We start from the raw sequence: 57,671 nt of genomic DNA on the forward strand, positions 1-57,671 counted from the left end.
CAGGAGCGACGGGTTCAACAGGTCCAACCGGTGCAACGGGAATAACAGGTTCAACAGGTCCGACGGGAGCGACGGGAATAACGGGTTTAACAGGTCCAACAGGAATAACAGGAGCAACAGGCCCAACAGGAGCGACGGGTCCAACAGGAGCGACGGGAATAACAGGAGCAACGGGTCCAACCGGTGCAACGGGAATAACAGGTCAAACAGGAGTGACAGGAATAACGGGTTCAACAGGTCCGACGGGCTCAACAGGTTCAACAGGAGCAACCGGTGCAACAGGAATAACAGGTACAAGTATCACGGCAACATATGCATTTGCAAATAATACGTCGGGAACAGCGATATCGGTACTTCTAGGTGGAACGAATGTCCCGCTTCCAAATAATCAAAATATAGGTCCAGGAATTACTGTTTCTGGCGGAAATACAGTATTTACGGTTGCAAATGCTGGGAATTATTATATTTCATATACGATTAATATAACGGCTTCCTTATTAGTCAGTTCACGGATTACAATTAATGGAGCACCACTTGCTGGGACGATTAATTCTCCTGCGTTAGCAACTACATCATTTAGCGCAACAATTATTACAACCCTTGCAGCAGGAGATGCTATTAGCTTGCAGCTATTTGGATTGTTAGCAGTTGCAACATTATCAACGACTACACCAGGAGCTGTGTTGACGATAATAAGATTAAGCTAAAAAATAACTCTCTTACTTTTTTATCCCACTTTAATGGGCAGTAAGATCCCCACCTCAAAATTCAGCGAAAGAAAAGAAGTTAGGTGGGGGATCAACCGCCCATTAAAGTCCGATTGGTGAGGGCTGATAATCAGTGGGGGATGAAGAAAACCCCCACTGATTAAAGTTTCACTTTATAGATTAGGAGAGTTTGTACATATAATAAGAAGTTAATGGAGTGAAGCATAGTTATATAAAAGTCAGAATATTATGATTGTAACGTTATGGCGACTATAATATAATGAAAACAACCATCATGAATGAACATTCATTTATTTTTTATGTATTTGAAGGGGGAATGAAGGTGGAAAAACCATGGTTGAAAAGTTATCCAGAGGAAATTCCAAGTACAATTTCTTATGATATTCAGCCGCTTCATAAATATGTAGAACAGATGGCTTCTCGCTATCCAGAAAAGAAAGCGCTTCATTTTTTGGGGAAGGATATTACATTTTCAAACTTCCATGATAAGGTGAAGAGGTTTGCAAATTATCTTCAAAAGCTCGGTGTGGAAAAGGGTGATCGAGTTGCTATTATGTTGCCGAATTGTCCCCAGGCTGTAATTGGTTATTACGGTACATTACTTGCGGGAGGTATCGTAGTACAAACAAATCCACTGTATACAGAAAGAGAATTAGAATACCAGCTTCATGATTCGGGAGCGAAAGTAATCCTTTGCCTCGATTTAGTATTTCCAAGAGTAACGACTGTTCAATCTGCTACAAAAATTGAGCATATTATCGTAACTCGTATTGCTGACTTTTTGCCCTTCCCTAAAAATCTATTGTATCCATTCGTACAGAAAAAACAGTCGAATTTAGTTGTAAAAGTATCAGAGAGTGAAACGATTCACCTTTGGAATTCGGTGGAAAAAGAAGTGAATACGGATGTTAAAGTGCCGTGTGATCCTCAAAATGATCTAGCTCTTTTACAGTATACAGGAGGAACAACTGGATTTCCGAAAGGCGTTATGTTAACGCATAAAAACCTCGTTTCTAACACGTTGATGGGGGTCCATTGGCTATATAATTGTAAAGAAGGAGAAGAAGTCGTTCTTGGGGTTCTTCCATTTTTCCACGTGTACGGTATGACGGCTGTTATGAATTTGAGTGTTATGCAAGGATACAAAATGGTTCTTATTCCAAAGTTTGATATGAAAATGGTTTTTGAAGCGATTAAGAAGCATAAAGTGACATTGTTTCCAGGGGCGCCAACTATTTATATCGCTCTTTTAAATAGCCCGCTTTTAAAAGGATATGATATTTCGTCTATTCGTGCTTGTATTAGTGGCTCAGCGCCACTGCCAGTAGAAGTACAGGAAAATTTTGAAACAGTTACAGGTGGTAAATTAGTAGAGGGATATGGTTTAACAGAATCATCTCCGGTTACACATAGTAATTTTTTATGGGAAAAGCGAGTGCCTGGTAGCATTGGGGTTCCATGGCCAGATACAGAAGCAATGATTATGTCGCTTGAAACTGGCGAGGCATTACCACCAGGAGAAATTGGTGAAATTGTAGTAAAAGGTCCTCAAATTATGAAAGGGTATTGGAATAAGCCAGAAGAAACAGCCGCTGTATTACAAGATGGATGGCTCCATACAGGGGATGTTGGTTACATGGATGAAGATGGCTTCTTCTATGTGAAAGATCGTAAGAAAGATATGATTGTTGCGAGTGGATTTAATGTATATCCTCGTGAAGTAGAAGAGGTATTATATGAGCATGAAAAAGTGCAAGAAGTAGTGACGATTGGAGTTCCCGATCCGTACCGGGGAGAGACAGTTAAAGCATTTGTTGTGTTAAAAGAAGGTGCGGAGTGCTCTGAGGAAGAATTAAATCAGTTTGCGCGTAAATATTTAGCTGCCTATAAAGTGCCGAAAGTATATGAGTTTAGAGATGAACTGCCAAAAACGACAGTCGGAAAAATTTTACGCCGTGTCTTAATAGATGAAGAGAAAAGAAAGAGTGAGGATGAGCAAACGGGCTAAGGCCCTTTCTTTTTGAAAAAATAGGATTGACACTTTTCTAAATAGTCAGTATTATAAGAATATGAATGACTATTCATTCAGTCATCTTCTTGAAGGGGACAGTAAAGTGAAGAAAAATAGACCGAAATACAATCAAATTATTGATGCGGCAGTCATTGTGATTGCGGAGAATGGGTACCACCAAGCGCAAGTTTCTAAAATAGCAAAGCAAGCTGGGGTAGCTGATGGCACGATTTATTTATATTTTAAAAATAAAGAAGATATATTAATATCCTTATTCCAAGAGAAGATGGGAGAATTTGTCGAAACAATTCGTCAAAAAACAGCAGGAATTGAAAGCGCTGTATCGAAATTATTCATGTTGGTAGAAACGCACTTCTTGCTGTTGTCGCAAAATGATCCTCTTGCTATCGTTACGCAATTAGAGCTAAGACAGTCCAATCAAGACTTACGCCTGAAAATAAATGAAGTATTAAAAGGCTACTTACAAGTTATGGATGAGATTTTAGAGACAGGTATAAAGCAAGGTGAATTCCAAGCGGATTTAAATGTTCGCGTGGCAAGACAAATGATCTTTGGAACAGTAGATGAAGTTGTGACCAATTGGGTAATGAGCGATCATAAGTATGATCTGGTCGCACTTTCAAAAACGGTACATGGGCTACTTATTGCAGCTTGTGGTTATCGTCAATAATGGGAGGGATCATGTTGAAATTCCTATCTGTAAGAGTTGAAGATCATATCGCGGTGGCGACGTTAAATCATGCGCCAGCCAACGCAATGTCTTCACAAGTTATGCATGACGTTACTGAATTAATTGATCAAGTGGAGAAGAATGATAACATTCGTGTTGTCGTTATTCACGGTGAAGGGCGCTTCTTCTCGGCGGGAGCAGATATTAAAGAATTTACATCTGTTACTGAAGCGAAGCAAGCGACTGAATTAGCGCAGCTTGGACAAGTTACGTTTGAGCGCGTTGAAAAATGTTCAAAACCAGTTATCGCGGCAATTCATGGAGCGGCACTTGGCGGCGGCCTTGAGTTTGCTATGTCTTGCCACATGCGCTTTGCAACTGAAAGTGCAAAACTTGGTTTACCTGAATTAACACTTGGATTAATTCCTGGATTTGCAGGGACACAGCGATTACCACGTTATGTTGGGAAAGCGAAAGCTTGTGAAATGATGTTAACAAGTACACCGATTACTGGTGCAGAAGCATTAAAATGGGGACTTGTTAATGGAGTTTTTGCTGAAGAAACATTTTTAGATGATACGCTTAAAATTGCAAAACAGATTGCTGGAAAAAGCCCAGCGACGACTCGTGCTGTACTAGAGTTATTGCAAACGACGAAATCGTCTCATTATTATGAAGGTGTACAACGCGAATCTCAAATCTTTGGTGAAGTATTTACCAGTGAAGATGGAAGAGAAGGTGTAGCGGCGTTTTTAGAAAAGCGCAAGCCTTCATTTAGCGGCAGGTAGTTCAATTATTTTTTTAATATAAATTAACAGAAAATTAAAATTGATAGAATCTTTCTGAAAAACAAGGGGGTAAATGGAATGAACATCTACGTACTCATGAAACGAACATTTGATACAGAAGAAAAAATCGTAATTAAAAACGGTGCAATTTACGATGGCGAAGCGGAATTCATCATCAACCCTTACGATGAATATGCGATTGAAGAAGCGATTCAAGTAAGAGACGCTCAAGGTGGAGAAGTTACTGTTGTAACAGTTGGTGGCGAAGATAGTGAGAAAGAACTTCGTACGGCACTAGCGATGGGCTGCGATAAAGCCGTATTAATTAATATTGAAGATGATGTAGAAAATGGTGACCAGTTCACGACAGCAAAAGTGCTTGCTGAATATTTAAAAGATAAAGATGTAGATTTAATTTTAGGCGGAAACGTTGCAATTGATGGTGCATCTGGACAGGTAGGTCCACGTGTAGCTGAAGCGTTAAATATTCCGTACGTAACGACAATTACAAAACTTGAAATTGACGGTACAAACGTGAAGATTGAGCGTGATGTTGAAGGTGATACAGAAGTGATTGAAACTTCATTACCAGTTTTAGTAACAGCACAGCAAGGTTTGAATGAACCTCGCTATCCATCGCTTCCAGGTATTATGAAGGCGAAGAAAAAGCCACTAGAAGAATTGGAATTAGATGATTTAGATTTAGAAGAAGATGATGTGGAAGCAAAAACAAAAACAATTGAAATCTATTTGCCTCCTAAGAAAGATGCAGGAAAAGTGTTACAAGGCGAGCTGCAAGATCAAGTAAAAGAACTTGTATCGTTGCTCCATACAGAAGCGAAAGTAATCTAATAAAATACGAAATTATATATGCAGGAGGGAAAATCTATGGCTCGTAAAGTATTAGTAATGGGTGAAGTTCGTGATGGATCGCTACGTAACGTTTCATTTGAAGCGGTAGCAGCAGCAAAAACAATTGCAGAAGGCGGTGAAGTAGTAGGTCTTCTAGTTGGAGACAGCGTTGCCTCTTTTGCAAATGAATTGATTCATTACGGTGCAGATCGCGTTGTGACAGTTGAAAATGATAAATTAAAATCATATACATCTGACGGTTATGCACAAGCGTTTTTAGCTGTATATGCTGAAGAAAATCCAGAAGGTATTGTATTTGGACATACAGCACTTGGTAAAGATTTATCACCAAAATTAGCAGCGAAGCTTGAAGCTGGTCTAGTTTCTGACGTAACTGCTTTAGAAGTTGAAGGTGGAAATGTTATCTTCACTCGTCCAATTTACTCTGGTAAAGCATTTGAGAAAAAGATTGTAACAGACGGCATCCTATTTGCGACAGTGCGTCCAAATAACATTGCAACGCTTGAAAAAGATGAGTCTCGCAGTGGTGATGTGTCTTCTATTACAGTAGATGTGAAAGACTTACGTACAATCATTCAAGATGTCGTCCGTAAGACAGCAGAAGGTGTTGACCTTTCTGAAGCGAAAGTTATTATCGCTGGCGGACGCGGTGTGAAGAGTGAAGAAGGATTTAAGCCATTAAAAGAGTTAGCTGACGTATTAGGCGGTGCTGTTGGAGCATCTCGTGGTGCTTGTGACGCTGAGTATTGTGATTACTCATTACAAATTGGTCAAACTGGTAAAGTTGTTACACCAGACCTATACATTGCATGTGGTATTTCTGGTGCGATTCAGCATTTAGCTGGTATGTCTAACTCAAAAATAATCGTTGCGATTAATAAAGACCCAGAAGCAAGCATCTTCAAAGTAGCTGACTATGGTATTGTTGGCGATCTATTTGAAGTCGTACCTCTTTTAACAGAAGAGTTTAAAAAGTTAAAAGTACATTCATGATTTGAGTACCCTTGAGTTCCAAGTGAAGTACCCCTATATATAGAAAAAGGTGAGAGATCCCCTGTCTCTCATCTTTTTAGTATTTTATCCGTATTTTTATATAGTATAAAGGAACACTTTTTTGTTACAATACATAACGATACATATTATTCGCCACGTATATAAGTTAATGATATACTCTTGGTAGAATATACTTGAAGGAGGAAATAAAATGGCAATTGTAAACGCAAATGACCAAAGCTTCGCAGCTGAAACTAGCGAAGGTGTTGTATTATTAGATTTCTGGGCACCTTGGTGTGGACCTTGTAAAATGATCGCTCCTGTATTAGAGGAAATTGATGCAGAACTAGGCGAAAAAGTAAAAGTAGTAAAAGTAGACGTGGATGAAAACCAAGAAACTGCTCGTCAATTCGAAGTAATGAGCATTCCAGCTCTTTTCGTATTAAAAGACGGTAAAGTAGTTGATCAAGCGTTAGGTTACAAACCGAAAGAAGCGTTAGTAGAATTAGTTTCTAAACACTTCTAAAATAAAGGGCTACCATTTGGTAGCTTTTTTTATTTTCCTTTTTTACACCTTTCCGTTACAATAAAAGAACGTATGTTGGGTGTTTTGGCATAGTATGTTTTCAAGTGAAAATAAAAATGCTAAGCATGTAGAAATGGAGGGTAACGAGTGCACGAACATTTAAAGGAAAAATTGGCTATTTTACCAGATCAACCTGGTTGTTATTTAATGAAAGATAAGCAAGGAACGGTTATATATGTCGGAAAGGCAAAAGTGCTTAAAAATCGTGTGCGCTCGTACTTTACTGGTTCGCATGATGGGAAAACACTTCGGTTAGTAGGAGAAATTGTAGATTTTGAATATATTGTAACCTCCTCAAATCTAGAGGCTCTTATTTTAGAGCTAAACTTAATAAAAAAACATGATCCAAAATATAATATTCAATTAAAAGATGACAAAACATATCCTTTTATTAAAATTACAGCTGAAAAACAGCCGCGATTACTCATTACGCGCAATGTAAAAAAGGATAAGGGAAAGTATTTTGGCCCTTATCCAAATGCACAATCAGCTCATGAAACGAAAAAACTGCTAGATCGCATGTATCCGCTTCGTAAGTGCTCAAATATGCCTGATAAAGTTTGTTTGTATTATCATATGGGGCAATGTTTAGCACCTTGTGTGAAAGAAGTGACGGAAGAACAAAACAAAGAAATTGTAGATGAAATTATTAAGTTTTTAAATGGTGGACATAAAGAAGTTCGTTCGGAATTAGAAACGAAGATGTATGAAGCTTCAGAGAAACTAGAATTTGAACGTGCAAAAGAGTTACGTGATCAAATTGCGCATATCGATGCGATTATGGAAAAACAAAAGATGATTATGAGTGATTTAGTGGATCGTGATGTGTTTGGATATGCAGTTGATAAAGGTTGGATGTGTGTTCAAGTTTTCTTCGTTCGAAAAGGAAAGTTAATTGAACGTGATGTTTCTATGTTTCCAATCTACGATGAACCAGAAGAGGGATTTTTAACGTTTATCGGTCAATTTTATGAAAACAGTAGTCATTTTAAACCGAAGGAAATTGTTGTTCCAGGAAGTATCGATTCAGAATTAGTAGAGCGCTTTTTAGAAGTGGAAGCGACGCAGCCTAAACGTGGTAAGAAAAAAGATCTTGTAGAATTGGCAAATAAAAATGCAAAGATTGCTCTTGAAGAAAAATTCTATTTAATTGAACGTGATGAAGAGCGAACGATTAAAGCGGTAGAGAATTTAGGGAAGCAGCTCGGAATTGAAATACCTTATCGTATTGAAGCGTTTGATAACTCAAATATTCAAGGGACAAATCCTGTTTCGGCAATGATTGCTTTTATCGATGGGAAGCCGGCTAAGAAAGAATACAGGAAATATAAAATTAAAACGGTGCAAGGACCAGATGATTATGAGTCTATGAGAGAAGTTGTGAGACGTCGTTATACAAGGGCGCTGAAAGAGAGTTTACCTTTACCAGACTTAATCATTATTGATGGTGGAAAAGGCCATTTGGCGGCTGCGAGTGATATTCTAGAAAATGAGCTCGGTTTATACATTCCGATGGCAGGGCTTGTAAAAGATGACAAACATAAAACATCCCATTTAATTATTGGAGATCCACCTGAACCTGTGATGCTGGAGAGAAATAGCCAAGAATTTTATTTATTGCAGCGTATTCAAGATGAAGTGCATCGATTTGCAATTACATTCCATCGTCAATTACACGGAAAATCTGTCATTCAATCGGCACTCGATGATATTCCTGGAATTGGAGATAAACGAAAAAAGATATTGCTGAAACATTTTGGATCGCTAAAAAAGATGAAAGAAGCTTCTGTAACAGAATTTGTCGAAGCAGGTATGCCGAAAAATGTCGCAGAGACGATTTATACTTATTTAGCGGATAAGAAGACGTTGTAGTTTACAACGTCTTCTATTTTCTGGTATAATTTCTGAAGATTTAAAATAAAGATAACTGAATGAAAATACAAAAAAGTCAACTAAACTTATATGTCTAGTTGACTGTAGGTAATGCTACACTTCAATGAGATCTTTTATATCCCATTTCACAAGAAATGTAATAGAGTCTGAACGTTTTTTCTTTTCTTCATAGGACTCTGCAACGACGTTTCGTTGCTTTTGAATTTGTTCAGCGATGAATCCAGCTTCTAATTGATAAGAAGAATGTCTTTTGTGTTTTTGACGTTCAGCAATGAGTGTGCCTTTAAGTTGGAACTGCATTTCACGACGCTTATGTTCAATAATGCTTAAAGTACCCCAGCCAGCTTTTTCAAAGAACTGAATGACTTCTTCAATCGTTTCTAGTGGATATTTTCTTGCAAGATTTCTACCGGACCAGTACAAAATACCATCTAAATCGTTACCGATTAAATCAGGTAGTAATTCTTCACGTAGCAATTCATAAGCGAAGGCGTTCAATGAAACATCTTCTAAAGATGTTGTATCGATTGTATTTTTGCTCACAATATTCCCCTCTTTCTATAGGGATTATTATATAACATTTCTCATTTATAAAAACAGATTTTTCTTTGGGAAAATCTGAATATATAAGAAGAAAAAAAGAATTGGCAAATTATATGCAAATTATGTATACGTTTTCTTGACGCTTCGACAAAAATAGGAGTAAAATGAACTTGGTATCAAATTATGCTGAAATATTTCGAATAATTTTTTCAGTTTTTCTTATGCCAATAGTGAAAAAACATTATTGCCATAAACTAATCTGAAAACAGCAGTCAATCATTCAAGGGGGGTAATGGGGACATGAAAGGCCGCGAGTATACGTTTCGTAAGTGGCACTCATTAATGGGGGTCATCCCGGTTGGTGTCTTTTTGACGCAACATTTAATTGTAAACAACTTTGCAACACGAGGAGCAGAGGCTTTTAACAAAGCTGCAGGCTTTATGGAGCTCCTTCCATTCCGGTATGCGCTAGAAATTTTCATTATCTTTTTACCAATACTGTACCATGCTATATATGGCTTATATATTGCATTTACAGCTAAGAACAATGCGGTTTCATACGGTTATTTCCGTAACTGGATGTTTGTCTTCCAAAGAATTTCAGGTATCGTTACGCTGATCTTCATTTCTTGGCACGTCTGGGAAACTCGTATTCAAGCAATGTTAGGTAAAGAGGTAAACTATGATATGATGGCAGATATTTTAAACAATCCAGCTATGTTTGCATTCTACTTAGTTGGTGTTGTTTCAACGATTTTCCACTTTGCAAATGGACTATGGACATTCTGCATCAGCTGGGGAATTACAGTATCTCCACGTTCACAAAGAATCTCTACTTATGTAACATTAGCTATTTTCTTAGGTCTATCTTATGTAGGTGTGAGTGCATTATTAGCGTTCATCGATCCACAGCTAGCAAACCAGTAAGGAGTGGGAGAGCATGAAAGGGAAACTTATAGTAGTCGGCGGTGGCTTGGCTGGCTTAATGGCAACGATTAAAGCGGCGGAAGCAGGAGTAAATGTTGAACTGTTCTCTTTAGTACCAGTAAAACGTTCGCATTCTGTATGTGCCCAAGGTGGAATTAACGGTGCCGTAAATACAAAAGGTGAAGGGGATTCTCCATGGATCCACTTTGACGATACAATTTATGGTGGGGACTTCTTAGCGAACCAACCACCAGTTAAAGCAATGTGTGAAGCAGCACCTGGTATCATCCATTTAATGGACCGTATGGGTGTTATGTTCAACCGTACGGAAGAAGGACTTCTTGATTTCCGTCGTTTTGGTGGAACACAACATCACCGTACAGCATTTGCTGGTGCAACAACTGGACAGCAATTACTATACGCATTAGATGAGCAAGTACGTCGTCATGAAGTAGCAGGACTTGTAACGAAATATGAAGGCTGGGATTTCTTACGAGCTGTTGTTGATGATGAAGGTGTGTGCCGAGGAATCGTTGCACAAGACTTACAAACTATGGAGATTAAAAGTTTCCAAGCTGATGCCGTGATTATGGCAACAGGGGGCCCTGGTATCATCTTTGGAAAATCAACTAACTCTATTATTAATACAGGTACAGCAGCTTCTGCTGTATATCAACAAGGCGCATATTATGCAAACGGTGAGTTCATTCAAATTCACCCAACGGCAATTCCTGGAGACGATAAATTACGTCTTATGAGTGAATCAGCACGTGGTGAAGGTGGACGTGTTTGGACATATAAAGATGGTAAACCATGGTACTTCTTAGAAGAAAAATATCCGGCTTACGGAAACCTCGTACCTCGTGATATTGCAACGCGTGAAATCTTTGATGTTTGCGTAGAGCAAAAACTAGGTATTAACGGTGAAAACATGGTGTACTTAGATCTTTCTCATAAAGATCCGAAAGAACTAGATATTAAACTTGGTGGAATTATTGAAATCTATGAGAAGTTTACAGGTGATGATCCTCGTAAACTACCAATGAAAATCTTCCCAGCTGTTCACTATTCAATGGGCGGACTATGGGTTGATTATAAGCAGATGACAAGCATTCCAGGTTTATTTGCAGCAGGTGAGTGTGATTATTCTATGCACGGTGGTAACCGTCTTGGTGCGAACTCACTATTATCAGCAATTTACGGTGGTATGGTAGCGGGACCAAATGCAATTGAATATATGAAAGGTCTTACTAAATCATCAGATGCTGTTTCATCTACTGTGTATGAACAAAATGAATTGATCGAAACAGAGAAATTTAACAATATTTTAACGCTCGATGGTAACGAAAATGCGTATGTTCTTCATAAAGAGCTTGGAGAATGGATGACAGATAACGTTACAGTAGTTCGTGAAAATAAAAAGTTATTAGAAACAGATGCAAAAATTGAAGAGTTAATGGCTCGTTACAAACGTATTAACATTAACGATACAGCAAGATGGAGTAATCAAGGTGCTTCATTTACACGCCAACTTGCAAATATGTTTGAGTTAGCACGTGTTATTACAATTGGAGCATATAACCGTAATGAGAGCCGCGGGGCACATTACAAACCTGAATTCCCAAATCGTGATGATGCAAACTTCTTAAAAACTACGATGGCGAAATTTGAAGGCGAAGGAAATGCACCAGCATTCCATTACGAAGACGTGGATGTTTCATTAATTAAACCACGTAAACGTGATTACTCTTCAAAACATGATGTAGCTGCTAAGGGTGAAGAGAAGGGGGATAAACAACATGTCTGAGAAAACAATCCGCCTCATCATTACGAGACAAGATGGACCAGACGCGCAAGCGTTTGATCAAGAGTTTGAAATTCCGTATCGTCCAAATATGAATATTATTTCGGCGCTTATGGAAATTCGTCGTAATCCTGTTGATTCAAAAGGAAACGACACAACTCCGATTGCATGGGATATGAACTGTCTAGAGGAAGTATGTGGCGCATGTTCAATGGTGATTAACGGAAAACCACGTCAATCATGTACAGCGCTTATCGATCAATTAGAACAACCAATTCGCTTAAAGCCGATGAAGACATTCCCAGTTGTTCGTGACTTACAAGTTGACCGTAGTCGCATGTTTAATGCTCTAAAACGTGTTAAAGCTTGGATTCCAATTGATGGTACGTATGACCTAGGGCCGGGACCAAGAATGCCAGAGAAGAAACGTCAATGGGCTTATGAGCTTTCAAAATGTATGACATGTGGTGTTTGTTTAGAATCATGTCCAAACGTAAATAGTAAATCTGACTTTATTGGACCAGCACCGTTATCACAAGCACGTTTATTCAACTCGCATCCAACGGGTGAAATGCATAAAGCAGATCGCTTACGTGCAATTATGGGTGATGGAGGACTTGCAAACTGTGGTAACTCTCAAAACTGTGTGCAATCATGTCCAAAGGGTATTCCATTAACAACTTCAATTGCGGCATTAAACCGTGATACAACAATTCAATCGTTCAAAGATTTCTTTGGTAGTGACAATAACTATTAATAAATGTTGCCTCTTCATGTTGAAGAGGCAATATTTATAACTTTATTTTTCTGTTTATTCTGTTTATTATAAGGGTGAAAAGGAGATGAAATAATGAAGAGGATTTCTTATATTGAAGACTTTGAGCAATGGGAAAGTGGTTTTTCATTTTACAATCCTGTAAAAGTTCGTTTTGGTGAAGTAGATATGTTTGGTCATGTAAATAATGTCGTTGCCTTTACTTACTTTGAAGAAGCACGTATCGCATTGTTTAAAGAACTTGGATTTATGCAAGAATGGACGCATGAATCTTCAGAAACGATGATTGTTGTTGCGGATTTACAATGTAATTTTATTAAGCAAATATATTTTGATGAACAGTTGAAGGTGTATGTAAAAGCGGGATCGGTTGGGAATTCTTCTTTAGATTTGCATTATATGGTAAAAAACGCAGAGGGAGAAGTTTGCTTAGTTGGTCGTGGAATGATGGTGCAAGCATCGAAAAAAACGGGTAGAGGCGAACCGTGGCCTGAAGATTGGAAGAAAAAATTACTACAATAATAGAGTGAAAGAAAAATAAGAGAGCAAGTTGCTCTCTTATTTTTTGTCTTCCATCGCTTCTTCTAATGTTAAATGATGTTTATATATGTATGTAGCGTATGGATTTCCAACGTAGCGTAAATGCCACGGTTCATATGAATATTCAGTTGTTTCTGTTTTATCTTCTAAATAACGGATGACAAAGCCAAATTTATGAGCATGTTCTGCAACCCATTTTCCTTCAGCTGTCTCTCCAAAAATAGGCTCTAATTGGAATTTAGCAGATTTTGAACTAATATCCATTGCTAAACCAGTTTGATGTTCACTCGTACCAGGAATGGCACTTACTGAATCAGCCTCAGCTTTTCCTTGACGTCTAACATACGTATCATGTAATGATTTTTGGCGTTTGTATGAACGATAACCAGATACAGCTGTAAGTTCCAGTCCTTCTTTCTTTGCCGCTTCAAACATATTTTCAAGCGCATTTGCAGCATCTTCGCGCAGCAATGTTTTTTCTTTATCTTTTGGACTAGTAAATGGCACGTTTGGTCTTGCTAAGTCTTCAGGTATATATCCGTCTGGTAGTTTTCGATGTTTATTAACTAAGACAAGATTAGACTCTGGATTTGTTACAACAGAAAAATCATTGTCTAGTTTTTTTGCATTATGATTAGCTTTTGGAAAAGCTGGAATCTCTTCTTTTTGGTGATTACTATGCTGTTGACTTTCGACAGCTTTCGCCTCATTTTGTAGTGGTGATTTAGAACTAAAGTAAGCGAAAGAAGTGATACCGATTACAATAGTAGTGGCAGAAATAATGATTATCTTTTTCATGATACCTTGTAATCACAGTCCTTTCTTAATAAAATATGTATCGTTTTTTATTATAAGTCTAGTTTACTGAAAAAGAAATATAAGAGTCGTAACGTAATAGAAATGCAAAGAAAATGTCAGAAAATGTGTGAAATTGTAGTATTTTTTTATATAATTCATTTCTTATCTTTCATGAAATTCATTTTTTATGTAATATATATACATAAGAAGATGTAGCGATTATCGAGAATGAAGAACTTCTTGTATAGACTAGGAGTGAATGGGAATGGATTTTGCAACAATTATTGGACTCATTTTAGGATTTGTAGCAGTGGTAGTAGGGATGGTCGTCAAGGGCGCTGACGTAACAGCCTTATTGAATCCTGCCGCAGCATTAATTATTTTTATCGGTACATTAGCTGCAGTATGTATAGCATTTCCGATGAATCAACTAAAAAGGGTTCCGAAATTATTTAAAGTTCTTTTTGGTTCAAATAAAAAGGATTTAAGTTATGAACAGTTGCTAGAATTGTTTGTTCATTGGACATCTGAAAGTAGAAAATACGGTATTTTGTCTTTAGAGCAACAATTAGACAAAATTCAAGATGAATTTCTTTTGCGTGGTATGAAATTTGTGATTGATGGCGTATCCGCAGAAGATTTAGAGCAGATTTTAGAAGCTGAATTAGAAGCAATTGAAGAAAGGCATGCAAAAGGAGCGGCAATTTTTTCACAAGCTGGTACATATGCACCGACATTAGGGGTTTTAGGTGCTGTTATCGGTCTTGTAGCTGCACTTGGTAATTTAACTGATATTGAAAAGTTAGGACATGCTATTTCAGGTGCATTTATTGCAACGATTTTTGGTATTTTTTCAGGTTATGTGTTATGGCATCCATTTGCAAATAAGTTAAAACAAAAATCTGCAGCTGAAATCGAGAAAAAACGTTTAATTATTGATTGTTTATTAATGTTACAAGAGGGTACATATCCGTTTATTATGAAGAACCGCATTTTAGGTGCACTTTCTGCAACTGAACGTAAGAAGCTAGAAAAAGGAGCAGAAAAAAATGCGGAGTAAAAAAAATAGAAGACGTAAAAAGAAAAAACACGAAGAACATATCGATGAAACTTGGTTAATCCCTTATTCTGATATGTTAACGTTGTTATTTGCATTGTTCATTGTTTTATTTGCGATGAGTAGTATAGATGCTGCGAAGTTTAAACAGATGGCAGTTGCTTTTCGAAGTGAATTAGCCGGTGGAACAGGTAACAAAGAATTTTTAAGTGATCAAAAGCCAAATGATGAAAAAGAATTATCAGCAAATAGCCTTGAGGCAGAACAAGCAAAAAAACAAGAAGAAGCTAGAGCGAAAGAAAAAAAAGAGATGGATGAATTGAAAGCATTACAAAAAAAGATTGATCAATATATTAATGAAAAACAATTATCCTCTTCTTTTCAAACTAAATTAACTGAAAAGGGATTAATGGTGACAATATTAGAGAATATACTGTTTGATTCGGGGAAAGCAGATGTGAAATTAGAATCTTTAGGGATTGCAAAAGAGATGTCTAGCTTACTTGTTTCAGCGTCACCTCGTGAAATTACAGTATCAGGTCATACGGATAATGTCCCTATTGCCAATGCGCAGTTTGCGTCGAACTGGGAATTAAGTACGCAGCGGGCAGTTAATTTTATGCAAGTATTATTGCAAAATAAAGAATTACAACCAGAAAAATTTAGTGCGATTGGTTACGGAGAATATCGTTCGATTGCTCCAAACGATACACAAGCAGGAAAGGCAAAGAATAGACGTGTGGAAGTATTCATCTTGCCTTTAACAGAGAAAGTAAAATAAAAGAGGATGGCGAATGCCATCCTCTTTTATTTTGCATCAAATGATTTTAAGTTGTCGCAACGGATTTTATCTTTTTCAGCATCTGATTTTTTGAAATCATAATCATATAAAGCGCCTTCCCAATCACCATACATTGGATTCGGGAAAATAATAAATTTTTCACCAAATTGTGCTTTTGAATCTGCTACTGCTTGATTACGATCTTTTACAGATTTCCCATCAAAACCAGTGAAATCAGATAAGTTATCACCGAAGAATAAGACGATATCATGTGTTTGAGAAACGAGTTCACGGCGTTTTTCTTTTCCTTTTTCTTTCGGATCTTGTAGTAGTATATGTTCTTTCGTTGCTTGAGGAGCGCCTACACGCTCAAGATTTTTAATTGTTGCATCTAGTTGGTTTGTTTTACGATTTGAGATGTAGTAAATATCTACACCTTTAGACTCGGTATATTTTAAGAAATCAATTGCACCTGGAAGAGCCTCAGCTTCAGCTTTATTAATCCAGTCATCCCATTTATACGGATAGCCTTTTCCTGTCTTTACGCTCATTGCTTGATGAGGACTGTTATCTAAAACAGTTTCATCTAAATCAAGTACGATAGCAGGCTTTTTCTCTGTCCCTTTTGCAAGAGCTGCATCAAGCTTCAATTGACCGATATTGTACCCTTGGTAATAAAGTGCTTTCGTTTCACCGGCTGTTTGATACCATAAATCAGCCATTAGTTGCTGTTCCGTTAATTTTACTTTCTCTTCTTTCGCCACCGTTTTCTCTTGTGTTCCTGAACATGCTACAAGCGATGTAGATAGAACCGCTACAGATAATAAAGTGGTAATGCCCCTCTTCATCTTCATATGTATCCTCCTTGATGTTAGAAAACCAGTTAATATTATATATCGAAAAATAATAATTTTTGTATGAACATTTGCATATTGTCTTTTGTATATATAGTAGTATGTCCTATATTAGAAAGATGAGAAAAAATGGTGAGAATCATTTTGACAAGTTTTATTGTCGTAATGACAATTATAATTGACAAATAACGTGATATTATTTACAATTTTAACTAAATAGAACAAATGATGGATTAAGAGGATAAAGCGTAGTGCTATATTTTATCCTGCATAAACATAGTCTTTGAAAGAGAGTATGAATGATATTAAAGGGGAGGCTTTATACTTTGAGTTTACAAATTCAAAACTTAACGAAACTATTTGGAGAATCAAAAGCAGTTAACGGCTTGCAAATTTCGTTACCAAAAGGTGAAGTGCTAGGATTACTTGGCCGAAATGGTGCAGGAAAAACAACGACAATCAAAATGCTTCTCGGATTATTAACGCCTAATGAAGGCTCTATTACATGGGATGGAAAATCATTTGGGACTAGTGGGATAACGATTGGATATTTACCAGAAGAAAGAGGTTTATATACAAAAAGTAGAGTAGTAGACCAGTTACGATATTTTGGTAGATTAGAAGGAATGACGAAAAAAGAAGTAGATCTTGCTATTGATCACTGGTTAGAGCGATTAGCCATACCGGAATATAAATTTAAAACGGCAGGAGAGCTTTCGAAAGGAAATCAGCAAAAAATCCAATTAATTGCTGCGCTTCTTCATAATCCTGAACTTCTCATCTTAGATGAACCGTTTAGCGGACTTGACCCAGTCAATGCTGGGATGTTAGCTAGCATTATCGAAGAACAAGTACAGAGCGGAAAGACGATTATTTTATCAAGTCATCGTATGGAACAAGTAGAGGCTTTTTGCCAACATGTATGTATTTTGAAAAAAGGCGAAGCAGTCGTAAAAGGCCAATTAAGTGATATAAAAAAAGAATATGGTTTCCGTAATTTAACGATTGAAGATACAGAAGAGAATGAGAAGGGATTAGAATCTATACATGTATCGTATGAAAAACAACAAGGCCTTCTTTATGTGCGAGTACAAGATGATGCAGAAGCTCTAAACATTTTACAACAATTACAAGAACAAGGTATTACTTTACGACAATTTAAAATGTTAGAGCCGACGTTAAACGAAATCTTTGTAGAGAGGGCGAAATAACGATGCGTAAATTTTCTCACGTATTTTCATTTTATTTCAGGGAAGCATTTTTATCTAAAAAATCATTAATTACGAGTGCGATTTTATTTTTAGTTGTGTTTGGCCTTTTTGCCTTTAATCATTTCGCAGCTGATAACGATAAAGGAAAAGATAAATTTGCTGTAGTAACAGAAAGTGATACTTATAAAGTGCAAGAAAGTGATGTAACAAAGTTACTTCCGTCTGCTAAAGTAACTGTAGAAAATAAGGATAAGTTTGATGAGCTACGTAAGCAAGTAGAAGATGGGGATTTAGATGGTTTATTCCGTATTACAGAAAAGAATGGTATTCCAGAAGTGACGTATATGTATAGTGGTTTTCCGAGCCAATCAACGGCCACACTTATGGCAAGTTATTTGAAGGAACAGTATACAGCGGTAATGATTGAAAAAAATAATGTATCTGCAGAAGTAGCAAAACAGTTACAGATGGAAATTCCGTTAAAACAAGAGGCAGTAAAGGATCATGCATCTTCCTTTGGAATTGGCTATGTTTTCTCGTTTGCTTTATATATGTTTATTATTGTGTTTGGAACTGCAATTGGGACGACGATAGCATCTGAAAAGTCGTCTCGTGTTATGGAGTTAATGCTTCCGAAAGTAAAACCATTAACAATGCTACATGCCAAAATTTTAGCAATTGTTTCTAGTGCTTTACTATTACTTATTACTGCTTCCTTCGGTTTTCTTGTACCATATTTATTAGGTTGGGTAGACCTAGAAAATGCATCTTTAGTGGGACTTGCACTAGACTTTTCTAAGTTGGATGCGGTAGTAATTAGTATGTTCGTTGTATATTTTGTTACGGGCTACTTACTATATGCAATGTTATATGCAGCGGTTGGTGCTGTTGTATCAAAAATTGAGGATGTGCAATCTCTTTCGTTCCCAATTACAATGTTAGGTATAGCAGCATTTTTCATTAGTATTAAATCACTATTTGATCCGAATAGTACATTAGCTGTAGTTAGTTCGTATATTCCATTCTTTACACCTATGGTTACATTTTCAAGACTTGTAGCTGGAGAAGCTGGCACTGTAGAGATTATTGTGACGTTAGTCATTTTATTGGTGACTATTGCTATCGTCAATATGCTTGCAAGCCGCATTTACGTAAACGGCGTAATGAATTACTCAGACAAAGTGAAATTTAAAGATTTAGCGAAATTTATAAAGCGTCAATAATGAGAAAAAGCATGATTTCCTATTGAAATCATGCTTTTTCTTTATGTATAAATTAAAAATAGTATATAATAATAAGAGTCGTCTTTTAATAGAATGAATACAAAGGAGGGTGTGCAGATGGGGATTAGTAGTCGTTTTACAGTAGGTGTTCATATGCTGACATTACTTGCGATAGATCGAAACTCTCGCTGTACCTCTGAATGGATTGCTGGTAGTGTGAATACAAATCCAGTTGTGATTCGTCGCATTACAGGAATGTTGAAGAGAGCAGGACTTGTTGATGTACAAGCTGGTAAAGGTGGTACGACACTTGCTCGTGATTTAGAAGAAATTACATTACTTGATGTATATAAAGCAGTGGAAGTTGTAGAAGAAGGACAGCTATTTTCCTTCCATGAAAATCCCAACATTGAATGTCCAGTAGGAGCTAATATTCAATCAGTATTAGAAATTATTTTAATGCAAGCGCAAGAAGCGATGGAAAACGTACTTGCAAATGTAACGGTAGATCAATTGGTTACAAACTTAAAGTCTAAAATGAAAGAGTAAAAAAAGCGAGCATCCTCATAATGAGGGCTCGCCTTTTTTTGTTCAGAAATATTGAAAATTCTATTTTTCAGTATTTAAAATGAATTTCCCAACAATAGCTGCTACGATACCACCAAGAATTGGTGCAACGATGAATACCCATAGTTGAGAAAGTGCTTCTCCGCCAACGAATAAAGCTGGTGCGATACTACGAGCTGGGTTAACAGAAGTTCCAGTTAACGGAATACCTAATAAGTGAACTAAAACTAATGTGAAACCAATTACTAATCCTGCTAGAGAAGAGCTTCCTTTTTTACCTGTTACAGCAACGATAACTAATACGAATACGAAAGTTAAAATAAATTCAACTAGAAATGCTCCAGATAAACCAAGAGTTCCAAAACCGTTTTGTCCTAAATTATCTAAAGGTGTTTTAGCAGATTGTAAAATTGTCACCAATGTTGCAGTTCCTAATAAACCACCTAAAACTTGAGCTAATACATAATAACAAAGTTCCATAGCGTTCATTCTTTTGTTAATGAACATAGCTACTGATACCGCTGGGTTAATGTGACATCCAGAAATTGTTCCGATGCTATATGCCATAGCTACAATAGATAGACCGAAAGCCATAGCGATTCCTAATGTTCCAATTCCTTCAATTCCGCCGCCGATGACAGCTACTCCAGTTCCGAATAATACAAGTACAAATGTACCAATAAATTCAGCGATTGCTTTTTTTAACATAATTTACCTCCTAATATTGCACATGAAACGTATTATAACATAGGTTTTAGTATAAACAGCTAATGAAATACTATTCTGATAAGGCGAAATAGGGGGACAATGAAAAAGAGTATGGTTCTTTGATATAGAACCATACTCTTTTTTATGCTGTTTTTTTCTGTTTAACGACTGGAACAGAACGGTTTAATATGCTATTTGCAACCATTCCTAACATAATAATAATCATTCCAAGTAGGGAAAGCCCGCCAGGAAATGAACCATTTAAGAAAATAATTTCGCCAAGTACGGTAAAGACCATCGTCCCAGCTTGCGTTGCTTCAACAGCTCCAAGTAGAGCGAGGTTATCTTTTGCTAAGTCAGTAGCAAAGAAAAATGTCATCGTTGCAATTACGCCTGAACATAACGCTAACAAAAATCCTTGCAACATTTGGCTGGATGTTGGAATGCCAGTAGTAGAAAATCCGTATATACCAAGTAAAATGGTTATAGGAAGACTGCCGATTGCCATTCCTAATACGCGTTGGAATGTATCGAGACGCCCGCCAACAAGTTCCATCATTTTTCGGTTGCCGAACGGATATAAGAAAGCGGCTACCACGACAGGTAAAAAACCTGAAATGAACTGAGTCATCGTAATGTGGCCTGCTGCAGTCGCTTGCATACAAATTACACCAAGTAAAATAAATAATGCGACATATAAACTACGAAGTGGAATTTTTCCACGTACAAGTTTTGTGCCTGATTTCGTTTCTATTTTAATGAAGAATAATGGTGATAAAAGTAAACCTGCTAATATAGTAACTTGCCAAGTTCCAGCAACGAGCCACGCTGGAGAAAAGACAGCCGCGAAACTTAATAAAGAATAGAAGCCAATACCAGCAACGGAACCCCATCCGATCCATGCTAATGGATGCTTCTTTAATTCTTCCCATAAACCCCTTAAGTTTTTGCGAAATAAAACGATAAGGAATAAAATAGGGAGAGCAAATAAAAAGCGGAAGGAAGCTGTCCAAGCCCAGCTCGTTCCAGATACATTCATCGCTCTGTTAATAATAAAGGTTGCGGAAAAAAAGGCTGATGATAAAAGGCCTAATAAAATTGCGCGCATGAAGTATAGCACTCCTTTCGGAATTTGATAATTATGTATAGTATAATATACATAAAACTGATAAAAGTAAACTATTTTATACTTTAAGGTGGTTTTATAGATGAAAGAACATGAAGATATGCAAACGAAAGAAGTCATTCAGCAAGTAGGTCAGCTATTAAGACAAATTCGAAATGAACAAAAATTAAGTTTAGAAGAATTAGCTCAAAAAACAGGGGTTAGTAAATTAACATTAGGAAAGATTGAGAGAGGCGAAACGAATCCGACGTTAGCTGTCATTTGGAAAATAACGAAGGGGTTATCGATTCCTTTATCGAGATTGATGGTTGTTGGAGAACCTGTAGCTGTTGCGCGCTGCGGTGAAGGATTTGCAGTAGATGCAGGACAAGCATGGCACTTAGAAACGATGTTCCGTTATACGAAAGAAACAGGGATGGAGATGCACCGTGCTTGTTTAAGATCGAATAGTATATATGAACCAGAAGCTCATCATGAAGGTGCTATTGAGCTTGTAACGGTAATGAAAGGAAAAGTATCGATTCAAGTAGAAAGCGATGTATACGAATTAAATGAGTTTGACTCTATTCAATTTGAAGCGAACAAGAAACATAGTTATAAGAATGAAGAAGATGAAGTAGCAGTATTACATTTAACGATGAAATATTCTTCATGAAAAAATCTCCTATAGAAAATCTATAGGAGATTTTTTGTACGCTATGCTCAAATAGATGAAAGAATGTTATTAGTAAGAGCGTGGCATAAGTAATAAACAAATAAAATAAACTAAAAACCCCGTCCCAAAACATAAAACAGCAATGACCCAAAGTATGCGAATGAGAGTAGAGCTAATATCAAAATATTCTCCTAAACCACCGCATATACCAAATAGCATTTTATCAGTTTCGGATTTATATAATCTTTTTGACATCTTCCAATCCACTCCTTTTATAGCAAGCTATATATTTCTATTCTATATGGAAATTTATGAGAAGACTATAAGGTTGTATTACATTTTTTTTAGAGAACAGTCGTATTAATTGTCTTAATTTTCAGTGGATATTAAACTTATAGTAAGAGGTAACTTTTAATAAAGGATGGGGGAATAGAGATGACAGTATATTGGTTGACTAATGTAATGCTTGAATCAGGGTATACGTATGAAGAGGGGAGAGTTTCCGAAACAGAAACAGAGTTATGTAGTTTACTCATTGAAGATGGACGAATTAAAAAAATAATAGCAGGGACTGTTCAAGAGGAAGGAGTATTAATTCTTGATGCTAACCGTTTATTAATTTTGCCAGCTTTCGAAGAGATGCATATTCACATTGATAAGACGTATTATAGTGGCCCTTGGAAAGCTTGTATGCCAGCAGAAAGTATTTTTACACGTTTTAATGAAGAAAAGGAAATTTTACCGAAGCAATTAGCGACTGCTCAAGATAGGGCAGAAAATATGCTAGCGTTATTGCTTCGAAATGGTGCAACGAATATAAGAACACATTGTAATGTTGATCCAATTATTGGACTTGGTAATTTGGAGGCGACGTTAGCGGCGTTGGAAACATATAAAAATCAGGTTTCTGGTAGAATCGTTGCTTTTCCGCAACATGGATTATTGCGCAGTAATTCTGTGCAACTTGTGAAAGATGCGATGCGTATGGGTGCGCATCTAGTCGGCGGGGTGGATCCAGCTACAGTGGATAACGATATTGAAAAATCATTACATACTATTATGGATATCGCAGTAGAATTTAATGCAGATGTTGATATTCACCTGCATGATGCGAATAATCTTGGAACGTTTACAATGAAGAGATTGGCAAGTTTAACAGAAGAAGCGGGATGGCAAGGTCGCGTAACAATTAGTCATGCGCTTGGACTTGGTGGTGTTACGGATAAAGAAGCGGAAGAAGTGGCGGAAAGACTAGCTGCTTTAAACATTGATATTACTTCAACGGTGCCGATTGGGAAACAAGTAATCCCAATTCCGTTATTAGATAAAAAAGGTGTGAAAGTTTCATTAGGAAATGATAGTATTACAGATCATTGGTCACCGTTTGGAACAGGTGATATGCTGCAAAAGGCAAATCGATTAGCGGAACGTTTCGGATGGAGTGACGAAAGGTCTTTAGGAAAAGCTCTTCGCTTTATTACGGGAGGAAAAGAAACGTTAAACAATGAAGGGAAGCGAGCGTGGCCGAATGTAGGAGATGAAGCGAGTTTTGTTTTGACGAATGCAACATGTGCTGCTGAAGCGGTAGCGCGTCAAACAGAGAAGTATTTAGTCGTGTATAAAGGAAATATTGTTGTTGGCAGTTTAAATGAGGTGGAATTAAATAATCTTGTGTAAAGAATCGTTTGAATATTTTAAGGAGGGTTCTAATTGTGAATATAGAACCTTTCTTTTTTATGTTTACAACAAAAGCTAGAAGGGATGAAAAGTTTGGACAATCAACATAATCAAAATCATATTATGGGAACTTTGCAATGGTTTATATTTTTATTAGCGAATTCAATCGCACTACCAATTGTCGTTGGCGGATTATTTCATCTTACGACGGAAGAAATATTTTATTTAATGCAGCGTACGTTTTTTGTAGTTGGTATATCTTCTTTTTTACAAGGGTGGCTTGGACATAGATTACCAATTGCGGATGGACCAGCTGGATCTTGGGTTGGAGTATTTACTGTACTCGCTTACGCAACGGCCGGGCAAGATCAATTACATAGTACGTTGCAAATTTTAGAATTAGGAATGATAATTTCTGGTGTTATTTTAATAGGATTAGGAGTCACTGGTTTTATCGGACGTATTTTATTTTTATTTACGCCGCTTGTGACAGGGACGTTTTTACTTTTATTATGTTTACAATTAAGCGGTGTGTTTTTAAAAGGAATGCTAGGGATTACTGCTACCGTTTCTCAAATCGATGGATTTACAGCGATAATTGCGTTTAGCATATTTCTTTTCGTTATTATACTATCTAACTTCGGAAAAGGTTTTGTCAAAAGTTATGCGGTTTTAATAGGATTAATTAGTGGGTGGATTCTTTTTCTAATTGCAGGAAAAGTGACGATTCCGTCTCAAGTAACTCATTTTGTGCAACTTCCGCAAATATTTGCTTGGGGACTTCCAAAATGGAATACAGGTATGGCGGTATCCAGTTTCGTTATGGTATGTATTTTAGTTTCAAATACAGTCGCAGCTATTATAGCGATTAACCAAGCTACCATTCAAAAAGGGACTATTGAAAAGAAACAGTTGAAAGACAGTACGTGGATTGGAGGCATTTCTCATATTATTTCTTCTGCATTTTCAACTGTAGGTGTCGTGCCGCTACCAGCAACGGCAGGGTTTATACGTTTAACGAAACAAAAATATATACGATCGTTCTTACTAGCATGTATGTTACTGGTTGTAATGTCGCTGTTCCCAGGTGTTATTCGTTACTTAGCATCGTTACCATCGGCCGCCGCATCTGCGGTTTTAATGGCTTCGTTCGTACAGTTAATTGGAATTGGGTTAAATAATATAAAACAAGTGGAGCTTAATGAAAGGAATGTAACGATTTTAGGCGTTGCAGTATTATTGGGCAGCGGTGTTATGTTTTTACCGTCTGGAGCGCTTCAATCCTTACCGTCTGTTATACAATACATATTCGGAAATGGATTGTTCGTAGGTACCGTTGTCAGCATATTACTAGAACAAATATGGCGTACTGAAAAGTGAGTGGATACAAAGAGTGTGTGCACTGTATAAAAGTCTAAAATAACATGTGAAATAAAGCCCATTTTCATTCACCACCCGCACATTTCGTTCATACAATATCTTGACTAAATAAACACCCAACTTACACATACACGGCTCTGGCTTAAGCAAGGAGGGTTATACCAGTTGAAGGAAAAAGCGTATCAATCTAAACCGTTACTCACAAAGAGAGAGAGAGAAGTATTTGAATTGCTGGTTCAAGATAAAACAACGAAGGAAATTGCGGGTGAACTTTTTATCAGTGAAAAAACAGTGCGCAACCACATCTCAAACGCAATGCAAAAGCTAGGGGTTAAAGGACGTTCACAAGCAGTTGTTGAGCTTCTTCGCATGGGAGAGCTCGAGTTATAAAAAGAAAGCCGACTTTTATAAAAGAGTCGGCTATTTTTTTGTTTGTATTTTGAACTTAAAAAAGGTATCTCGGACTTTGAGAGGGAAGATACGTTTAAGAAAGAAGTGTTAAAAATAACTATTCTAAAACATGATGTGGTATTTAGAATGGGTATCTTAGTCATTTATGGATAAGAAGGTGCAAATATGAAGTTGTATTTTAAAGATATGGAGATAGGTGAAATTAAAGATGTTTTTGGAGACATGCCATGGATGTATGGAACAATTCGTCTATACGAGAATAGTAAACCGTTCCAAAAGTATTTTCGTGAGATGGTAGACGAAGATAGTATATTTGATTTTGAAAGCATAGACCCTGAATTTTTATATGAAGAAAATTGGTCTATTTTTGATGAGGATGATCAACGGTATTTAGGGATTGATATACCTGCTATTCATATGGAGGATACAACAATTGCGTGGCGTTGGAGATAAAAGCTATAAAGTTGTGAACATCTTTGTACGAAAGAATTCAAACGATAACAACAAGCTGACTTTTATACAAAGGTTCAGCTTGTTGTTATCGTTTTTTTCGCTTGCTGTATGAATGATAAGAACACTCCATACATAAATAGGTAGTAAGGAGGGGATATGTTGAAAAGGATATTGTTAGTTTCAACAAGCGCTCATGATATGAATGGACACCCGACTGGTTTGTGGTTGGAAGAGCTTGCAGCTCCTTATCGTGTATTTAAAAAGGCTAAGTTTGATGTTGATATTGTATCGATAAAGGGTGGTAGAGTACCTATTGATAGAGTGTCTATTCCGAACGGGATACCTCGTGAATTTAAGTATGTTGCTTCTTTATTGCAAAATACGAAGCCGATCTCAAATGTTCATTTTTCGGATTATGATGCGGTTTTATTTGGTGGTGGACACGGGGCGATTGTAGATTTTCCAAGTAATCCATATGTTGCAAATTTAATTGAGAATATGTACAACAATAACCGGATTGTAGCGGCTGTTTGTCACGGAGTAAGTTCTTTAGTCGGTGTGAAAAATAAGGACGGATCGTTTTTGGTTGCCGGTAAGCGTATAACAGGTTATACAAATGCTGAGGAAAAAGCTGTACATTTAGAAAAGCGAGTGCCGTTTTTATTAGAAACTAAATTGAAAGAAGAAGGGGCTTTGTTTTATGTTGCTCCAAATTTTACGCCGCATGTTGTAGTAGATGGACATTTAATTACAGGGCAAAACCCGCAGTCTAGTATGGAAATAGGGGAGGCTATAAGAAGAGCTGTAAATAAATTATAGAAAAAGTGCTCGCTACTCATCAAGGTAGCGGGCATTTTTTCTGTAGTGTAAATGATCTTTAAACTAAAAAGATATATTGAGTATAGTGACTTCATTTATAATTAATCGTGAATTTGCTATACTATTTTGTATGGACAAAAGGGGAGGCTCTTTTAATGAGAAAAGTTGCGTGCGCAAATACTTATATTAATAAAATAAAGCCCGTTATTAGAAAAACGAGTTTTAGCCAATTGAAAATAGATGAAATTGCGAAATATATGGATATTAGTAAAGCTACTTTATATAAACGTTTTTCTTCGAAAGATGAGATTATTGAAGCTGTAGTAGAAGATTTTATGAACTATCTTCTTGAAGGAGATGCGGATAATCAGGATGAAAGTATGTCTTTTGCAGAACGTTTCCAAAAGACGTTTGTTCACTCTTTAAAATGTGTGACATATATTTCTGATGTCTTTTTACAAGATTTGAAAGAGGCATATCCGCACTTATCAGACCGGTTAGTTGCCGCACAACAAAATCGTAATCATAATTTACAAATGTTTTTTGAAGCGGGTATGGAACAAGGTTACTTTAATAAAATGAACGCACAATTATTTATGGTGCAAGATGATGTGATGTTAAGACGTATTATAGATCATTCTTTTTGTATTCAGTACGATATTACGTTAAAAAAAGCGATACTTGATTTTTATCAACTAAAGAAGTATCAACTTTTTAAACCAGAGTATATAGAAGCAATTGATGATTCGGAAATTGAAAAAGAAGTTATTGCTATTTTGCAAATGATTTCGTAAAAAAGCAGGTTTTCCTATAGTAATGGAAAACCTGCTTTTTTATTATCTGTTATTTGTTTACGTGTTGTAATACTAATTCAGCTACTGGACCACCTGAAGCTGGGTTTTGGCCAGTTATAACGCGATTATCTTCTACAGCGTAAGCTTCCCAAGGCTGCGCAGCTTTTTCGTAAAGTCCTCCATTTTTAATGAGTTCGTCTTCTGTTAAAAATGGGACGAATTGATCTAGTTCCGCAAGTTTTTCTTCTTCGTTTGAAAATCCTGTTACTTTTTTACCGCTAATTAAACGTTCCCCATTACTTAATGTGATGTGAAATAAACCAGCAGCTCCGTGACAAACAGAGAAAACAATTCCGCCATTTTCATAAATGTCGCGGCTAATCATTTGAAGTTCTTTATTTTCTGGGAAGTCCCAAATTACGCCGTGACCGCCTGCGTAATAAATAACGGAGTAGTCTTCTGGGTTCACTTCACTCGGTTTCATTGTAGAACCGAGACGATTCATAAATTCTTTCTTTTGATACCATTCCCAATCGACGCCCTCCGCCATTGTTAAACTATGCGGATCAATCGGTGTATAGCCGCCTTGTGGACTAACATAATCTACTTCATAACCAGCTTCTTCAACCTTTTTAACGAAATGGACAGCTTCACCAAGCCAAAGACCAGTAGCTCGATTTAAATTTGGATATTTTTCTACGCTCGTTAATACGACTAACATTTTTTTCTTCATCATAATCCTCCTGTAATGTTTCTTCTATATAAAAGTTTTTATTTATTTGGTTTTATCCCGCGTTAACGGACAGTAAACTCCCACCTCAAAATTCAGTTGGAGTAAAGAAGTTAGATGGGAGATCAACTGTCCGTAAACGTCCGATTGGCTCAATTAATAATCAGTGGGGGATGAACAAAACCCCCACTGATTAAAGTTTCGCTTTATTAAGTTAGAAATTGCAAATTTGAATAACCATATCAGTCCTCCTTATATCGGATTCGAAAATAGTGTATAACAATTTTTGAACAAAGTAAACTAAAAATACTAAATTAGTTTACTCTGTATATTTTTCGTTGACAAACTGTAATGCTGAAACTATGATAGTTCCATGAATATCGAACAACGTACATGTTTCGTTTCGGATTCAGTTTGTCGCGCGATAAATGTATACATTTGATGAAGTTGTTTAGTAGTGATAGAGGCGCTGAATAACTTTATTTGTTATTACAATTAGGAGAGGTGTTACACATGGAGAAAGATATAAGTAACCATTCAAAATGGTTTGTTTTTACATTATGTTTTATCGTTTTATTAGGGCCGATGAATGCGGTTTTATTTAATGTAGCGTTAGAGGATATTGCTCATGATTTATCCATTAGCCAATCGAAGGTAAGTTGGGTTGTAGTAGGTTATTCCTTAGTTGTCGGTATTGGTTCGATGATATATGGGAAGCTGGCTGATCGTTATAGCGTAAAAAAACTATTAATGATTTCAATTATCATATTTGCAGCAGGTTCTATTATTGGATTTATGAATCAATCTTATGCAATTACCATTCTTGCAAGATTAGTGCAGGCGAGTGGGGGAGGGGCGTTTATTGCGCTTAGTATGATTGCAGTGGCAAAGTTAGTTGTTCCTGCTAAGAAGCCTGGCGCGTTAGCGATGATTAGTTCTTCTATTGCATTAGCGATAGGTATTGGTCCTTTAGTTGGCGGGGCAATTACAAATACATTAGGGTGGCCATATTTATTTTTATTTATGATTATTTCAGTAGTTGGGATTTTTCTGCTTATGAAATTTATGCCGAAAGAAGCGCATCATACGGCTGAAGCGTTTCATTTTGATTACATCGGAGCGGTGTTATTATTTGCATTCATTACGACTGTTTTATTAGGTGTAAATATTAATGGTTGGCTATTTGTGTTATCGGTTGTTTTCTTATTTTTATTCACCGTTCATATGAAGAACGCGGAGCATCCATTTATTGATATTGAGTTGTTTACAAATAAACCATTTCTTCGTTTAATAGCAGTTGGATTTATAATGAATGTGGCGTTATGTGCTAGTTTATTATTATTACCATTACTGTTAGGAAGAGAGCACGGGTTGTCTCCATTCGTTATTGGAATTGCATTGTTTGTTGCATCACTCTTTGGTATTGTATCTAGTTTTGTTACTGGGAAGATTGTCCCTTCGTTTGGAAATGTGAACATGATTTATGTAGCGTCTGTCATTATGATCGTTGGCTTTTTAATTTTAGGGCTTATTCCGAATGGGAACTTAATGGTTATTTTAGTAGCGATTATTTTAACGTTTATGAGTTATTCAGCTATTCAAGTATCAGTAAACACATTTATACCGAAAACATTACATCCAGCTAAAGTTGGGGTCGGTCTTGGCTTATATAATTTAATTAACTTTTTCGGTATGGCATTTGGACCAGCTGTTGCGAGCAAAATTATGGAATCTACAAATAGTTATTGTTTGAATTTTATTTTAATCGTCATGTTAATTTCTGCTCATTTCGTCTTATTAATAGGAATGTCTTCTTTTCAAAAAAAGATGGAGCGGTAAATACGCACTTTATCCCACTTTAATGGGCAGTAAGACCCCCACCTCAAAATGCAGCGAAAGCAAAGAAGTTAGGTGGGGGGCGGGCTGCCCATAAAAGTCCGATTGGTGAGGGCTAATAATCAGTGGGGATGAAGAAAATCCCCACTGATTAAAGTTTCACTTTATATAGAAGAAACCGACTTTCGTATAGAAGGTCGGTTATTTTTCTGTCTTGCAAATTATGAAAAAAAGGAGCAAAATAAAAAAGGTCCTAGTCTATACAGGTACAAATGAAAATTTTCATACAGAAGCAGTTTAAGTGAGCGAACTTAAAGTGTGTAAAATATAATGATAAAATAAGATGATGAATGAGAAAACGGGTGATGAAGTTGAATAGAGCAATCGGTGTTATCGATTCAGGAGTTGGCGGTTTAACAGTAGCGAAGGAATTAATTCGTCAGTTGCCGAAAGAGCGTATTATATATTTAGGGGATACAGCACGTTGCCCTTATGGTCCACGTTCTCGAGAAGAAGTGCGTCAATTTACGTGGGAAATGACGGAGCATTTACTAGATTTAAATATCAAAATGTTAGTTATTGCGTGTAATACAGCAACTGCGGTTGTATTAGAAGAGATGCAGAAACAATTACCAATTCCAGTGGTAGGAGTTATTCACCCAGGATCACGTACAGCTTTAAAAGTGACAAACACGTATCATGTTGGGATTATTGGAACAATTGGAACGGTGAAAAGTGGTGCATATGAAGAAGCGTTAAAGTCTATTAATAACCGTGTTATGGTAGAAAGCTTAGCTTGTCCGCCTTTCGTTGAGCTTGTAGAGAGTGGCAATTTTGAAAGTGAAATGGCGTATGAAGTTGTAAGAGAAACATTGCAACCACTGAAAAATACTGATATTGATACGCTTATTTTAGGTTGTACACATTATCCGATTTTAGGGCCTGTTATAAAAAAAGTAATGGGAGATAAAGTGCAACTCATTAGTTCAGGTGATGAAACAGCGCGCGAAGTAAGTACAATTTTATACCATAGTAAAATGTTGAATGAGGGAGAGGAACAAAGTGATCATCTCTTCTTAACAACAGGAAAAATAGGTCTATTTAAAGAAATTGCATCAAAATGGTTTGGCCAACCGATTGAAAATGTGAAACATATTTATTTGGAAAAAGAATAATAGTAGAATTCATATAAGTGAACTCCTGAGAAATCAGGAGTTTTTTGTTTGTAAGAAGCATAGCTTGTTCTAAAACATGAAACAGCTCGTATACATAATAGTACAAACTTAGATTTTAGGGGGGAATGGCATGCCTAAATCCACTTTTAAATGGGTTGTTGGTGCTACTGTGAGTGCTGTTTTACTAACAGGGTGTGGCTTTATAAATCAGGAGAAAGCAACGGAACAAATTGATCCGCCAAAACAAGTTACGTATACAGAGGGTGGAAATAAAGAAGTATCTAAGAAAGTTAAGCAAGGACAAATGGTGAATAGAGAACTATACCTTGTTGATAAAAATGGCTATGTTGTACCGCAAACCTTAGCTATACCTACTCCGAAAGCAAATGAGGTTATTCAGCAAACGTTAGAGTACCTTGTGAAAGATGGACCGGTAACGAATTTATTACCGAATGGGTTCCGTGCAGTCATTCCAGCGAATACATCGATGACCCTAAATTTGAAAAAAGATGGGACGGCAGTCATTGATTTCTCACAAGAAATGAAAAACTATGCAAAAGAAGAAGAGCGTCAAATCGTTGAGTCAATAGCGTGGACGTTGACGCAATTTAAAGAAATAAAACAAGTGCAGTTCCAAATAAATGGTGAGAAATTGGCGAAGATGCCTGTTGGTGGCACGCCGCTTGGTGAAGGGGTGAGCCGTGCTAACGGTATCAACTTCGATGATGAGCAAGTAGCGGATGTAACGAATACAAAACCAGTCACACTTTATTTTATGGCACAAAATAATAATAAACAGCAATACTACGTACCAGTAACACGCCGCGTTGTAGAAGGAAAAGAAAATGATTATGCAGCAATTATAGATGAACTTGTAAAAGGACCGATTCATCAATCGCTTCTGAATGATTTTAATCCAGGAGTTAAGCTTATTACGAATCCGAAGTTACAAGATGGAAATCTTACATTAAACTTTAATGAAAATATATTTATAAACCCAGATAAAAATATGGTTTCAAATTACGTATTGAAGTCGTTAGTCTTATCTTTAACTGAAAAGAAAGGCGTGAAAAGCGTTTCTATTGAAGTAAATGGTAAAGCAAATCTTATAGATGAAAAGGGCGGAAAGTTAATAAAACCGGTAGATCGTCCAGAAAACGTGAATACAGGTAGTTTTTAATCGCCAATAATTTGATATACTTAAGTAAGAAAGGGGAATTGCTTTTTGGGTTCCCCTTCTTTTATTGTATACATATCATACATTTAAATTTGGCTATACTAACAAGTAGTTATGAGGAGGTTATTTTTATGCGAGTAGATGGTAGAGAGAAAACAGAATTACGCCATATACATATTCATACGAATTATTTAAAACATCCAGAGGGATCAGTATTAATTGAGGTTGGGGATACAAAGGTAATTTGTTCAGCGACAATTGAAGAGCGTGTCCCGCCGTTTATGCGTGGAGAAGGAAAGGGCTGGGTAACAGCTGAATACGCGATGATTCCACGTGCGACAGAACAACGTACAATTAGGGAGTCAAGTAAAGGGAAAGTAACAGGGCGTACAATGGAAATCCAGCGTTTAATTGGACGAGCATTACGTGCGGTAGTTGACCTAGAAGCACTTGGTGAAAGAACAGTTTGGATTGATTGTGATGTTATTCAAGCGGATGGTGGAACGAGAACTGCTTCTATTACAGGTGCATATGTAGCAATGGTATTAGCGTTTGAGAAGCTATTACAAGCAGAAAAAGTATCTAAAATTCCAGTAAAAGATTACTTAGCAGCAACGTCAGTAGGGATTGTTGAAGAGCAAGGTGTTGTTTTAGATTTAAACTACGTAGAAGATTCTAAAGCAGACGTTGACATGAACGTAATTATGACTGGAAAAGGCCAGTTTGTTGAAGTGCAAGGAACTGGAGAAGAAGCGACGTTTAGCAGAGCACAGTTAAATGAATTACTTGATGCTGCGGAACAAGGCATTTTCCAACTAATTGACATGCAAAAAGAAGCGTTAGGCGACATCGTATCTCATATAGAGTAGAGGTGGAAAGTATGAAACAAGTTGTTGTAGCGACAAAAAATATGGGGAAAGTACGTGAATTTGCTGAGTTATTTGAGAGATTTGATTTAGAAGTAAAATCATTACACGATTTTCCTCATATTGAAGAAGTGGAAGAAACTGGTGAAACGTTTGAAGAAAATGCAATTTTAAAAGCAGATAGTTTAAGCAAACAGTTGAATGCAATCGTAATTGCGGATGATTCAGGTCTTATTGTAGATGCTTTAAATGGAAAACCAGGCGTGTATTCAGCTCGTTTTGCTGGAGAGCCGAAAGATGATCAAGCGAATATTGATAAGGTTTTACAAGAATTAAATGATGTAGCGTTTGATAAGCGTAAAGCGCGCTTCTACTGTGCATTAGCAGTGGCTTTCCCTGAAGGTGATAAAAAGCCTGTCATTGTAAACGGGACGTGCGAAGGATATATTTTAGAACAGCGCCGCGGGGAAAACGGTTTTGGATATGATCCGATTTTTTATGTGGAAGAATATAAAAAAGCGATGGCGGAACTAAGTTCAGATGAGAAGAATGCCATTAGTCACCGCGGACGTGCTCTGCGTAAGCTAGAAGAAAAAATCCCTGAATGGTTTTTAGGAGAATAAGGGAGAGAGATTGATGAAAGCTTTAATCGTAAGCGATAGTCATAGCTCTGTGAAGGAATTACAGCAGTTAAAAGAGAACTATGAAGGGAAAGTAGATATCATGATTCATTGCGGTGATTCGGAGCTAACGCCTGCTCATGAAGAGTTGCAAGGTTTCCATGTTGTAAAAGGGAATTGTGATTATGCTAACTTTCAAGATGAAATTGTAACTGATGTAGAAGGCATTCGTTTCGTAGTTGTGCACGGACATCGTCATAACGTGAAAATGACATTGCAAACATTCGCGTACCGTGCAGAAGAGGTAGGGGCGCAAGTTGCATGCTTCGGACACTCTCACGTATTAGGTGCAGAATTAATCGACGGCGTTTTATTTATTAATCCAGGTAGTGTTTTATTACCGCGTCAGCGTGTAGAAAAGACATTTGCTTTATTAGAAATGGATGAAGATCAAATGGAAGTTCGTTTTGAAACATTAGACGGACAACTAGTTGAACAAGCAGTTTTTAAAAGAGGATAAGAAAAATTATCCTCTTTTAAAAAAGGTGTTGACTTTATGTATGGTTATACATATAATAAATATTGTCGATAGGGCAACAGCGCTAACGAAGAAAAACAAAATAACATATGCGGGTGTAGTTTAGTGGTAAAACAAGAGCCTTCCAAGCTCTGGTCGAGAGTTCGATTCTCTTCACCCGCTCCATGTCCCAGTAGCTCAGCCGGATAGAGCATACGCCTTCTAAGCGTACGGTCGGGAGTTCGAATCTCTCCTGGGACGCTAAAAAAACCTTGTTATCTTTTGATAACAAGGTTTTTTGTTTGTCTATCAATTGATGTATGTGCAAGAGGTTTAAAAATATTATAACGTGATATATGAAAATGAGTATATGCAACAGATTAAAGTGCATTAAAAAGAGCGCTTAAAAACGCTCTTTGCTAGTCAGTTATATTATTTGTTTGTTCAGGCTCATCAAATGGTTTATGCACGTATTGAAAACCGTATCCAGCTTCAACGAGAACCTCATCAACCTTTTCTAAAAATTCTTTGCCCCATTTAGTGCAACGATATTTACCGTAGATTTTAATAACAAAATTATACCCTTTTACTTCGGGATATCTTTCGTAAACTTCTTCACTTTCTATAAAGCCTAAATACAAATTAATCTTTTCTTCTAGTAAATCAATGTGTTTTTCTTCATCTTTCCAATCTTCTTCGTCAACAATAATAAGATACGCTACTTTTTTATCTTCATCATACCCCATAAAGTCGACTGTATCTAAATCTTGTAAACTCATGCATACACCTACCTTTACTTGTTGTTTGGGGTCCTGTGATTAAATTGTAATCCATAACCTGCACCGTGTAATTGATCTCTTACTAAATCGTAAAATTGTGTACCATATTCATTGAGTTCATATTTAGCAATTACTCTTACTACAAATTTGTTTTTTTTAGTTAATTCGGGAACGGTGTCATATATTTCACCATTCTCAATAAACGTTAAATAAGTATTAATTTTGTCTTGTAAAAGTAGGGCGTGTTCTTCTTCATCTTCCCAATCTAATGCGTCAAAAATAGTTAGATATACAATATCTTCATTGTTGTTATCCATTGAAACTAAATCGATTTTATCTGTATCATGTAAAGCCACGTAAACAGCCCCCTATTCTTTTCTTATTACTTTGACCTTTGTTGGTGGTATTACTTCTAAATAATCAAACGGCGGTTTGTTTCTACTCTTAATTATTGCACCGTGCTCTTCAATTTCAGGGAATGCAAGTTTTTGATTCTTTGTTAATGGTGCGGTTAAAGATGATTTCAACTCCGTTAGATGAACTTCACTTGTTTCTAAATTCTTAGAAGCTATATCTACGCGGGTACGAACACCAGAAGGAGTTTGTAGTGTTACCTGTTTAGTGTAGACCTTTTCTGTACTGCCTTCATTTTTGAAAGTCTGTAACATTTCTCTTTCAAAGTCATCCCCTACTTTTTTATTAATCTCAATTTGTTTTTGTCTTTTAGCTTTTAATAATGCTTTTGCTTCTTTTACCTTATCGATATTTTTTACGGCATCAGCTACCTTTTTTGCACCTTTAACTACTTTTATTCCTTTACCTAGCGGAGTAAGTCCCGCAAAAACCATGACACCAGCACCAGTGCGTTCCCACCACGAAAGTTTTTCGCCAGTATCGGGATCAACACCTTCTATAACACGTCGTACATCGTATTCTCCCGATAACTCGCCCGCTAGGTCTCTAGTAACTTTCTCTAAACTTGCACCATCTTTTTTCGAAGCAGGTGCACCAGGTGATGTGTTGTTATTTTCTGACGAAGGGGCACTAGCTATAATTTCACCTTCAACCAGATTGCCGTTGTACTCAGCATCTGCCGTGCGGAATTTTTCTGCAGCTCTTTCTAATTCGTCAGCTATTTTATCGAACTCCGTTAAAACTGTGGAAATTTTCGGTTTAGCTTCGTTAAACATTTGATAGAAATGTTGGCTAGTTGCTCCTGCCCAGTTTGCGGCAATATGTTCTGTTTGATTGTATAAACCATTATGTATTTGTTCTAAGGTGTACCGTACGTTCTTTACCGTCTTGGCTACTTGCTCTAGACGTTCGGGTGTTACTTTTATTTGTACCATACCATCCCTGCTTCTCCTATAATATTTTCACAAGAAAATTATACCATATCCATACATTAGCCAGTGTATGTTAAACAAGAGAAGAAAGAATCGCTTGTATATAGTAGATAATAGGTGGGGCGGGAGTTCGGATCTCTCCTAGGACGCTAAAAATTGATGTTTGGGTGTAAGAGATGAGGATAGGAATGGAATACCATAATTAATACGAGTGAAAGATTATCAGGAGAAGTAATCATTTATAAGTTTCGCGTCTAGTTTGGGTTATAATTGTAGCTCATTCTTAATATCTGTAACCTTTCCTTCAATATTAAGCAGTTGTATATGTACTTTTTTTTCGTAAATAAAAAGAGCGCCATGTATGCGCCCTATTCCTCTTATTTAATTTCAAGAATCAATAGGTTTATGATGGAACTCAAATCCATATCCAGATTCTCCTAATTGTTTACTTACAATATTATAAAACTTTTTCCCGTAAAAACTAGGTTCATTCTGCGAATACACTTGTATAATGAAATGTGTTCTTCCTATTGTACTTGGAACTTTTTCGTAGATTTCATCACTTTCAATGAATCCTAAATATGTATTGATTTTGTCTTGTAAAAGTAAAATGTGTTCATCGTCAAGTTCTTCGCTTTTATTCCACTCTAAAGCATCAAAGATTGTTAAGTATACATTATCTTTATTATCCTCATCTATTAAAACTAAATCGACTTGATCCGTATCATGTAATGCCATATAAAAGCCTCCTTATTCTTCTTTTCTTATTACATTTATTTTCGTTGGTGGAATCTCTTCTAAATGTTCAAATGGTGGTTTATTCCTACTTTTAACGATTGCACCTGATTCCGCAATTTCAGGGAAGGCTTTTTTCTGATTTTTAGTAAGAGGTGCAGTAGGTGAAGATTTTAACTCTACTAAGTCAATCTTACCATTTGCGTCCTTGCCTCCTATATCTATACGATTGAGCAGCAGTTATCGAAACTTATCCCCGGCAGTGTGTTACAATTAATAGAAGCGGAAAACGAGAATCTCCAATTGACTGGACCTGTGATTGGTTAGATGGTTTAAGAAGGTCGTATAAAAAAGGGAGATGGCGCAAAGATGGCGAGATCAAATGAGAATGAGTTAACGGAGAAATTGGCAGAAGGTCACCGGAAATATGGTGATGGCAATTTTACAGTACAGAACATCGGTGATGAAACTAACCCGAATTGGACTGTTGTAAAAAATGTGAGGAAGGGATCAGCAGGCATTCGCGAAGGAGAAGATATATTAAGACTGCGATCAAAATATATAAAATAGTACGGAAATGGGCGGAGTGGGAGTTCAAATCTCTCCTGGGACGTTAAGAAACCCTTGTTATCTTTTGATAACAAGGGTTTTTGTTTAGTTATTAATAAACTTCTCAAAGACAAAACCATAATCTTTCACATTATATTGTTTCTTCGTATCAACGAGCCAGTTAAAGGCGATTTCGTTCATTTCTTTAAACTGCTCTGCTAAATTTACTTGTGCGTTTGAAATACGGCTGAAAGCATTAGAGGCCATATCTAGACTTTTATGTGCATACTGCAATGTAATATCGTTGTCGTATGAGATTTCTTCTATCTTAAGTAAAGCTTTATATAAATCTTTTAATTCTTCAATATGTTTTTTATGAACATCAATTGAATAATGCTCATCGCCCATTTGGAACTTAATTTCTACATCTAAATCAATCGTTCCGGCAGTTTCAAGTGCTACGTTTTTAATTTGATATTTACTATAGCTAAAGCGGCGTAGTGTACGTTTTTTACTTGTTGCGCTTGTGCCATCTAGGTGGATTAATCCTTTGTTTGTGAAACAATATTCATCTGATTTTGATTTAATTAGAAAATAAATTTTCTCCCCGTCTTCATGCATCACATAATCATCAGCATCAACTTTATCGTAATCTTTCGGTGTGATGACAGATCCTACATCGCTTAGTCCTAATACATCTGCAGCCATTTTTTTAAACATATATAATCCCCCTTTTAAATTCTTAATTGTACAAAAATATATTAACACGATTTCAATGAAGTGTTTTCTTATAATTAAAAACATTTGAAGGTAAGTTGAGAAAAGTAACGAATGTTATTTAAAAATATGTAAAAAGATGCTGAGAAAAAAGCTGATTTTGCAAGTGATTATAGAGAAATTCTATGAAGTCCCCTCAAGTGATATAAGTTGTTTTTTTATCCCTTTTTTGAAATCTTACAATTCTGTAAGGTAACTGTAAGGAAGTTCGATGGTAACAAATTGCTAATCCCCTATAATGAAGGTAACAACGATAAAACGAGGAGGAAGAAATGATGAAGGGATTAATCGTAACGGGTTTGACAGTTGCATTTGGATTTGTAGCTTATGAGAAATTAACGTATGTAGTTGATGTTGTAAAACATTTAATCGCTTAGTAAAAAAACTGCCATGAGAGGGAAAGGGAATGAGTGAATGAATGGAATGGTTATTTGGAATTATAGGTACTTGTAGTGTAGTGTTATTGTTCTTTGTCCCAAGTGGTATACTTAGTTCGGCAACGAGTTTGTTCTTCTTAAGTTTGTTTGCTTGTACGATGCTTATTATTATGTTTTTAATGAAGCGAAGTAAACCAATCTTCTATTTTAGCATGATTGTTATGGCAATTATTATTCTCCAAATTATTACCCTTGTTATATACCCCACTATTATAAAAGCTTTCCATTAATGATAAATCCTCTGCTTTCATTGCCGAGGGTTTTTTATTTGTATATTTTTAATTTTGAGTAGGGATTTGTTTATATTAAAATATAAAAATTAAATATTTTCATATTTCAAACAAAGGGTTTTGAGATGTTGTGTTCTCATTACTCATTTGATATATTTACTTTAAAGATAATTAAAATCTAGAAAAAGAGGCGGACGTATGGATAAAAAAGAAAATACGGTCGTATTGTTTCCGCAACTATCAGAGCGATATATTGATGAAGGTTTTTTAGCGCTGAAAGAGCGGAAATTCGAAGATGCATTGCGCTGCTTTGAAATATTACGTCAGTATAATGCAGAAACGGAACAAACGGAACTCGCTTCTGTTATTTGTTTGTTAGAGTTAAAGCATATGGAAGAAGCGAAAGACAAATGCGAACAGTTACTTGAAACGGGAGCTGTATTATTTGGTGATATTCTTGAAACATATGTGACGATTTTAGTTCAAACAAATGATTATGAAGGTGTCATTGAAACCGTTGAAAAAGTGTTGCAAACGAAAGATGTAATGCCTGAGCAAAAGGAAAAATTAGCACAGCTCGCTTTATTTGCAGAAGGTATGTTAAATGAAGTAGATACGTCACTAGTCGATTCGAATTTTGAATTAGATGAGTTTACTAATGAAATGTTTGGAGAAAACTTTGGACAAAAGCTAAGAGCGATTCAGCAACTTTCGTTAAAAGACTTGGATCTTGCATTACCTATTTTAAAGAAATTTTTAATAGACGAAAAACAGCACCCTTATTTGAAAACTTCTATTTTGTATAAAATGATAGAAAATCAAATAGAAGAAGAAATAGAGGTAGAAAAATTTGGGAATACGATCAAGGTAATTCCAGCATTTACAGCTCATAATGAGGAGCAATCCGATAACATTATACATACATTATCAAGTCGATTGGAGCAAAATTATCCCGATATATTTGATGCGATGGTTACATATTGGAAAGAATTGCGAATTAGCGTTTTCCCATTCGCTCTATTAATGGATAAAGTGGAGATTTGGGCTGCTGTTTTAGAGAGAATTGGAAGAAAGCGTTTTGGATTGCCTATTGATGAAGAAGAGCTTATGACAGCGTATAATATTGAATTAGAAGAGTTTCATATTGCCTATCAATGGTTATTACGTGTTGAAAGAGAAGGATATTTGCCCGTATAATTATGAAAAAGAATCGTTCGGTTCTTGAAACGAGCATATTCTATGTTATAATGTAAGGGTTGCAAAAGGCAGAAATCTGCCTGTTTGTAAGAGAAGAGAAGTGTAATTCTCTTACTTAATATGTTTCATATTATTCTCGAACAAAATATACCGTAGTTGTCTTTTAGGCAATTAGTAGATTGGAACATTATATCTGAAAGCTTTTGCTAGAGGATTATTTGTACTTTTGTTATTTCAAAAAAGAGATAATGAAGATCTTAATCTATAGAGGTATGTGCATACATTATTATAGTTGGAGGGAAAGAATAAATGGCTGCAAAATGGGAAAAATTAGAAGGTAACGTAGGCGTTTTAACAATCGAAGTTGATGCTAAAGAAGTAAACAACTCTATCGACGCTGCGTTCAAAAAAGTAGTAAAAACAATCAACGTACCAGGTTTCCGTAAAGGAAAAATGCCTCGTCCGTTATTCGAACAACGCTTTGGTATCGAATCTTTATATCAAGATGCTATAGATATCATCTTACCAAAAGCATACGGTGAAGCGATTGATGAAGCTGGTATCTTCCCAGTTGATCATCCTGAAATCAACATCGAGAAGTTCGAAAAAAATGCTAACCTTATCTTCACTGCAAAAGTTACAGTGAAACCTGAAGTTAAATTAGGTGACTACAAAGGTTTAGCAGTAGAAAAAGTTGAAACAACTGTAACTGACGAAGATGTAGAGAACGAATTAAAATCTTTACAAGAGCGTCAAGCTGAGCTAGTTGTTAAAGAAGAAGGAACTGTTGAAAACGGTGATACAGCTGTAATCGACTTCGAAGGTTTCGTTGATGGCGAAGCATTTGAAGGCGGAAAAGGTGAAAACTACTCTCTAGCAATCGGTTCTGGTACATTCATCCCAGGTTTCGAAGAGCAAGTAATTGGTCTTAAATCTGGTGAGTCTAAAGACGTTGAAGTATCATTCCCAGAAGAGTACCACGCTGCTGAATTAGCTGGCAAACCAGCAACATTCAAAGTAACAATTCACGAAATCAAAACAAAAGAACTTCCTGAGTTAAACGACGAGTTCGCTAAAGAAGCAGACGAAGCGGTTGCAACTCTTGATGAATTAAAAGCAAAACTTCGTACAAACTTAGAAGAAGGCAAAAAGCACGAAGCTGAGCACAAAGTACGTGACGAAGTAGTAGAATTAGCTGCTGCTAACGCTGAAATCGACATTCCAGAAGCTATGATCGACACTGAGTTAGATCGTATGGTTCGTGAATTCGAGCAACGTTTAAGCCAACAAGGTATGAACCTTGAGCTTTACTACCAATTCACAGGTACTGACGCTGACAAGTTAAAAGAGCAAATGAAAGAAGACGCTCAAAAACGCGTACGAATCAACCTTGTTCTTGAAGCTATCATTGAAGCTGAAAACATCGAAGTTACTGAAGAAGAAGTAACTTCAGAAGTTGAAAAAATGGCTGAAATGTACGGTATGCCAGTAGACGCTATCAAGCAAGCTCTTGGAAGCGTAGACGCTTTAGCTGAAGATCTTAAAGTGCGTAAAGCTGTAGATTTCTTAGTAGAAAACGCTGCATAATAAAATAACAAGGCGCGATTTTAATCGTGCCTTGTTTTATAAATATAGAAATATATTTATAAAACTTTTCGATGAAGAAGGAAAACTTCCTTAATGAGTCGAATATACATATTTCAAAAGTTTTAAAAACTTTTTATTTGTACATAACTAGTCATATTATTTGTATTTCTCGCCACGTAGTGACATAATATGTATTTACATACGATACATTTATCGTGTACATACGAAGGCAAGAGGTTAGCACTTTGTAAGGGGTGTGAAAATATGTTTAAATTTAATGATGAAAAAGGGCAATTAAAATGTTCTTTCTGTGGTAAAACACAAACGCAAGTTCGAAAGTTAGTTGCAGGTCCAGGTGTTTATATTTGTGACGAGTGTATCGAACTTTGTACTGAAATTGTACAAGAGGAGCTTGCGAAAGACGAAGAAGTAGAATTCAAAGATGTACCGAAACCGGTAGAAATTCGTGAAATCTTAGATGAGTATGTCATCGGACAAGATAACGCGAAAAAAGCACTAGCGGTAGCGGTATATAACCATTACAAACGCATTAATTCTAACAGCAAAATTGATGATGTAGAATTAGCGAAGAGTAATATCGCACTTATCGGGCCAACAGGTAGTGGTAAAACATTACTGGCACAAACGTTAGCGCGTATTTTAAATGTTCCATTTGCAATCGCGGACGCAACATCTTTAACTGAAGCTGGATATGTTGGGGAAGATGTAGAAAACATCTTACTAAAATTAATCCAAGCAGCTGATTATGATGTAGAGAAAGCGGAAAAAGGAATCATTTATATTGATGAGATTGATAAAGTGGCACGTAAGTCCGAAAATCCATCAATTACACGTGATGTATCTGGTGAAGGTGTGCAGCAGGCACTTCTGAAAATTTTAGAAGGTACTGTAGCAAGCGTTCCACCTCAAGGTGGTCGTAAGCATCCGCACCAAGAGTTTATTCAAATTGATACAACGAATATCTTATTCATCTGTGGTGGAGCGTTTGATGGCATCGAGCCAATTATTAAACGTCGTCTTGGTGAAAAAGTAATTGGATTTGGTTCTGAGAAGAAAAATGCTGATGTAAATGAGAAGCATGTTTTATCTCACGTATTACCAGAGGACCTTTTAAGATTTGGTTTAATTCCAGAGTTTATCGGTCGTCTTCCAGTTATTGCAAACCTAGAGCCGCTTGATGAAGATGCTCTTGTTGATATTTTAACGAAACCGAAAAATGCACTTGTTAAGCAATTCCAAAAACTATTGGAGCTTGACGATGTTGAGTTAGAGTTTGAAGAAGGCGCACTAATTGAAATTGCGAAAAAAGCAATTGAACGTAAAACAGGTGCTCGTGGACTTCGTTCTATTATTGAGGGCTTAATGCTTGAGGTAATGTTCGAACTTCCATCTCGTAAAGATATCGAGAAGTGTGTTCTTACAAAAGAAACAGTAGCTGATAATGCAGCGCCGAAATTGGTGTTACAAGACGGTACTGTCCTTGATACAAAAACATCTGCATAATGCGAAGGAGAAACAGCAATTTTTATAATTGCTGTTTTTCTTTATGTTTAGCTATGTTCCTCCGCGGAAATACTAAGAGATAAAACATTGCGGGAGGAAATAAATGATGAGCTGGACAAATATATTTTTACTTGTTCAACTTGTTTTTGGTGTAATTGTCGGATTGTATTTTTGGCATTTACTTCGAAATCAGCGAACACAAAAAGTTTCAATTGATCGAGAATCGAAAAAAGAATTAGAACAGCTTCGTAAAATGCGTGAGATTTCTTTAACAGAGCCGCTTGCGGAAAAGGTGCGTCCTACATCCTTTTTAGATATTGTAGGGCAAGAGGACGGGATTAAGTCGTTAAAAGCGGCTCTTTGTGGCCCGAACCCGCAACATGTAATTATATATGGTCCGCCAGGTGTCGGAAAGACAGCGGCAGCACGTCTCGTATTAGAAGAAGCGAAGCGAAATCCAAAATCTCCATTTCGCACAAATGCAACATTTATTGAACTGGATGCGACGACAGCAAGGTTTGATGAACGTGGTATTGCAGACCCTTTAATCGGTTCGGTCCATGATCCAATTTATCAAGGTGCTGGTGCGATGGGGCAAGCAGGTATTCCGCAACCGAAAAAAGGTGCGGTAACAGATGCACACGGTGGTATTTTGTTTATTGATGAGATTGGTGAACTACATCCGATTCAAATGAACAAAATGTTAAAGGTGTTAGAAGATCGAAAAGTGTTTTTGGAAAGTGCGTACTACAGTGAAGAGAATACGATGATTCCAACGTATATACATGACATTTTTCAAAAAGGTTTACCAGCTGATTTTCGCTTAGTTGGGGCGACGACACGTTCACCAGAGGAGATTCCCCCTGCTATTCGGTCGCGATGTTTAGAAGTGTTCTTCCGTGAGTTAGATACAGAAGAAATTCAAAAAGTAGCGAAGAATGCAGCTGACAAAGTGGAAATGCAAATTGGTGAAAATGGTATTGAAATGATTGGGATGTATGCGAGAAACGGAAGAGAAGCGATTAATCTTGTACAAATTTCTGCTGGTATGGCAATAAATGAAGAACGTCCATTTATTAAAGATGAAGATATAGAGTGGGTTGTTCACTCTAGTCAGCTTACGCCGAAGTATGAAAAACGTATTTATCCTATTCCGAGAATTGGTCTTGTAAATGGACTTGCTGTATACGGGCCGAATACAGGCGCGTTATTAGAAATTGAAGTAACAGCAATCAAGGCGAAAGATAAAGGATCGGTAAATGTTACCGGTATTGTTGAAGAGGAAAGTATTGGTAGTCAAACGAAATCGATTCGCCGAAAAAGTATGGCGAAAGGTTCTGTAGATAATGTATTAACAGTACTTCGTTCTCTAGATGTGTTGCCAGAAGGGTACGATATACATATTAATTTTCCAGGTGGTATCCCGATTGATGGGCCTTCGGCAGGTATTGCGATGGCAACAGGTGTATATTCAGCAGTGCATCGTACGTATGTGAATAATGAAGTAGCGATGACTGGTGAGATAAGTATACACGGAGAAGTGAAACCTATCGGTGGTGTGTACGCGAAAATAAAAGCCGCGAAAAAAGCAGGTGCGAAGAAAGTCATCATTCCTGCTGAAAACATGCAACCATTTTTGTACACAATAAAGGGAATTGAAATCATTCCTGTTCGTAAGTTAAAAGAAGTATTTGAGCTAACATTTATGCAAGAAAATAAGCATCGAGAGCTTGATATACATACTGCTGTGGACGAGACAGATGCGCAATCAATGTGAGAAGGAACGATAATAAAATTTGCCAGACTTCGTTTAAGTTTGTATGCTTAAGCGGAGTCTTTTTTCCTTTTTATAAGGGAGAAAAAACGTAGGATTTACAATTGCGGGAAATCTCTGCAATTGCATCTAGATGTATTGTAATATAAAATAGTTGAACAGGAGTTTATTTTATTATGGAGGTGCTATGTCTAGTATGAATACGAATGAAAGAATCGTACCCCTCCTACCATTAAGAGGCGTTCTCGTATATCCAACGATGGTTCTGCATCTTGATGTAGGACGTGATAAATCGATACAAGCACTAGAGCAGGCGGCAATGGATGAAAATATCATCTTTTTAGCAATGCAAAAAGAAATGAATATCGATGATCCGAAAGAAGATGACATATATAGTGTAGGTACAGTGGCGAAAGTGAAGCAAATGTTAAAATTGCCGAACGGTACGCTTCGTGTCCTTGTAGAAGGTTTACATAGAGCAGAAGTAGTAGAGTTTATCGAAGAAGAAAATGTAGTGCAAGTTTCTATTAAAACGGTAACGGAAGAAGTGGAAGCTGATTTAGAAGAGAAAGCCCTTATGCGTACATTACTAGAGCATTTCGAACAATATATTAAAGTTTCGAAAAAAGTTTCAAATGAAACATTTGCAACGGTAGCTGATGTAGAAGAGCCAGGAAGATTAGCTGATTTAATTGCTTCTCACTTGCCAATTAAAACGAAGCAGAAACAAGAGATTTTAGAGATTATATCTGTGAAAGAACGATTACATACACTTATTTCAATTATTCAAGATGAACAAGAATTACTTAGTTTAGAAAAGAAAATTGGACAAAAAGTGAAACGTTCAATGGAGCGCACGCAAAAAGAATATTTCTTACGTGAGCAAATGAAGGCGATTCAAACTGAACTTGGCGATAAAGAAGGTAAGGGCGGGGAAGTTGAAGAGCTTCGTGAGAAAATTGAACAGTCGGGAATGCCTGAAGAAACAATGAAGGCGGCACTGAAAGAATTAGATCGTTATGAAAAGTTACCAGCAAGTTCTGCGGAGAGCGGTGTCATTCGCAATTATATCGATTGGTTATTAGCACTTCCGTGGACAGAAGCAACAGAAGATATGATTGATCTTGCTCATTCGGAAGAGATTTTAAACAAAGATCATTACGGTCTTGAGAAAGTGAAAGAGCGCGTACTTGAATATTTAGCAGTACAGAAGTTAACGAATTCATTAAAAGGACCTATCCTTTGCTTAGTAGGACCTCCTGGAGTCGGAAAAACTTCGTTAGCGCGTTCCATTGCAACATCATTAAATCGTAATTTTGTCCGTGTATCCCTTGGTGGTGTACGTGATGAATCTGAAATTCGTGGTCACCGCCGTACGTACGTTGGAGCAATGCCAGGACGCATTATTCAAGGTATGAAAAAGGCGAAATCAGTTAATCCCGTCTTCTTATTAGATGAGATTGATAAAATGTCTAACGATTTCCGTGGAGATCCATCAGCAGCATTACTTGAAGTGTTAGACCCGGAACAAAACCATAACTTCAGTGATCATTACATTGAAGAACCGTATGATTTATCGAAAGTTATGTTTGTAGCAACTGCAAATACACTTTCAAGTATTCCAGGCCCATTACTTGACCGTATGGAAATTATTTCGATTGCTGGCTATACAGAACTTGAAAAAGTTCACATTGCTCGTGAACATTTATTACCGAAACAATTAAAAGAGCATGGCTTACGAAAAGGTAATTTACAAGTACGTGATGAAGCGCTTCTTGAAATTATTCGTTATTATACACGTGAGGCTGGTGTTCGTACACTAGAGCGCCAAATTGCAAAAGTTTGTCGTAAAGCAGCAAAAATAATCGTTACAGCAGAACGCAAGCGTATTGTAGTAACAGAGAAAAATGTTGTTGATTTACTTGGTAAGCACATATTCCGTTACGGGCAAGCTGAGAAAACAGACCAAGTTGGAATGGCAACAGGGTTAGCGTATACAGCAGCAGGCGGCGATACACTTGCGATTGAAGTGTCTGTAGCGCCAGGTAAAGGGAAATTAATTTTAACAGGGAAACTTGGGGATGTTATGAAAGAATCCGCACAAGCGGCGTTTAGCTATATTCGTTCTCGTGCAGAAGAGCTTCAGATTGATCCGAATTTCCATGAGAAAAATGATATTCATATTCATGTTCCAGAAGGAGCAGTTCCAAAAGATGGACCGTCAGCAGGTATTACGATGGCAACGGCACTTATTTCTGCATTAACAGGTATTCCTGTAAGTAAAGAAGTAGGGATGACAGGTGAAATTACACTTCGTGGTCGCGTATTACCAATTGGTGGTTTAAAAGAAAAAACATTAAGTGCTCACCGCGCAGGCTTAACAAAAATTATTTTGCCAGCAGAAAACGAGAAAGATTTAGATGATATTCCAGAAAGCGTAAAAGAAAACCTTACGTTTGTGCTTGCATCTCATTTAGATGAAGTATTGGAGCACGCATTAGTAGGAGTGAAACAATGAAAGTAACAAAAGCAGATATTGTAATTAGTGCTGTTAAACCAGAACAATATCCAGACAGTGATTTACCAGAAATTGCATTAGCAGGTCGTTCAAATGTCGGGAAGTCTTCTTTTATTAATAAAATTTTAAATCGTAAAAAGTTAGTTCGTATTTCTTCTAAACCAGGGAAAACGCAAACGTTGAACTTTTTCTTAATCAATGAGATGATGCATTTTGTTGACGTTCCAGGTTATGGATATGCGAAAGTATCTAAATCAGAACGCGCAGCATGGGGCAAGATGATTGAAACTTACTTTACAACGCGTGAGCAATTAGACGCAGCTGTATTAGTAGTTGATTTACGTCACAAACCAACAAGCGATGACGTGATGATGTATGATTTCTTAAAGCATTATGAAATCCCAACAATTATTATTGCGACGAAAGCCGATAAAATTCCGAAAGGGAAATGGCAAAAGCATTTAAAAGTTGTAAAAGAAACGCTTGCTGTTGAAATTGGAGATGAAATTGTTCTATTCTCTTCTGAAACAGGACTTGGAAAAGAAGAAGCGTGGAAGGCAATTCATAAAATGACAAAAACAAAAAACGCGTGACGAATGTCGCGCGTTTTTTTATTTACTACATTTTTTATTTTACGTTTAATGTAACCTCAATATTTCCTCTCGTTGCTTTCGAATACGGACATACACCGTGAGCTGCTTCTACAAGTTCTTGTGCTTCGGCATGAGAGACACCGGCAACATGTACATCAAGTACAGCAGATAGGCCAAAACCACCATCAGTATCTTTTCCGATAGAAACGTGAGCAGTTACTTCTGTACTTTCTACTTTCATACGTTTTGTACGAATAACAAGTTGTAATGCGCTATCAAAACATGCGGCATAACCAGCAGCAAATAGTTGTTCTGGATTTGTTGCCTCTCCGCCTGCACCACCTAGTGCTTTCGGCATTTTTACATCAAGATTTAATATGCCATCATCTGAAACGACTTTCCCGTTTCTTCCACCTGTAGCAGTTACTGAAGCAGTATATAATTTATCCATGTTTATTCCCCTTTTCTATCATTAATTGTTTTCATTGTTTCAATTAGTTTATTTAATTGAATTAATAAAGAGAGATATTCTTGTTCTGTAATTCCTAAATTTGTAGCCATCGTTGTCGGTAATGAACAAGCCTTTTCTTTTAAATCTTTACCTTGTTCTGTTAATTCAATACAAACTTTACGCTCGTCTTCTTTGGAACGAACACGTTTTACAAGGTTTAATGATTCCATTCGTTTTAACATAGGTGTTAACGTACCGGAATCTAAAAATAGACGCTCACCAATTTCTTTTACTGTTAGTCCATCTTGCTCCCATAGTACGAGTAAAGTAATGTACTGCGGATACGTAATACCCATCTCTTCTAAATATGGTCGATAAAAGCGGGTGACTTCTTTAGAACAGGCGTAAATAGAAAAACAAAGTTGGTTATCTAGATGTAAAGAATCCTTTGTCATACATAACTCCTTTCTAATTAAGTTGTGCACAACTTAATTTTGTAAAATCAATATAACGAAAAAGAAATACAATGTCAAATACATTGTATTGAGAAAGTTTGCGCTACAATTTGGAACAATCATACATATTTTCCTTCATGATGAAAGAAGATAGGAAAGATGATGTTATAATTCATATGGAATAGTTTCCATCACTTGATTATGAGGGCTTTTTTTGGTAACGTACAAATAGAGTTATTAATTTATAATCATTATAAAGTAGGGAGTTTTTATTAGTTTTACTGAATCTCCTTTATTACATACGGAGAATAAATAAAAAAATAATCGGTTGTTCACACGATTGTCAGATTCATAAGAGGAAAGTTGTATTATGATAGTAGATAAAGTGATAAAACGGGTGAAGGGGGACATGCTGCGTGCATATTCTTGTTGTTAGTGTAAATTATCGAACAGCCCCTGTAGAATTTCGTGAGAAACTCACATTTCAGGCAGCAGAGCTAGAGCAAGCAATGACTACATTACAAAATCAAAAGAGCGTGTTAGAGAATGTCATTGTATCAACTTGTAATCGCACTGAGATTTATGCTGTTGTGGATCAATTACACACGGGACGGTATTATATTAAGAAGTTTTTAGCTGATTGGTTTCAGCTTGAAATAGAAGAAGTCGCACCATATTTAACTATTTTTGAACAAGATGGTGCAATAGATCATTTATTCCGCGTAACGTGCGGCTTAGATTCTATGGTAGTCGGAGAAACGCAGATTTTAGGTCAAATAAAAGATAGCTTTTTAGAAGCGCAACAAGTAAAAGCGACAGGCACAATTTTTAATGAATTGTTTAAGCAGGTGGTTACGTTAGCGAAACGTGCGCACTCAGAAACGACAATTGGTGAAAGTGCGATGTCGGTTAGTTATGCTGCTGTTGAGCTTGGGAAGAAAATATTCGGTGAGTTAACAGATTGTCACGTACTTATTCTTGGTGCTGGTAAAATGGGTGAACTGGCACTGCAAAACTTATATGGAAGCGGTGCTCGTAAAGTAACAGTTATGAACAGGACGCTTTCAAAAGCGGAAGTAATGGCTGAGAAATATATGGGACATGCAAAACCTTTAAGTGAATTACAATGTGCATTATTAGAAGCGGATATTTTAATTAGTTCAACTGGTGCATCGGAGTATGTCATTACGAAAGAGATGATGACAAAGGTAGAGAGAATGCGCTCTGGTCGTCCGTTATTTATGGTTGATATTGCGGTACCGCGTGATATTGATCCAGCGATTGATGAATTAGAAGGTTCTTTCTTATATGATATTGATGATTTGCAAGGAGTAGTGGAAGCGAACCGTGCAGAACGTTTGAAAGAAGCAGAGAAAATTCAATTTATGATTGAAGAGGAAATTGTTTTATTTAAAACGTGGTTAAGTACACTTGGTGTCGTTCCATTAATATCAGCTCTTCGTGATAAGGCGCTTGCTATTCAAAGTGAAACGATGGAAAGTCTGGAACGAAAAATACCGAATCTTAGTGATCGTGAGAGAAAAGTAATCAGTAAGCATACGAAAAGTATTATTAATCAATTATTAAAAGACCCAATTTTAGTAGCGAAAGAAATAGCTGCTGAAGAGGGAGCGGACGAAAAATTAGCGTTATTTGCAAAGATTTTCGATTTAGAAATGGAAGACGTAGAGAGTCGTGCGGAAGAAGTAGAACATAAAAGAGCGTGGACACCATCCGTTCCATCTTTATAATTTGGAAGGATGATCGGATGAGTTTTTTAAATAACAGTATTATTTATCATATTGCAATTATTTTATATGCTTGTAGCATTAGTTTATATTTTATAGATTATTTCCAAAGTAACCGAAAGGCGAATCGATTTGCTTTTTGGTTACTTTCGATTGTATGGGTTCTGCAATCTATTTTCATGTTACTTCGGGCTACAGATTCAGAAACGAATCCTATATTAACTTTATTATCAGGGATTTATTTTTATGTTTGGCTGTTGATTACGATGTCTTTAGTCATTAATCGATTTATGAGGATTGACTTTTTAGTCTTTTTTACAAATGTTGTTGCGTTTGGCGTAAGCGCTTTTTCTATTTTTACACCGCTCGGAAAGATGTCACCAGTACTTGCAGAGCAATTAGTTTCGGAGCTTGTATACGTACATGTCGGTATGGCTATTATTTCTTATGCAACGTTCACTGTATCGTTCATTTTTTCTATTATGTATTTATTGCAATATCGCCTATTAAAAAAGAAAAAATGGAATGCGAGATTAAGAAGGTTAGGAAATTTATCGAAGCTAGAATCGATGTCTTACGGATTAAATTTATTTTCTGTTCCATTTTTCTTACTAGCTATTTTATTAGGATGCATATGGGGATATACAAAATTGGACAATTTTCATTGGTATGATACGAAAGTAATCGGGTCTTTTGTCGTTCTATTTGTATATTGTGCGGGTCTTTATCTACGAGCGGCAGATGTGTTGCAAGGGAAGAAAATCGTACAGTGGAATATCGGAGCATTTCTCGTAATGCTAATTAATATTTTTCTATTAAGCAGTTTATCCAACTTCCACTTTTGGTATTTATAATGAGGAGAGAAAATTATGCGCAAAATTATTGTAGGGTCACGAAAGAGTAAATTAGCATTAACGCAAACAAACTGGTTTATTGATCAGTTAAAAGCGCTAGGTTTACCATATGAATTTGAAGTGAAAGAAATCGTCACAAAAGGTGATGTTATTTTAGATGTTACTCTTTCAAAAGTAGGCGGAAAAGGCTTATTTGTGAAAGAGATTGAACATGCGTTACTTACGAAAGAAATTGATATGGCTGTACATAGTATGAAAGATATGCCAGCTGTACTTCCAGAAGGATTAATGATTGGTTGTACACCAAAGCGTGTTGACCCTCGTGATGCTTTTATCTCAAAAAGCGGAGCCTCGTTTAAAGAGTTAGCAGAAGGTGCCATTTTAGGTACGAGTAGTTTAAGACGTAGTGCACAATTGTTAGCTGCGAGACCAGATTTACAAGTGAAGTGGATTCGCGGAAATATCGATACGCGTTTACGTAAATTAAAAGAAGAAGATTACGATGCTATTATTTTAGCGACAGCTGGATTACAAAGAATGGGCTGGGATAATGAAGTTATTACAGAACATTTAGATGAGACGTTATGTGTACCTGCTGTAGGTCAAGGTGCATTAGCGATTGAGTGTCGTGAAGATGATAAGGATTTACTACAGTTGTTAGCGCATATGAATGATGCAGTAACAGAAAAAACAGTGGCGGCAGAACGAGTATTTCTTCACAAACTTGAAGGTGGCTGCCAAGTTCCAATCGCTGGATATGCAACTCTTACAGAAAACGATGCAATCGAATTAACAGCTCTTGTCGGTTCTATGGACGGTTCTGTTTTATTGAAAGAGACAGTAGTAGGAACTGATCCAGAACAAGTAGGATTAGAGGCTGCGGACCGTTTAATTAAACAAGGCGCAAAAGAACTCATTCTGGCTGCAAATAAGGGGCAACAATAAATATGAACGCTCTCGCTGGCAAAACGGTATTGATTACACGTGCCCAGCATCAAGCGAAGCAAATGAGTGTAGCGGTGAAAGAAAAGAGCGGAATTCCATTGGAAATTCCGCTTTTGCGTATGGAAGGTATGTCTCATAGGCAAATTCAACATATAGCAGGGCAGCTGCATTCATATGACTGGGTTATTTTTACGAGTAAAAATGGGGTAGCTTTTTTTCTAGATTGTTTGAGAAAGAAGCTACCTGTAACGACTAAAATTGCTGCAGTAGGCGTGAAAACAAAGTTAGAATTAGAAAAGCGAGGCTATGAAGTGGACTTTGTTCCAACTTCATTTGTTGCAGAAGTATTTGCAGAAGAGTTTGTAAAAAAATTAAGTGGAAATGAATGCATTTTATTTCCGAAAGGGAATTTAGCAAGAGATGTAATTCCGGTTGCACTTCGCGAAATCGGTGTTTCTCTAGATGAGCTCGTCGTATATGGTACGAAAGAAAATGTAGAGAAAAAGCAAGAGCTTATAGAAGCATTAGAATTAGGGAAAGTAGACGTTATTACATTTACAAGTCCTTCAACTGTTACTAGTTTTGTTCGTTTACTTGAGGGTGCAAACTGGAGAGAATGGACAAAAAAATGTACAATTGCTTGTATAGGGCCTATTACGGAAAAAGAGGCGAGCCTTTATTTTCCGCATATTATTATGCCGAAAGAGTACACTGTAGAAGCATTACTACAATGCATTTGCGAATCTATAAAGTGAAATTTTAATTAGTGGGGTCTTACTGCCCGCAAATAGTGGGATAAAATAAAAGAATGGGGATAGAAATCTATGAACTCTTTACAATTTAATCGTCATCGTCGCTTAAGACAAAGTGGTAATATGCGTGCGCTTGTGCGTGAAACGTTTTTACATACGGAAGATTTTATTTACCCTATTTTTGTATTAGAAGGAGAAAATGTTCGTAATGAAGTGCCTTCTATGCCAGGCGTATATCAAATGTCTTTAGATTTATTGCAAGCTGAAATGCAAGAAGTTGTTGATTTGGGTATTCGTTCTGTTATTGTATTCGGTTTACCTGCTGAAAAAGATGAAGTTGGATCATCAGCATATTGTGATCATGGAATTGTGCAACGTGCAATTAAGCAAATTAAAGGCGAATTCCCTGATTTAGTAGTAGTTGCAGATACATGTTTATGTCAATTCACAAGCCATGGTCATTGCGGTGTAATTGAAGATGGTATTATTTTAAATGACGAGTCTCTTGCAGTTCTGGCAAAAACAGCTGTAAGCCAAGCGCAAGCAGGAGCAGATATTATTGCGCCATCAAACATGATGGATGGATTCGTAACAGCAATTCGCCATGCATTAGATGAAAATGGTTTTGGACATGTACCAGTTATGTCGTACGCTGTGAAATATTCATCAGCATTTTACGGGCCATTCCGTGATGCAGCGCACGGTGCACCGCAATTTGGTGATCGTAAAACATATCAAATGGACCCAGCGAACCGTATGGAAGCATTCCGTGAAGCAGAATCAGATGTAATGGAAGGGGCAGATTTCTTAATTGTAAAGCCAGCTCTTTCTTACTTAGATATCGTTCGTGATGTGAAAAATAACTTTAATTTACCAGTCGTTGCTTATAACGTAAGTGGTGAGTATTCGATGATTAAAGCGGCAGCGCAAAATGGTTGGATTAATGAAAAAGAAGTTGTACTTGAAAAATTAATTAGTATGAAACGTGCAGGAGCAGATTTAATTATTACGTATCATGCAAAAGATGCAGCAAGATGGTTACAAGAAGGAGGCGCTAAATAATGAAAAAGTTTGATAAGTCGATTGCGGCGTTTGAAGAGGCGCAAGATTTAATGCCTGGTGGTGTAAATAGTCCGGTTCGTGCCTTTAAGTCTGTCGGTATGAATCCGTTGTTTATGGAGCGCGGAAAAGGCTCTAAAGTATATGATATCGATGGAAATGAATACATCGATTACGTATTATCATGGGGTCCTTTAATTCATGGTCATGCAAACGACCGCGTTGTAGAAGCTTTAAAAGCTGTTGCTGAAAGAGGTACAAGCTTCGGTGCCCCAACGGAAATTGAAAATAAATTAGCGAAACTTGTTATTGAGCGCGTACCATCAATTGAAATTGTACGTATGGTTAACTCTGGAACAGAAGCGACAATGAGTGCGCTACGTTTAGCTCGTGGTTATACAGGCCGTAATAAAATTTTGAAATTTATCGGTTGTTACCACGGTCATGGTGACTCGTTATTAATTAAAGCGGGTTCTGGTGTGGCGACGCTAGGTTTACCAGATAGCCCTGGTGTACCAGAAGGTGTAGCGAAAAATACGATTACAGTAGCGTATAACGATTTAGAAAGTGTAAAATACGCTTTTGAGCAATTCGGTGATGATATTGCTTGTGTCATTGTAGAACCAGTAGCAGGGAATATGGGTGTTGTTCCTCCGCAGCCAGGATTTTTAGAAGGGCTTCGTGAAGTAACAGAGCAAAATGGTGCATTGCTTATTTTTGATGAAGTAATGACAGGATTCCGAGTTTCTTATAATTGCGGACAAGGTTATTACGGTGTAACACCTGATTTAACTTGTTTAGGTAAAGTAATCGGTGGTGGATTACCGGTAGGAGCATACGGCGGTAAAGCAGAAATCATGCGCCAAGTTGCACCGAGCGGACCGATTTACCAAGCAGGTACTTTATCAGGTAACCCACTTGCAATGGCAGCTGGTTATGAAACGTTAGTACAGTTAACGCCAGAATCATATGTAGAATTCGAGCGTAAAGCTGAAATGTTAGAAGCTGGCTTGCGTAAAGCGGCTGAAAAACATGGCATTCCGCATCATATTAACCGTGCGGGTTCTATGATTGGTATCTTCTTTACAGATGAAGAAGTTATTAATTACGATGCAGCAAAATCTTCAAACTTAGAATTCTTTGCAGCTTACTATCGTGAAATGGTAGAACAAGGTGTATTCTTACCACCATCTCAATTTGAAGGCTTATTCTTATCGACAGCACATAGTGATGCGGATATTGAGGCGACAATTGCAGCGGCTGAGATTGCTATGTCAAAATTAAAAGCTTAATTGAATAAAGAAAATCGCTCTCCATAAGGGGGGCGATTTTTTTTATTCATAAAGTCAGCTTTCCGCACATAAATCTGTAATGACATATAGTTTGGGAGGGGGAAAAGAAGTGGCAACAGATCATTCATTACGTTTTTCATTAAAAGAATCTGTTTGGTTCCAAAAAGGACAGGAAGTCGAAGAACTTTTGTCAATTTCGTTAGATCCAGACGTTGAGATAGAAGAGCTTGATCATGAAGTTATCGTGAGAGGGCAATTAGATTTAACGGGAGAGTATGTTGCAAGGCAAGATGATTCGGCTTATTCATTAAGAGATCTATCACCAGCGAAGTCAATTGATTATGTAGAAACAAGAGAAGATGGGGTTAATGAACTTGTTCATTCCTTTCCGCTTGAAATATCAATTCCGAGAAACCGTGTGAAAGTAATTGAAGAACTATATGTATCTATCGAGGAATTTGATTATGAATTAAAGGAAAATGGTTGCTTACAATTATTAGCGGATATATCTATTACAGGTTTATGTGATGAAGAAAGAATTGAGGATGAGGAGGAAGAAACGGCGTATGCTGAGTTAGAGGAAGATGCAGCGCAAGAGTATGAAACTAGACCGACGCCGCAAGTTGAAGAGCCAGCTTATAAGGAATCAGATGAGTGGGAAGATTACGCATTTGAACCGTTCCAACTAGAAGAAAGAAAAGAGCAGGAAGTAGAGGAAGAGGAAATAGAGGAACATGAATTTGTAGAGCGTGAAGAAGAGCAAGAAACAACGCCGCAATTTGAATTGTTCGGACGAAAAGATTTCAAGAAAGAGAAAGCGAAAAAACAAGAAGAGCAAGAAGAAGAAACGTATTCACAGCGAGATGAAAATGCGCTGTATTTAACGAAATTATTTACGAAGGAACCGGAAGAGGAATTTACAAAATTAAGAATGTATTTCGTGCAAGAAGGAGATACGATCGAATCTGTTGCAGATCGTTATGAAACGTCTGTACAAAATTTATACCGTGTTAATCAAACAGAAGATATATATTTAACCGCAGGACAAATTATTTATATTCCTGTTTCAAGAGCAAAAGCGAAATAAGTGGGTGAGTGCTTTCACCCACTTGTTTTTCTATAGGCTATGTTTTGAATAGAAAGGGTTATTCGTATGGATATGGAATTACGAAATCGCTATGAACCCATTGTAAGTCAATATAGATTGGATACGCAGCATATGGAAGAGCACGGAAGCGTAACGAAAATTTATACGAATCAAGGTCCATATGCACTCAAGAGAATAGAAGGCAGGAAGTTAGAGCGGAATAATTTTTTGCACCATATTCAATATTTGAAGGAGAAAGGTTTTTCAAATTATGTACCGATATACCATGCGACGGATGGCAATTATATTTTAAGTGACGGTACGTATAATTATTATTTAATGCCGTGGTTAGAACGTGCGGAAGGGAACGGCGAGGATAATGATCAATACCATAA

60 protein-coding genes and 2 tRNA genes (1 of these 62 cut by a window edge) are annotated in these 57,671 nt (G+C 36.8%); 48 read left to right on the forward strand and 14 right to left on the reverse strand.

Features of this window, described 5'->3' with window-relative positions; genetic code table 11:
* From AC3WTI_RS16210 to uvrC, 8 genes are all read left to right on the forward strand, one after another.
* A partial coding sequence (locus AC3WTI_RS16210) for a BclA C-terminal domain-containing protein (RefSeq protein WP_492304381.1) occupies nucleotides 1–707 on the forward strand: 707 nt, incomplete at its 5' end.
* Nucleotides 708–1,050: 343 nt separating this feature from the next.
* Entirely contained in the window at nucleotides 1,051–2,736 is a 1,686-nt protein-coding gene (locus AC3WTI_RS16215; RefSeq protein ID WP_142305823.1) for a long-chain-fatty-acid--CoA ligase, read from the forward strand.
* A 106-nt stretch (nucleotides 2,737–2,842) separates the two neighbouring features.
* Nucleotides 2,843–3,430, forward strand: a complete 588-nt coding sequence (gene fadR / locus AC3WTI_RS16220; protein WP_000742223.1) for a fatty acid metabolism transcriptional regulator FadR — start codon at nucleotides 2,843–2,845, stop codon at nucleotides 3,428–3,430.
* Nucleotides 3,431–3,441: 11 nt separating this feature from the next.
* Nucleotides 3,442–4,218 (forward strand): enoyl-CoA hydratase, encoded by a 777-nt coding sequence (locus AC3WTI_RS16225; RefSeq protein WP_087957109.1) that lies wholly within the window; start codon nucleotides 3,442–3,444, stop codon nucleotides 4,216–4,218.
* 78 nt (nucleotides 4,219–4,296) lie between these two features.
* On the forward strand, nucleotides 4,297–5,070 hold the full coding sequence (gene etfB, locus AC3WTI_RS16230; RefSeq protein ID WP_048531528.1) for an electron transfer flavoprotein subunit beta: 774 nt from the start codon (nucleotides 4,297–4,299) through the stop codon (nucleotides 5,068–5,070).
* Between the two features lie 36 nt (nucleotides 5,071–5,106).
* The gene (gene etfA, locus AC3WTI_RS16235; RefSeq protein ID WP_000101965.1) at nucleotides 5,107–6,084 is read left to right on the forward strand and encodes an electron transfer flavoprotein subunit alpha; all 978 of its coding nucleotides are present in this window, start codon (nucleotides 5,107–5,109) and stop codon (nucleotides 6,082–6,084) included.
* A 211-nt stretch (nucleotides 6,085–6,295) separates the two neighbouring features.
* Nucleotides 6,296–6,610: a thioredoxin gene (trxA, locus tag AC3WTI_RS16240; RefSeq protein WP_001018943.1), complete on the forward strand. Its 315-nt coding sequence runs from the start codon at nucleotides 6,296–6,298 to the stop codon at nucleotides 6,608–6,610.
* Between the two features lie 147 nt (nucleotides 6,611–6,757).
* Nucleotides 6,758–8,542, forward strand: coding sequence for an excinuclease ABC subunit C (gene uvrC, locus AC3WTI_RS16245; protein WP_087957108.1), 1,785 nt, complete (start codon nucleotides 6,758–6,760; stop codon nucleotides 8,540–8,542).
* A gap of 114 nt (nucleotides 8,543–8,656) precedes the next feature.
* On the opposite strand, the gene AC3WTI_RS16250 is transcribed toward uvrC, so the two are convergent.
* Entirely contained in the window at nucleotides 8,657–9,106 is a 450-nt protein-coding gene (locus tag AC3WTI_RS16250; protein ID WP_087957107.1) for a YslB family protein, read from the reverse strand.
* 300 nt (nucleotides 9,107–9,406) lie between these two features.
* On the opposite strand from AC3WTI_RS16250, the gene sdhC reads away from it, so the two are divergent.
* From sdhC to AC3WTI_RS16270, 4 genes are all read left to right on the forward strand, one after another.
* Nucleotides 9,407–10,033 carry a succinate dehydrogenase cytochrome B558 gene (sdhC, locus tag AC3WTI_RS16255; protein ID WP_000678354.1) on the forward strand — a complete coding sequence of 209 codons (627 nt, stop codon included), beginning with the start codon at nucleotides 9,407–9,409 and terminating at the stop codon, nucleotides 10,031–10,033.
* 13 nt (nucleotides 10,034–10,046) lie between these two features.
* A complete protein-coding gene (gene sdhA, locus AC3WTI_RS16260; RefSeq protein ID WP_048531519.1) occupies nucleotides 10,047–11,840 on the forward strand; it encodes a succinate dehydrogenase flavoprotein subunit in 1,794 nt (597 codons plus the stop codon).
* Nucleotides 11,833–12,594, forward strand: a complete 762-nt coding sequence (gene sdhB, locus AC3WTI_RS16265) for a succinate dehydrogenase iron-sulfur subunit (protein ID WP_048531517.1) — start codon at nucleotides 11,833–11,835, stop codon at nucleotides 12,592–12,594. Before sdhA ends, sdhB begins: the two co-directional genes overlap by 8 nt.
* Nucleotides 12,595–12,687: 93 nt before the next feature.
* Nucleotides 12,688–13,134 carry an acyl-CoA thioesterase gene (locus tag AC3WTI_RS16270; RefSeq protein WP_087957106.1) on the forward strand — a complete coding sequence of 149 codons (447 nt, stop codon included), beginning with the start codon at nucleotides 12,688–12,690 and terminating at the stop codon, nucleotides 13,132–13,134.
* 36 nt (nucleotides 13,135–13,170) lie between these two features.
* Here AC3WTI_RS16270 and AC3WTI_RS16275 read toward each other — a convergent pair whose 3' ends face one another.
* Complete coding sequence (locus tag AC3WTI_RS16275; RefSeq protein ID WP_087957105.1) at nucleotides 13,171–13,950, reverse strand: M15 family metallopeptidase; 780 nt, start codon at nucleotides 13,948–13,950, stop codon at nucleotides 13,171–13,173.
* Between the two features lie 265 nt (nucleotides 13,951–14,215).
* On the opposite strand from AC3WTI_RS16275, the gene motA reads away from it, so the two are divergent.
* Nucleotides 14,216–15,010, forward strand: a complete 795-nt coding sequence (gene motA, locus AC3WTI_RS16280) for a flagellar motor stator protein MotA (protein WP_087957104.1) — start codon at nucleotides 14,216–14,218, stop codon at nucleotides 15,008–15,010.
* Nucleotides 15,000–15,788, forward strand: coding sequence for a flagellar motor protein MotB (motB, locus tag AC3WTI_RS16285; RefSeq protein ID WP_087957103.1), 789 nt, complete (start codon nucleotides 15,000–15,002; stop codon nucleotides 15,786–15,788). Before motA ends, motB begins: the two co-directional genes overlap by 11 nt.
* Nucleotides 15,789–15,814: 26 nt before the next feature.
* On the opposite strand, the gene AC3WTI_RS16290 is transcribed toward motB, so the two are convergent.
* On the reverse strand, nucleotides 15,815–16,642 hold the full coding sequence (locus AC3WTI_RS16290; protein WP_097840810.1) for a 5'-nucleotidase, lipoprotein e(P4) family: 828 nt from the start codon (nucleotides 16,640–16,642) through the stop codon (nucleotides 15,815–15,817).
* A 326-nt stretch (nucleotides 16,643–16,968) separates the two neighbouring features.
* On the opposite strand from AC3WTI_RS16290, the gene AC3WTI_RS16295 reads away from it, so the two are divergent.
* From AC3WTI_RS16295 to AC3WTI_RS16305, 3 genes are all read left to right on the forward strand, one after another.
* Nucleotides 16,969–17,853, forward strand: coding sequence for an ABC transporter ATP-binding protein (locus AC3WTI_RS16295; protein WP_142305822.1), 885 nt, complete (start codon nucleotides 16,969–16,971; stop codon nucleotides 17,851–17,853).
* Between the two features lie 2 nt (nucleotides 17,854–17,855).
* A complete protein-coding gene (locus tag AC3WTI_RS16300) occupies nucleotides 17,856–19,076 on the forward strand; it encodes an ABC transporter permease (protein WP_087957100.1) in 1,221 nt (406 codons plus the stop codon).
* Between the two features lie 117 nt (nucleotides 19,077–19,193).
* Nucleotides 19,194–19,625, forward strand: coding sequence for an Rrf2 family transcriptional regulator (locus AC3WTI_RS16305; RefSeq protein ID WP_000512998.1), 432 nt, complete (start codon nucleotides 19,194–19,196; stop codon nucleotides 19,623–19,625).
* Between the two features lie 60 nt (nucleotides 19,626–19,685).
* Here the strand turns inward: AC3WTI_RS16305 and AC3WTI_RS16310 are convergent, their stop codons facing one another.
* Together AC3WTI_RS16310 and AC3WTI_RS16315 are read right to left on the reverse strand one after the other, a co-directional pair.
* On the reverse strand, nucleotides 19,686–20,351 hold the full coding sequence (locus tag AC3WTI_RS16310) for an aquaporin (protein WP_087957099.1): 666 nt from the start codon (nucleotides 20,349–20,351) through the stop codon (nucleotides 19,686–19,688).
* Between the two features lie 142 nt (nucleotides 20,352–20,493).
* Entirely contained in the window at nucleotides 20,494–21,459 is a 966-nt protein-coding gene (locus tag AC3WTI_RS16315) for a DMT family transporter (protein ID WP_087957098.1), read from the reverse strand.
* A gap of 100 nt (nucleotides 21,460–21,559) precedes the next feature.
* Between AC3WTI_RS16315 and AC3WTI_RS16320 the strand changes: the two genes are divergently transcribed.
* Nucleotides 21,560–22,132 carry a helix-turn-helix domain-containing protein gene (locus AC3WTI_RS16320; protein ID WP_087957097.1) on the forward strand — a complete coding sequence of 191 codons (573 nt, stop codon included), beginning with the start codon at nucleotides 21,560–21,562 and terminating at the stop codon, nucleotides 22,130–22,132.
* Nucleotides 22,133–22,201: 69 nt separating this feature from the next.
* Here the strand turns inward: AC3WTI_RS16320 and AC3WTI_RS16325 are convergent, their stop codons facing one another.
* Nucleotides 22,202–22,387 carry a PspC domain-containing protein gene (locus AC3WTI_RS16325; RefSeq protein ID WP_000044433.1) on the reverse strand — a complete coding sequence of 62 codons (186 nt, stop codon included), beginning with the start codon at nucleotides 22,385–22,387 and terminating at the stop codon, nucleotides 22,202–22,204.
* 180 nt (nucleotides 22,388–22,567) lie between these two features.
* On the opposite strand from AC3WTI_RS16325, the gene AC3WTI_RS16330 reads away from it, so the two are divergent.
* The 6 genes from AC3WTI_RS16330 (at nucleotide 22,568) to AC3WTI_RS16355 (ending at nucleotide 27,666) form a co-directional block, all read left to right on the forward strand.
* On the forward strand, nucleotides 22,568–23,809 hold the full coding sequence (locus AC3WTI_RS16330; RefSeq protein WP_097840808.1) for an amidohydrolase family protein: 1,242 nt from the start codon (nucleotides 22,568–22,570) through the stop codon (nucleotides 23,807–23,809).
* 84 nt (nucleotides 23,810–23,893) lie between these two features.
* Nucleotides 23,894–25,189 carry a purine/pyrimidine permease gene (locus AC3WTI_RS16335; RefSeq protein ID WP_097840807.1) on the forward strand — a complete coding sequence of 432 codons (1,296 nt, stop codon included), beginning with the start codon at nucleotides 23,894–23,896 and terminating at the stop codon, nucleotides 25,187–25,189.
* A 165-nt stretch (nucleotides 25,190–25,354) separates the two neighbouring features.
* Nucleotides 25,355–25,579, forward strand: a complete 225-nt coding sequence (gene gerE, locus AC3WTI_RS16340; protein WP_000659484.1) for a spore germination transcription factor GerE — start codon at nucleotides 25,355–25,357, stop codon at nucleotides 25,577–25,579.
* 186 nt (nucleotides 25,580–25,765) lie between these two features.
* Nucleotides 25,766–26,053, forward strand: a complete 288-nt coding sequence (locus tag AC3WTI_RS16345) for a hypothetical protein (protein WP_000780761.1) — start codon at nucleotides 25,766–25,768, stop codon at nucleotides 26,051–26,053.
* A 156-nt stretch (nucleotides 26,054–26,209) separates the two neighbouring features.
* Complete coding sequence (locus AC3WTI_RS16350; RefSeq protein WP_097840806.1) at nucleotides 26,210–26,872, forward strand: type 1 glutamine amidotransferase domain-containing protein; 663 nt, start codon at nucleotides 26,210–26,212, stop codon at nucleotides 26,870–26,872.
* Between the two features lie 155 nt (nucleotides 26,873–27,027).
* Nucleotides 27,028–27,666, forward strand: coding sequence for a TetR/AcrR family transcriptional regulator (locus AC3WTI_RS16355; protein ID WP_087957094.1), 639 nt, complete (start codon nucleotides 27,028–27,030; stop codon nucleotides 27,664–27,666).
* Nucleotides 27,667–27,715: 49 nt separating this feature from the next.
* On the opposite strand, the gene AC3WTI_RS16360 is transcribed toward AC3WTI_RS16355, so the two are convergent.
* A complete protein-coding gene (locus AC3WTI_RS16360; RefSeq protein ID WP_492304382.1) occupies nucleotides 27,716–28,399 on the reverse strand; it encodes a type 1 glutamine amidotransferase domain-containing protein in 684 nt (227 codons plus the stop codon).
* A gap of 510 nt (nucleotides 28,400–28,909) precedes the next feature.
* On the opposite strand from AC3WTI_RS16360, the gene AC3WTI_RS16365 reads away from it, so the two are divergent.
* From AC3WTI_RS16365 to AC3WTI_RS16400, 8 genes are all read left to right on the forward strand, one after another.
* Nucleotides 28,910–30,235 carry an MFS transporter gene (locus AC3WTI_RS16365; RefSeq protein ID WP_253621651.1) on the forward strand — a complete coding sequence of 442 codons (1,326 nt, stop codon included), beginning with the start codon at nucleotides 28,910–28,912 and terminating at the stop codon, nucleotides 30,233–30,235.
* Nucleotides 30,236–30,597: 362 nt separating this feature from the next.
* Nucleotides 30,598–31,407, forward strand: coding sequence for a glutamate racemase (gene racE, locus AC3WTI_RS16370; RefSeq protein WP_000774001.1), 810 nt, complete (start codon nucleotides 30,598–30,600; stop codon nucleotides 31,405–31,407).
* Between the two features lie 130 nt (nucleotides 31,408–31,537).
* Entirely contained in the window at nucleotides 31,538–32,587 is a 1,050-nt protein-coding gene (gene gerM, locus AC3WTI_RS16375) for a spore germination protein GerM (protein ID WP_087957091.1), read from the forward strand.
* A gap of 128 nt (nucleotides 32,588–32,715) precedes the next feature.
* Nucleotides 32,716–33,453: a ribonuclease PH gene (gene rph / locus AC3WTI_RS16380; protein WP_016118680.1), complete on the forward strand. Its 738-nt coding sequence runs from the start codon at nucleotides 32,716–32,718 to the stop codon at nucleotides 33,451–33,453.
* A gap of 11 nt (nucleotides 33,454–33,464) precedes the next feature.
* Complete coding sequence (locus AC3WTI_RS16385) at nucleotides 33,465–34,073, forward strand: XTP/dITP diphosphatase (protein ID WP_142286678.1); 609 nt, start codon at nucleotides 33,465–33,467, stop codon at nucleotides 34,071–34,073.
* Nucleotides 34,074–34,086: 13 nt separating this feature from the next.
* Nucleotides 34,087–34,590, forward strand: coding sequence for a metallophosphoesterase (locus AC3WTI_RS16390; protein ID WP_097840804.1), 504 nt, complete (start codon nucleotides 34,087–34,089; stop codon nucleotides 34,588–34,590).
* Nucleotides 34,591–34,699: 109 nt separating this feature from the next.
* A tRNA-Gly gene (locus AC3WTI_RS16395) sits at nucleotides 34,700–34,773 on the forward strand.
* A gap of 1 nt (nucleotide 34,774) precedes the next feature.
* A tRNA-Arg gene (locus AC3WTI_RS16400) sits at nucleotides 34,775–34,848 on the forward strand.
* A 158-nt stretch (nucleotides 34,849–35,006) separates the two neighbouring features.
* On the opposite strand, the gene AC3WTI_RS16405 is transcribed toward AC3WTI_RS16400, so the two are convergent.
* The 4 genes from AC3WTI_RS16405 to AC3WTI_RS16420 all read right to left on the reverse strand — a co-directional run bounded on the left by AC3WTI_RS16405 (nucleotide 35,007) and on the right by AC3WTI_RS16420 (nucleotide 37,450).
* On the reverse strand, nucleotides 35,007–35,366 hold the full coding sequence (locus AC3WTI_RS16405) for a DUF6572 domain-containing protein (RefSeq protein WP_087957088.1): 360 nt from the start codon (nucleotides 35,364–35,366) through the stop codon (nucleotides 35,007–35,009).
* 14 nt (nucleotides 35,367–35,380) lie between these two features.
* Complete coding sequence (locus AC3WTI_RS16410; protein WP_087957087.1) at nucleotides 35,381–35,722, reverse strand: DUF6572 domain-containing protein; 342 nt, start codon at nucleotides 35,720–35,722, stop codon at nucleotides 35,381–35,383.
* 12 nt (nucleotides 35,723–35,734) lie between these two features.
* Nucleotides 35,735–36,715, reverse strand: coding sequence for a WXG100 family type VII secretion target (locus tag AC3WTI_RS16415; protein ID WP_097840803.1), 981 nt, complete (start codon nucleotides 36,713–36,715; stop codon nucleotides 35,735–35,737).
* A 384-nt stretch (nucleotides 36,716–37,099) separates the two neighbouring features.
* Complete coding sequence (locus tag AC3WTI_RS16420) at nucleotides 37,100–37,450, reverse strand: DUF6572 domain-containing protein (RefSeq protein ID WP_087957085.1); 351 nt, start codon at nucleotides 37,448–37,450, stop codon at nucleotides 37,100–37,102.
* A 366-nt stretch (nucleotides 37,451–37,816) separates the two neighbouring features.
* Between AC3WTI_RS16420 and AC3WTI_RS16425 the strand changes: the two genes are divergently transcribed.
* Nucleotides 37,817–38,017: a cytoplasmic protein gene (locus AC3WTI_RS16425; RefSeq protein ID WP_087957084.1), complete on the forward strand. Its 201-nt coding sequence runs from the start codon at nucleotides 37,817–37,819 to the stop codon at nucleotides 38,015–38,017.
* An 84-nt stretch (nucleotides 38,018–38,101) separates the two neighbouring features.
* On the opposite strand, the gene AC3WTI_RS16430 is transcribed toward AC3WTI_RS16425, so the two are convergent.
* A complete protein-coding gene (locus AC3WTI_RS16430) occupies nucleotides 38,102–38,716 on the reverse strand; it encodes a PH domain-containing protein (protein ID WP_000473869.1) in 615 nt (204 codons plus the stop codon).
* A 475-nt stretch (nucleotides 38,717–39,191) separates the two neighbouring features.
* Here AC3WTI_RS16430 and AC3WTI_RS16435 point away from each other — a divergent pair, with 475 nt between their 5' ends.
* From AC3WTI_RS16435 to ysxC, 7 genes are all read left to right on the forward strand, one after another.
* Entirely contained in the window at nucleotides 39,192–39,440 is a 249-nt protein-coding gene (locus AC3WTI_RS16435) for a hypothetical protein (RefSeq protein WP_097840802.1), read from the forward strand.
* A gap of 198 nt (nucleotides 39,441–39,638) precedes the next feature.
* Nucleotides 39,639–40,637, forward strand: a complete 999-nt coding sequence (locus AC3WTI_RS16440) for a hypothetical protein (protein ID WP_253621650.1) — start codon at nucleotides 39,639–39,641, stop codon at nucleotides 40,635–40,637.
* Between the two features lie 309 nt (nucleotides 40,638–40,946).
* Complete coding sequence (gene tig / locus AC3WTI_RS16445) at nucleotides 40,947–42,224, forward strand: trigger factor (protein ID WP_087957081.1); 1,278 nt, start codon at nucleotides 40,947–40,949, stop codon at nucleotides 42,222–42,224.
* Between the two features lie 264 nt (nucleotides 42,225–42,488).
* Nucleotides 42,489–43,748 (forward strand): ATP-dependent protease ATP-binding subunit ClpX, encoded by a 1,260-nt coding sequence (gene clpX, locus AC3WTI_RS16450; protein ID WP_048531476.1) that lies wholly within the window; start codon nucleotides 42,489–42,491, stop codon nucleotides 43,746–43,748.
* Nucleotides 43,749–43,854: 106 nt separating this feature from the next.
* Complete coding sequence (gene lonB, locus AC3WTI_RS16455; RefSeq protein ID WP_142286679.1) at nucleotides 43,855–45,525, forward strand: ATP-dependent protease LonB; 1,671 nt, start codon at nucleotides 43,855–43,857, stop codon at nucleotides 45,523–45,525.
* A 184-nt stretch (nucleotides 45,526–45,709) separates the two neighbouring features.
* Nucleotides 45,710–48,040 carry an endopeptidase La gene (gene lon, locus AC3WTI_RS16460; protein ID WP_087957079.1) on the forward strand — a complete coding sequence of 777 codons (2,331 nt, stop codon included), beginning with the start codon at nucleotides 45,710–45,712 and terminating at the stop codon, nucleotides 48,038–48,040.
* The gene (gene ysxC, locus AC3WTI_RS16465; protein ID WP_048531469.1) at nucleotides 48,037–48,633 is read left to right on the forward strand and encodes a ribosome biogenesis GTP-binding protein YsxC; all 597 of its coding nucleotides are present in this window, start codon (nucleotides 48,037–48,039) and stop codon (nucleotides 48,631–48,633) included. Before lon ends, ysxC begins: the two co-directional genes overlap by 4 nt.
* Before the next feature lie 34 nt (nucleotides 48,634–48,667).
* Here ysxC and AC3WTI_RS16470 read toward each other — a convergent pair whose 3' ends face one another.
* Nucleotides 48,668–49,084 (reverse strand): organic hydroperoxide resistance protein, encoded by a 417-nt coding sequence (locus tag AC3WTI_RS16470; RefSeq protein ID WP_087957078.1) that lies wholly within the window; start codon nucleotides 49,082–49,084, stop codon nucleotides 48,668–48,670.
* Between the two features lie 2 nt (nucleotides 49,085–49,086).
* Complete coding sequence (locus AC3WTI_RS16475; protein WP_087957077.1) at nucleotides 49,087–49,539, reverse strand: MarR family winged helix-turn-helix transcriptional regulator; 453 nt, start codon at nucleotides 49,537–49,539, stop codon at nucleotides 49,087–49,089.
* Between the two features lie 416 nt (nucleotides 49,540–49,955).
* On the opposite strand from AC3WTI_RS16475, the gene hemA reads away from it, so the two are divergent.
* From hemA to ysxE, 8 genes are all read left to right on the forward strand, one after another.
* Nucleotides 49,956–51,290 (forward strand): glutamyl-tRNA reductase, encoded by a 1,335-nt coding sequence (gene hemA / locus AC3WTI_RS16480; protein WP_087957076.1) that lies wholly within the window; start codon nucleotides 49,956–49,958, stop codon nucleotides 51,288–51,290.
* 17 nt (nucleotides 51,291–51,307) lie between these two features.
* On the forward strand, nucleotides 51,308–52,141 hold the full coding sequence (locus tag AC3WTI_RS16485; protein WP_087957075.1) for a cytochrome c biogenesis protein: 834 nt from the start codon (nucleotides 51,308–51,310) through the stop codon (nucleotides 52,139–52,141).
* A gap of 15 nt (nucleotides 52,142–52,156) precedes the next feature.
* Entirely contained in the window at nucleotides 52,157–53,086 is a 930-nt protein-coding gene (gene hemC, locus AC3WTI_RS16490) for a hydroxymethylbilane synthase (protein WP_087957074.1), read from the forward strand.
* Between the two features lie 2 nt (nucleotides 53,087–53,088).
* On the forward strand, nucleotides 53,089–53,841 hold the full coding sequence (hemD, locus tag AC3WTI_RS16495; protein ID WP_097840801.1) for a uroporphyrinogen-III synthase: 753 nt from the start codon (nucleotides 53,089–53,091) through the stop codon (nucleotides 53,839–53,841).
* A gap of 69 nt (nucleotides 53,842–53,910) precedes the next feature.
* Nucleotides 53,911–54,900 carry a porphobilinogen synthase gene (gene hemB, locus AC3WTI_RS16500; RefSeq protein ID WP_071757203.1) on the forward strand — a complete coding sequence of 330 codons (990 nt, stop codon included), beginning with the start codon at nucleotides 53,911–53,913 and terminating at the stop codon, nucleotides 54,898–54,900.
* Nucleotides 54,900–56,189, forward strand: a complete 1,290-nt coding sequence (gene hemL, locus AC3WTI_RS16505; RefSeq protein ID WP_097840800.1) for a glutamate-1-semialdehyde 2,1-aminomutase — start codon at nucleotides 54,900–54,902, stop codon at nucleotides 56,187–56,189. The genes hemB and hemL overlap by 1 nt, the downstream gene beginning before the upstream one ends.
* A 109-nt stretch (nucleotides 56,190–56,298) precedes the next feature.
* The gene (gene spoVID, locus AC3WTI_RS16510; protein ID WP_087957071.1) at nucleotides 56,299–57,276 is read left to right on the forward strand and encodes a stage VI sporulation protein D; all 978 of its coding nucleotides are present in this window, start codon (nucleotides 56,299–56,301) and stop codon (nucleotides 57,274–57,276) included.
* Between the two features lie 66 nt (nucleotides 57,277–57,342).
* A protein-coding gene (gene ysxE, locus AC3WTI_RS16515; RefSeq protein ID WP_087957070.1) for a spore coat protein YsxE crosses the window boundary here: on the forward strand, nucleotides 57,343–57,671 show its start. The gene runs 697 nt beyond the window's last position; 329 of the gene's 1,026 nt are visible here — the first part of the coding sequence; it begins with the start codon at nucleotides 57,343–57,345; its stop codon lies beyond the right edge, outside the window.

Source organism: Bacillus sp. EB106-02-03-XG38 (assembly GCF_058792175.1).

Bases quoted from the DNA above. Each gene is read 5' to 3' on its own strand.
- AC3WTI_RS16225 (WP_087957109.1), top strand. From the start codon at position 3,442: ATGTTGAAATTCCTATCTGTAAGAGTTGAAGATCATATCGCGGTGGCG.
- etfB (WP_048531528.1), top strand. From the start codon at position 4,297: ATGAACATCTACGTACTCATGAAACGAACATTTGATACAGAAGAAAAA.
- etfA (WP_000101965.1), top strand. From the start codon at position 5,107: ATGGCTCGTAAAGTATTAGTAATGGGTGAAGTTCGTGATGGATCGCTA.
- trxA (WP_001018943.1), top strand. From the start codon at position 6,296: ATGGCAATTGTAAACGCAAATGACCAAAGCTTCGCAGCTGAAACTAGC.
- sdhC (WP_000678354.1), top strand. From the start codon at position 9,407: ATGAAAGGCCGCGAGTATACGTTTCGTAAGTGGCACTCATTAATGGGG.
- sdhA (WP_048531519.1), top strand. From the start codon at position 10,047: ATGAAAGGGAAACTTATAGTAGTCGGCGGTGGCTTGGCTGGCTTAATG.
- sdhB (WP_048531517.1), top strand. From the start codon at position 11,833: ATGTCTGAGAAAACAATCCGCCTCATCATTACGAGACAAGATGGACCA.
- AC3WTI_RS16270 (WP_087957106.1), top strand. From the start codon at position 12,688: ATGAAGAGGATTTCTTATATTGAAGACTTTGAGCAATGGGAAAGTGGT.
- AC3WTI_RS16275 (WP_087957105.1), bottom strand. From the start codon at position 13,950: ATGAAAAAGATAATCATTATTTCTGCCACTACTATTGTAATCGGTATC.
- motA (WP_087957104.1), top strand. From the start codon at position 14,216: ATGGATTTTGCAACAATTATTGGACTCATTTTAGGATTTGTAGCAGTG.
- motB (WP_087957103.1), top strand. From the start codon at position 15,000: ATGCGGAGTAAAAAAAATAGAAGACGTAAAAAGAAAAAACACGAAGAA.
- AC3WTI_RS16290 (WP_097840810.1), bottom strand. From the start codon at position 16,642: ATGAAGATGAAGAGGGGCATTACCACTTTATTATCTGTAGCGGTTCTA.
- AC3WTI_RS16300 (WP_087957100.1), top strand. From the start codon at position 17,856: ATGCGTAAATTTTCTCACGTATTTTCATTTTATTTCAGGGAAGCATTT.
- AC3WTI_RS16305 (WP_000512998.1), top strand. From the start codon at position 19,194: ATGGGGATTAGTAGTCGTTTTACAGTAGGTGTTCATATGCTGACATTA.
- AC3WTI_RS16310 (WP_087957099.1), bottom strand. From the start codon at position 20,351: ATGTTAAAAAAAGCAATCGCTGAATTTATTGGTACATTTGTACTTGTA.
- AC3WTI_RS16315 (WP_087957098.1), bottom strand. From the start codon at position 21,459: ATGCGCGCAATTTTATTAGGCCTTTTATCATCAGCCTTTTTTTCCGCA.
- AC3WTI_RS16320 (WP_087957097.1), top strand. From the start codon at position 21,560: ATGAAAGAACATGAAGATATGCAAACGAAAGAAGTCATTCAGCAAGTA.
- AC3WTI_RS16325 (WP_000044433.1), bottom strand. From the start codon at position 22,387: ATGTCAAAAAGATTATATAAATCCGAAACTGATAAAATGCTATTTGGT.
- AC3WTI_RS16330 (WP_097840808.1), top strand. From the start codon at position 22,568: ATGACAGTATATTGGTTGACTAATGTAATGCTTGAATCAGGGTATACG.
- AC3WTI_RS16335 (WP_097840807.1), top strand. From the start codon at position 23,894: ATGAAAAGTTTGGACAATCAACATAATCAAAATCATATTATGGGAACT.
- AC3WTI_RS16345 (WP_000780761.1), top strand. From the start codon at position 25,766: ATGAAGTTGTATTTTAAAGATATGGAGATAGGTGAAATTAAAGATGTT.
- AC3WTI_RS16350 (WP_097840806.1), top strand. From the start codon at position 26,210: ATGTTGAAAAGGATATTGTTAGTTTCAACAAGCGCTCATGATATGAAT.
- AC3WTI_RS16355 (WP_087957094.1), top strand. From the start codon at position 27,028: ATGAGAAAAGTTGCGTGCGCAAATACTTATATTAATAAAATAAAGCCC.
- AC3WTI_RS16360 (WP_492304382.1), bottom strand. From the start codon at position 28,399: ATGAAGAAAAAAATGTTAGTCGTATTAACGAGCGTAGAAAAATATCCA.
- AC3WTI_RS16365 (WP_253621651.1), top strand. From the start codon at position 28,910: ATGGAGAAAGATATAAGTAACCATTCAAAATGGTTTGTTTTTACATTA.
- racE (WP_000774001.1), top strand. From the start codon at position 30,598: ATGAAGTTGAATAGAGCAATCGGTGTTATCGATTCAGGAGTTGGCGGT.
- gerM (WP_087957091.1), top strand. From the start codon at position 31,538: ATGCCTAAATCCACTTTTAAATGGGTTGTTGGTGCTACTGTGAGTGCT.
- rph (WP_016118680.1), top strand. From the start codon at position 32,716: ATGCGAGTAGATGGTAGAGAGAAAACAGAATTACGCCATATACATATT.
- AC3WTI_RS16385 (WP_142286678.1), top strand. From the start codon at position 33,465: ATGAAACAAGTTGTTGTAGCGACAAAAAATATGGGGAAAGTACGTGAA.
- AC3WTI_RS16390 (WP_097840804.1), top strand. From the start codon at position 34,087: ATGAAAGCTTTAATCGTAAGCGATAGTCATAGCTCTGTGAAGGAATTA.
- AC3WTI_RS16405 (WP_087957088.1), bottom strand. From the start codon at position 35,366: ATGAGTTTACAAGATTTAGATACAGTCGACTTTATGGGGTATGATGAA.
- AC3WTI_RS16415 (WP_097840803.1), bottom strand. From the start codon at position 36,715: ATGGTACAAATAAAAGTAACACCCGAACGTCTAGAGCAAGTAGCCAAG.
- AC3WTI_RS16420 (WP_087957085.1), bottom strand. From the start codon at position 37,450: ATGGCATTACATGATACGGATCAAGTCGATTTAGTTTTAATAGATGAG.
- AC3WTI_RS16425 (WP_087957084.1), top strand. From the start codon at position 37,817: ATGGCGAGATCAAATGAGAATGAGTTAACGGAGAAATTGGCAGAAGGT.
- AC3WTI_RS16430 (WP_000473869.1), bottom strand. From the start codon at position 38,716: ATGTTTAAAAAAATGGCTGCAGATGTATTAGGACTAAGCGATGTAGGA.
- AC3WTI_RS16435 (WP_097840802.1), top strand. From the start codon at position 39,192: ATGGAATGGTTATTTGGAATTATAGGTACTTGTAGTGTAGTGTTATTG.
- AC3WTI_RS16440 (WP_253621650.1), top strand. From the start codon at position 39,639: ATGGATAAAAAAGAAAATACGGTCGTATTGTTTCCGCAACTATCAGAG.
- tig (WP_087957081.1), top strand. From the start codon at position 40,947: ATGGCTGCAAAATGGGAAAAATTAGAAGGTAACGTAGGCGTTTTAACA.
- clpX (WP_048531476.1), top strand. From the start codon at position 42,489: ATGTTTAAATTTAATGATGAAAAAGGGCAATTAAAATGTTCTTTCTGT.
- lonB (WP_142286679.1), top strand. From the start codon at position 43,855: ATGAGCTGGACAAATATATTTTTACTTGTTCAACTTGTTTTTGGTGTA.
- lon (WP_087957079.1), top strand. From the start codon at position 45,710: ATGTCTAGTATGAATACGAATGAAAGAATCGTACCCCTCCTACCATTA.
- ysxC (WP_048531469.1), top strand. From the start codon at position 48,037: ATGAAAGTAACAAAAGCAGATATTGTAATTAGTGCTGTTAAACCAGAA.
- AC3WTI_RS16470 (WP_087957078.1), bottom strand. From the start codon at position 49,084: ATGGATAAATTATATACTGCTTCAGTAACTGCTACAGGTGGAAGAAAC.
- AC3WTI_RS16475 (WP_087957077.1), bottom strand. From the start codon at position 49,539: ATGACAAAGGATTCTTTACATCTAGATAACCAACTTTGTTTTTCTATT.
- AC3WTI_RS16485 (WP_087957075.1), top strand. From the start codon at position 51,308: ATGAGTTTTTTAAATAACAGTATTATTTATCATATTGCAATTATTTTA.
- hemC (WP_087957074.1), top strand. From the start codon at position 52,157: ATGCGCAAAATTATTGTAGGGTCACGAAAGAGTAAATTAGCATTAACG.
- hemD (WP_097840801.1), top strand. From the start codon at position 53,089: ATGAACGCTCTCGCTGGCAAAACGGTATTGATTACACGTGCCCAGCAT.
- hemB (WP_071757203.1), top strand. From the start codon at position 53,911: ATGAACTCTTTACAATTTAATCGTCATCGTCGCTTAAGACAAAGTGGT.
- hemL (WP_097840800.1), top strand. From the start codon at position 54,900: ATGAAAAAGTTTGATAAGTCGATTGCGGCGTTTGAAGAGGCGCAAGAT.